Source organism: Mesorhizobium sp. M00.F.Ca.ET.216.01.1.1, from assembly GCF_004010325.2.
GTDB lineage: Bacteria > Pseudomonadota > Alphaproteobacteria > Rhizobiales > Rhizobiaceae > Mesorhizobium.
In genome coordinates, this window is the sequence record NZ_SADR02000016.1 from 58,380 (window position 1) to 116,050 (window position 57,671).

General features: G+C 59.2%; 43 protein-coding genes and 19 pseudogenes. 24 read left to right on the forward strand and 38 right to left on the reverse strand.

What is annotated here, in order from left to right; genetic code table 11:
• The first annotated feature begins 208 nt into the window (after positions 1–208).
• Both EN859_RS20635 and EN859_RS20640 read left to right on the forward strand, forming a co-directional pair.
• Complete coding sequence (locus EN859_RS20635; RefSeq protein ID WP_189350289.1) at positions 209–1,339, forward strand: ImmA/IrrE family metallo-endopeptidase; 1,131 nt, start codon at positions 209–211, stop codon at positions 1,337–1,339.
• A 4-nt stretch (positions 1,340–1,343) separates the two neighbouring features.
• A complete protein-coding gene (locus EN859_RS20640; protein WP_126038466.1) occupies positions 1,344–1,787 on the forward strand; it encodes a hypothetical protein in 444 nt (147 codons plus the stop codon).
• 319 nt (positions 1,788–2,106) lie between these two features.
• On the opposite strand, the gene EN859_RS39390 is transcribed toward EN859_RS20640, so the two are convergent.
• Positions 2,107–2,310: a hypothetical protein gene (locus EN859_RS39390; protein ID WP_245455144.1), complete on the reverse strand. Its 204-nt coding sequence runs from the start codon at positions 2,308–2,310 to the stop codon at positions 2,107–2,109.
• Between the two features lie 413 nt (positions 2,311–2,723).
• Positions 2,724–3,647: a DMT family transporter gene (locus EN859_RS20650; protein WP_126038463.1), complete on the reverse strand. Its 924-nt coding sequence runs from the start codon at positions 3,645–3,647 to the stop codon at positions 2,724–2,726.
• On the opposite strand from EN859_RS20650, the gene EN859_RS39395 reads away from it, so the two are divergent.
• Positions 3,626–3,943, forward strand: coding sequence for a hypothetical protein (locus EN859_RS39395; RefSeq protein ID WP_245455143.1), 318 nt, complete (start codon positions 3,626–3,628; stop codon positions 3,941–3,943). The genes EN859_RS20650 and EN859_RS39395 overlap by 22 nt on opposite strands.
• Positions 3,944–4,424: 481 nt before the next feature.
• Here EN859_RS39395 and EN859_RS20670 read toward each other — a convergent pair whose 3' ends face one another.
• The 4 genes from EN859_RS20670 to EN859_RS40295 all read right to left on the reverse strand — a co-directional run bounded on the left by EN859_RS20670 (position 4,425) and on the right by EN859_RS40295 (position 6,879).
• Positions 4,425–5,378, reverse strand: coding sequence for a PLP-dependent transferase (locus tag EN859_RS20670; RefSeq protein ID WP_348629319.1), 954 nt, complete (start codon positions 5,376–5,378; stop codon positions 4,425–4,427).
• A complete protein-coding gene (locus EN859_RS40515; RefSeq protein ID WP_348629318.1) occupies positions 5,344–5,697 on the reverse strand; it encodes a PLP-dependent transferase in 354 nt (117 codons plus the stop codon). Before EN859_RS40515 ends, EN859_RS20670 begins: the two co-directional genes overlap by 35 nt.
• Before the next feature lie 67 nt (positions 5,698–5,764).
• Positions 5,765–6,214 carry a fatty acid desaturase gene (locus EN859_RS40290; protein ID WP_189350294.1) on the reverse strand — a complete coding sequence of 150 codons (450 nt, stop codon included), beginning with the start codon at positions 6,212–6,214 and terminating at the stop codon, positions 5,765–5,767.
• A complete protein-coding gene (locus EN859_RS40295) occupies positions 6,202–6,879 on the reverse strand; it encodes a fatty acid desaturase (RefSeq protein ID WP_126038453.1) in 678 nt (225 codons plus the stop codon). Before EN859_RS40295 ends, EN859_RS40290 begins: the two co-directional genes overlap by 13 nt.
• Positions 6,880–6,954: 75 nt before the next feature.
• On the opposite strand from EN859_RS40295, the gene EN859_RS20685 reads away from it, so the two are divergent.
• A complete protein-coding gene (locus EN859_RS20685) occupies positions 6,955–7,257 on the forward strand; it encodes a hypothetical protein (protein WP_126038450.1) in 303 nt (100 codons plus the stop codon).
• A gap of 25 nt (positions 7,258–7,282) precedes the next feature.
• Here EN859_RS20685 and EN859_RS20690 read toward each other — a convergent pair whose 3' ends face one another.
• On the reverse strand, positions 7,283–8,434 hold the full coding sequence (locus EN859_RS20690) for a DUF418 domain-containing protein (RefSeq protein WP_126043860.1): 1,152 nt from the start codon (positions 8,432–8,434) through the stop codon (positions 7,283–7,285).
• Positions 8,435–9,636: 1,202 nt separating this feature from the next.
• Here EN859_RS20690 and EN859_RS39410 point away from each other — a divergent pair.
• Together EN859_RS39410 and EN859_RS40300 are read left to right on the forward strand one after the other, a co-directional pair.
• Positions 9,637–9,797: pseudogene (locus EN859_RS39410) on the forward strand (ISNCY family transposase); the annotation flags it as partial.
• A gap of 332 nt (positions 9,798–10,129) precedes the next feature.
• The gene (locus EN859_RS40300; protein WP_281015622.1) at positions 10,130–10,330 is read left to right on the forward strand and encodes an ATP-binding protein; all 201 of its coding nucleotides are present in this window, start codon (positions 10,130–10,132) and stop codon (positions 10,328–10,330) included.
• A gap of 286 nt (positions 10,331–10,616) precedes the next feature.
• Here EN859_RS40300 and EN859_RS39415 read toward each other — a convergent pair.
• The 4 genes and pseudogenes from EN859_RS39415 to EN859_RS20735 all read right to left on the reverse strand — a co-directional run.
• Positions 10,617–11,113: pseudogene (locus EN859_RS39415) on the reverse strand (IS110 family transposase); the annotation flags it as partial.
• A gap of 140 nt (positions 11,114–11,253) precedes the next feature.
• Positions 11,254–11,427, reverse strand: a pseudogene (locus EN859_RS39420) (IS110 family transposase); the annotation flags it as partial.
• Between the two features lie 542 nt (positions 11,428–11,969).
• Positions 11,970–13,250 carry a plasmid partitioning protein RepA gene (repA, locus tag EN859_RS20730; RefSeq protein WP_126043858.1) on the reverse strand — a complete coding sequence of 427 codons (1,281 nt, stop codon included), beginning with the start codon at positions 13,248–13,250 and terminating at the stop codon, positions 11,970–11,972.
• 245 nt (positions 13,251–13,495) lie between these two features.
• Positions 13,496–14,026: a DUF1612 domain-containing protein gene (locus EN859_RS20735; RefSeq protein WP_126038438.1), complete on the reverse strand. Its 531-nt coding sequence runs from the start codon at positions 14,024–14,026 to the stop codon at positions 13,496–13,498.
• Here EN859_RS20735 and EN859_RS38210 point away from each other — a divergent pair.
• Positions 14,025–14,495, forward strand: a complete 471-nt coding sequence (locus EN859_RS38210; protein ID WP_189350296.1) for a hypothetical protein — start codon at positions 14,025–14,027, stop codon at positions 14,493–14,495. The genes EN859_RS20735 and EN859_RS38210 overlap by 2 nt on opposite strands.
• A gap of 301 nt (positions 14,496–14,796) precedes the next feature.
• A pseudogene (locus EN859_RS39425) lies at positions 14,797–15,609 on the forward strand (transposase family protein); the annotation flags it as partial.
• Here the strand turns inward: EN859_RS39425 and EN859_RS20750 are convergent.
• Together EN859_RS20750 and pmtA are read right to left on the reverse strand one after the other, a co-directional pair.
• Positions 15,581–16,674, reverse strand: a pseudogene (locus EN859_RS20750) (HPP family protein). The pseudogenes EN859_RS39425 and EN859_RS20750 sit on opposite strands and share 29 nt — an antisense overlap.
• Positions 16,675–18,310: 1,636 nt before the next feature.
• A pseudogene (pmtA, locus tag EN859_RS20765) lies at positions 18,311–18,905 on the reverse strand (phospholipid N-methyltransferase PmtA).
• Between the two features lie 532 nt (positions 18,906–19,437).
• On the opposite strand from pmtA, the pseudogene EN859_RS20770 reads away from it, so the two are divergent.
• Positions 19,438–20,070: pseudogene (locus EN859_RS20770) on the forward strand (TCP-1/cpn60 chaperonin family protein); the annotation flags it as partial.
• Between the two features lie 74 nt (positions 20,071–20,144).
• Here EN859_RS20770 and EN859_RS20775 read toward each other — a convergent pair.
• From EN859_RS20775 to EN859_RS20795, 5 genes and pseudogenes are all read right to left on the reverse strand, one after another.
• Positions 20,145–20,558, reverse strand: coding sequence for a CDP-alcohol phosphatidyltransferase family protein (locus EN859_RS20775; RefSeq protein WP_126038430.1), 414 nt, complete (start codon positions 20,556–20,558; stop codon positions 20,145–20,147).
• Positions 20,559–20,583: 25 nt separating this feature from the next.
• A pseudogene (locus EN859_RS40305) lies at positions 20,584–21,309 on the reverse strand (phosphocholine cytidylyltransferase family protein).
• Between the two features lie 14 nt (positions 21,310–21,323).
• Positions 21,324–21,824, reverse strand: coding sequence for a ProQ/FinO family protein (locus tag EN859_RS20785; protein ID WP_245464783.1), 501 nt, complete (start codon positions 21,822–21,824; stop codon positions 21,324–21,326).
• Between the two features lie 680 nt (positions 21,825–22,504).
• Complete coding sequence (locus tag EN859_RS20790) at positions 22,505–22,696, reverse strand: hypothetical protein (RefSeq protein ID WP_126038427.1); 192 nt, start codon at positions 22,694–22,696, stop codon at positions 22,505–22,507.
• Between the two features lie 1,773 nt (positions 22,697–24,469).
• A pseudogene (locus EN859_RS20795) lies at positions 24,470–24,640 on the reverse strand (Tn3 family transposase); the annotation flags it as partial.
• Positions 24,641–24,774: 134 nt separating this feature from the next.
• On the opposite strand from EN859_RS20795, the pseudogene EN859_RS40520 reads away from it, so the two are divergent.
• The 7 genes and pseudogenes from EN859_RS40520 to EN859_RS20825 all read left to right on the forward strand — a co-directional run.
• Positions 24,775–24,910 (forward strand): annotated as a pseudogene (locus EN859_RS40520) (LLM class flavin-dependent oxidoreductase); the annotation flags it as partial.
• A 224-nt stretch (positions 24,911–25,134) separates the two neighbouring features.
• Entirely contained in the window at positions 25,135–26,559 is a 1,425-nt protein-coding gene (locus tag EN859_RS20800) for a trehalose-6-phosphate synthase (protein WP_245455141.1), read from the forward strand.
• 486 nt (positions 26,560–27,045) lie between these two features.
• The gene (locus tag EN859_RS20805; protein WP_245455203.1) at positions 27,046–27,999 is read left to right on the forward strand and encodes a LysR family transcriptional regulator; all 954 of its coding nucleotides are present in this window, start codon (positions 27,046–27,048) and stop codon (positions 27,997–27,999) included.
• 246 nt (positions 28,000–28,245) lie between these two features.
• Positions 28,246–28,980, forward strand: a complete 735-nt coding sequence (locus tag EN859_RS20810) for an AraC family transcriptional regulator (protein ID WP_126038421.1) — start codon at positions 28,246–28,248, stop codon at positions 28,978–28,980.
• 7 nt (positions 28,981–28,987) lie between these two features.
• On the forward strand, positions 28,988–29,230 hold the full coding sequence (locus EN859_RS20815) for a hypothetical protein (protein WP_126038418.1): 243 nt from the start codon (positions 28,988–28,990) through the stop codon (positions 29,228–29,230).
• A 137-nt stretch (positions 29,231–29,367) separates the two neighbouring features.
• On the forward strand, positions 29,368–29,940 hold the full coding sequence (locus EN859_RS20820) for a glutamate acetyltransferase (RefSeq protein ID WP_126038415.1): 573 nt from the start codon (positions 29,368–29,370) through the stop codon (positions 29,938–29,940).
• A 111-nt stretch (positions 29,941–30,051) separates the two neighbouring features.
• Positions 30,052–30,750 carry a glycoside hydrolase domain-containing protein gene (locus EN859_RS20825; protein ID WP_126038412.1) on the forward strand — a complete coding sequence of 233 codons (699 nt, stop codon included), beginning with the start codon at positions 30,052–30,054 and terminating at the stop codon, positions 30,748–30,750.
• A 274-nt stretch (positions 30,751–31,024) separates the two neighbouring features.
• On the opposite strand, the gene EN859_RS20830 is transcribed toward EN859_RS20825, so the two are convergent.
• Both EN859_RS20830 and EN859_RS38215 read right to left on the reverse strand, forming a co-directional pair.
• Entirely contained in the window at positions 31,025–32,419 is a 1,395-nt protein-coding gene (locus tag EN859_RS20830) for an aminotransferase class III-fold pyridoxal phosphate-dependent enzyme (RefSeq protein ID WP_126038409.1), read from the reverse strand.
• Between the two features lie 423 nt (positions 32,420–32,842).
• A complete protein-coding gene (locus tag EN859_RS38215) occupies positions 32,843–33,115 on the reverse strand; it encodes a hypothetical protein (RefSeq protein ID WP_189350299.1) in 273 nt (90 codons plus the stop codon).
• 643 nt (positions 33,116–33,758) lie between these two features.
• Here EN859_RS38215 and EN859_RS38695 point away from each other — a divergent pair.
• Positions 33,759–34,496: pseudogene (locus tag EN859_RS38695) on the forward strand (zinc-binding dehydrogenase); the annotation flags it as partial.
• 53 nt (positions 34,497–34,549) lie between these two features.
• On the opposite strand, the pseudogene EN859_RS20850 reads toward EN859_RS38695, so the two are convergent.
• The 10 genes and pseudogenes from EN859_RS20850 to EN859_RS20885 form a co-directional block, all read right to left on the reverse strand.
• Positions 34,550–35,058: pseudogene (locus EN859_RS20850) on the reverse strand (methionine ABC transporter permease); the annotation flags it as partial.
• Between the two features lie 371 nt (positions 35,059–35,429).
• Positions 35,430–36,784 (reverse strand): annotated as a pseudogene (locus tag EN859_RS20855) (Glu/Leu/Phe/Val dehydrogenase).
• A gap of 75 nt (positions 36,785–36,859) precedes the next feature.
• On the reverse strand, positions 36,860–37,744 hold the full coding sequence (purU, locus tag EN859_RS20860) for a formyltetrahydrofolate deformylase (RefSeq protein ID WP_126038403.1): 885 nt from the start codon (positions 37,742–37,744) through the stop codon (positions 36,860–36,862).
• Positions 37,745–37,815: 71 nt separating this feature from the next.
• On the reverse strand, positions 37,816–38,019 hold the full coding sequence (locus tag EN859_RS40525) for a hypothetical protein (RefSeq protein ID WP_348632936.1): 204 nt from the start codon (positions 38,017–38,019) through the stop codon (positions 37,816–37,818).
• A 70-nt stretch (positions 38,020–38,089) separates the two neighbouring features.
• A pseudogene (locus EN859_RS40530) lies at positions 38,090–38,290 on the reverse strand (bifunctional methylenetetrahydrofolate dehydrogenase/methenyltetrahydrofolate cyclohydrolase); the annotation flags it as partial.
• Between the two features lie 95 nt (positions 38,291–38,385).
• A pseudogene (locus tag EN859_RS40535) lies at positions 38,386–38,673 on the reverse strand (tetrahydrofolate dehydrogenase/cyclohydrolase catalytic domain-containing protein).
• The gene (locus EN859_RS20870; protein WP_126038400.1) at positions 38,670–39,233 is read right to left on the reverse strand and encodes a sarcosine oxidase subunit gamma; all 564 of its coding nucleotides are present in this window, start codon (positions 39,231–39,233) and stop codon (positions 38,670–38,672) included. The pseudogene EN859_RS40535 and the gene EN859_RS20870 overlap by 4 nt, the downstream one beginning before the upstream one ends.
• Positions 39,226–42,159 (reverse strand): sarcosine oxidase subunit alpha family protein, encoded by a 2,934-nt coding sequence (locus tag EN859_RS20875; RefSeq protein WP_126038397.1) that lies wholly within the window; start codon positions 42,157–42,159, stop codon positions 39,226–39,228. Before EN859_RS20875 ends, EN859_RS20870 begins: the two co-directional genes overlap by 8 nt.
• Positions 42,156–42,446, reverse strand: a complete 291-nt coding sequence (locus EN859_RS20880; protein ID WP_126038394.1) for a sarcosine oxidase subunit delta — start codon at positions 42,444–42,446, stop codon at positions 42,156–42,158. The genes EN859_RS20875 and EN859_RS20880 overlap by 4 nt, the downstream gene beginning before the upstream one ends.
• Positions 42,447–42,455: 9 nt before the next feature.
• Positions 42,456–43,706, reverse strand: coding sequence for a sarcosine oxidase subunit beta family protein (locus tag EN859_RS20885; RefSeq protein ID WP_126038391.1), 1,251 nt, complete (start codon positions 43,704–43,706; stop codon positions 42,456–42,458).
• Positions 43,707–43,832: 126 nt separating this feature from the next.
• Here EN859_RS20885 and EN859_RS20890 point away from each other — a divergent pair, with 126 nt between their 5' ends.
• Positions 43,833–44,834 carry a GlxA family transcriptional regulator gene (locus EN859_RS20890; RefSeq protein WP_126038388.1) on the forward strand — a complete coding sequence of 334 codons (1,002 nt, stop codon included), beginning with the start codon at positions 43,833–43,835 and terminating at the stop codon, positions 44,832–44,834.
• Between the two features lie 45 nt (positions 44,835–44,879).
• Here the strand turns inward: EN859_RS20890 and EN859_RS20895 are convergent, their stop codons facing one another.
• On the reverse strand, positions 44,880–45,293 hold the full coding sequence (locus tag EN859_RS20895; RefSeq protein WP_126038385.1) for a hypothetical protein: 414 nt from the start codon (positions 45,291–45,293) through the stop codon (positions 44,880–44,882).
• Positions 45,294–45,306: 13 nt separating this feature from the next.
• Positions 45,307–45,570 (reverse strand): annotated as a pseudogene (locus EN859_RS20900) (nitrilase-related carbon-nitrogen hydrolase); the annotation flags it as partial.
• Positions 45,571–45,712: 142 nt separating this feature from the next.
• On the opposite strand from EN859_RS20900, the pseudogene EN859_RS20905 reads away from it, so the two are divergent.
• Together EN859_RS20905 and EN859_RS20915 are read left to right on the forward strand one after the other, a co-directional pair.
• Positions 45,713–45,986: pseudogene (locus EN859_RS20905) on the forward strand (site-specific integrase); the annotation flags it as partial.
• A 543-nt stretch (positions 45,987–46,529) separates the two neighbouring features.
• Complete coding sequence (locus tag EN859_RS20915; protein ID WP_126038379.1) at positions 46,530–48,164, forward strand: HAMP domain-containing sensor histidine kinase; 1,635 nt, start codon at positions 46,530–46,532, stop codon at positions 48,162–48,164.
• A 22-nt stretch (positions 48,165–48,186) separates the two neighbouring features.
• On the opposite strand, the gene EN859_RS38700 is transcribed toward EN859_RS20915, so the two are convergent.
• Positions 48,187–48,594: a hypothetical protein gene (locus EN859_RS38700; protein WP_210237707.1), complete on the reverse strand. Its 408-nt coding sequence runs from the start codon at positions 48,592–48,594 to the stop codon at positions 48,187–48,189.
• Positions 48,595–49,070: 476 nt separating this feature from the next.
• Here EN859_RS38700 and EN859_RS20925 point away from each other — a divergent pair, with 476 nt between their 5' ends.
• Positions 49,071–49,433: a hypothetical protein gene (locus tag EN859_RS20925; protein ID WP_127855962.1), complete on the forward strand. Its 363-nt coding sequence runs from the start codon at positions 49,071–49,073 to the stop codon at positions 49,431–49,433.
• Between the two features lie 124 nt (positions 49,434–49,557).
• Here EN859_RS20925 and EN859_RS39440 read toward each other — a convergent pair whose 3' ends face one another.
• The 3 genes and pseudogenes from EN859_RS39440 to EN859_RS20940 all read right to left on the reverse strand — a co-directional run.
• On the reverse strand, positions 49,558–49,722 hold the full coding sequence (locus tag EN859_RS39440; RefSeq protein ID WP_245455140.1) for a hypothetical protein: 165 nt from the start codon (positions 49,720–49,722) through the stop codon (positions 49,558–49,560).
• A gap of 63 nt (positions 49,723–49,785) precedes the next feature.
• Positions 49,786–49,995 (reverse strand): hypothetical protein, encoded by a 210-nt coding sequence (locus EN859_RS20935; RefSeq protein WP_245455139.1) that lies wholly within the window; start codon positions 49,993–49,995, stop codon positions 49,786–49,788.
• Positions 49,968–50,204, reverse strand: a pseudogene (locus tag EN859_RS20940) (transposase domain-containing protein); the annotation flags it as partial. The gene EN859_RS20935 and the pseudogene EN859_RS20940, both read right to left, overlap by 28 nt.
• A 433-nt stretch (positions 50,205–50,637) precedes the next feature.
• Between EN859_RS20940 and EN859_RS20945 the strand changes: the two are divergent.
• The 3 genes from EN859_RS20945 (at position 50,638) to EN859_RS20955 (ending at position 55,013) form a co-directional block, all read left to right on the forward strand.
• Positions 50,638–51,666: an L-histidine N(alpha)-methyltransferase gene (locus EN859_RS20945; protein WP_126038370.1), complete on the forward strand. Its 1,029-nt coding sequence runs from the start codon at positions 50,638–50,640 to the stop codon at positions 51,664–51,666.
• Positions 51,667–51,686: 20 nt separating this feature from the next.
• On the forward strand, positions 51,687–53,054 hold the full coding sequence (ectB, locus tag EN859_RS20950) for a diaminobutyrate--2-oxoglutarate transaminase (protein WP_126038367.1): 1,368 nt from the start codon (positions 51,687–51,689) through the stop codon (positions 53,052–53,054).
• A gap of 600 nt (positions 53,055–53,654) precedes the next feature.
• The gene (locus EN859_RS20955) at positions 53,655–55,013 is read left to right on the forward strand and encodes an MmgE/PrpD family protein (protein WP_126038364.1); all 1,359 of its coding nucleotides are present in this window, start codon (positions 53,655–53,657) and stop codon (positions 55,011–55,013) included.
• Positions 55,014–55,383: 370 nt separating this feature from the next.
• On the opposite strand, the pseudogene EN859_RS20960 reads toward EN859_RS20955, so the two are convergent.
• Positions 55,384–55,769, reverse strand: a pseudogene (locus tag EN859_RS20960) (IS21 family transposase); the annotation flags it as partial.
• Positions 55,770–56,300: 531 nt separating this feature from the next.
• A complete protein-coding gene (locus EN859_RS20965) occupies positions 56,301–57,518 on the reverse strand; it encodes an acetyl-CoA carboxylase biotin carboxylase subunit family protein (RefSeq protein WP_126038361.1) in 1,218 nt (405 codons plus the stop codon).
• Positions 57,519–57,671: the final 153 nt, after the last annotated feature.

Genomic DNA, 57,671 nt, shown 5'->3' on the forward strand with positions numbered 1-57,671 from the left:
CGGCTATCTCGCCGATGTCCTCACCAGGATCGTCAACGGCCACCCCAACAGCCAGATCGACGATCTCCTGCCTTGGGTCTACATCAACAAGCTCCAGCTCAAGGCTGTGGCCTAAGAACACCGCTTACATTCAATCCGAACGCTAGTTGAAGCAGTCCGGAAAACTCATTCAGACGAAAACACTCTGTTGCGAGCGACTGAGATGCCATTGAAACTTACCCCCCGACCTTCGGCAGTGGAAAGCATCCGCCGCGCGCGACGATTGTCAATTGAAGCGGTCGCGATTGAGGCGAATATCCGACCAGATTTCTTGACTGAAATGGAAACAACCCCAACCGACGTCAGCAAGCGAGTGGCGTTTTCACTTGCCTCCGCTCTGGCTGTACCGGTCCAGTTCCTGTTCGCCAAAGACGTAGAAATCGACGCCAATATGCCTGATTTTCGCGCCGCCAATAATAGGCCAGCGGTTCTTACATCGGCAGGACTAACGCGAATCGCGCGTGCTCGTTCTATCGCCGCCTACTTGGCGGACCGAGCGTTCGAAGACTGCACCAGGTTCGCCAATACAAATAGCGTGACCATCCATCAGCAGTCGACCGCGCGAAAGCTATTGAAATCGCTCTATGTCCGCGTCCAGCGCGTCGATGGATCGGTGGATCCTACCCTAACGTTCAGGGAGACGCGTGTATCGCTAGAGCGGAAAGGCATCATCGTGCTCTGCGATAGGGTAGCGGACCCGTTCCGTGGGTTTTGTTACTCTCCTACCGGTGACTTTCCCATCATCTTCGTGAATACAACCGGGCAGCGGCCCGCTACCAAGCTGTTCACACTGATGCATGAAGTGGTGCATGTGCTCCTTGGCAAAACGGGAGTTTCAGACCCCGCCATTCTCAACAACCAGGTTGAAAGATTCTGCAACTCGGTGACTGCCTCGGTCATGATGCCTGCGGAGGAATTTTCCCAAGCCTATAAAAGCGTCGCGGGAAGGGGTGCCAGGGCCGTCGTTGATCTCCTTTCCAGACGATTTGGCGCCAGTAAGCAGGCGAGCGCCTTACGCGTCTCTGATTTGGGCTTGAGCAAAGGCTTTTACGCTGCGTGGTCTGCGACCCTGCCGTCTGAAGTCCCCATGATCGAAGAAGAAGACGAAGGTGAGGAAAACAGCGGGGGCGGTGGAATTAGCTCGCAGATTGCCAGGTTCGGATATCTTCTGCCTAACATGCTCACCGCCGCCGTCGACAGGAAGGCAATCTCTCAGTTCGATGCGTACCGGCTCACCAATCTGAAGCCAAGTACGATAAAGCAGATCGCCGCCATCGGTGTTAACCGGCTGGGGCCATAACAGCATGGCCTATAGCGGCATCAACTTTGTGCTTGATCTAGAGGCATGCCTCTATTTTAGCGAAGCTGGCGGAAACCTGAAAGCCGCTCTGTTCCAACGCGCGAAAGTCGAACGCATTGCGGTACCCAAAGAGGTTTTCGACCAGGTTCGTATCTTCGACAAGAGCTTGGCCGATGAGATATCGGAGTCGGACATCGAAATTGTCGAACTCGATTCCGATGTATACGTGGCCGCTTGCGCACTCAACGAAATCTTTATGACCTCAGGGCATCGGTTAAACGCGGCCGCAAACGAAAAGGTCCCCGTCATAGCGCTCGTCCATTGTGCGCAAAATGGCGCTAAGCCGCCATGCCATTTGGTATCCGGCGACAACGGACTCCACTCCTCGTCGATGAGAAGCCTCTGTGCCGCCCTGAAAGTCCCTTTCATGGAAGTCACCAGCTTCTAGCAGCATTTTGGCGCTGTGCGGGAACTTGGTGTGGGACCAAGTGGCAGCTTTGCTCGAAAACCCATCTAAGCGACTGTGCCCTTCCCGAGAGATGGGTGCACTTCACCATGTCTCCGGTATAAACCGTAACCTATGTCTCCAGAATGGACCCCTGATTTCTTTGGCGCACCCGACAGGGTTCGAACCTGTGACCTCTGCCTTCGGAGTTTTTTAGACTGCCCATCTGAAAAACGCGATAGGGGCATGCTATGATACTCTATCTCTTAAAGCGTGTCGCGATTTAAGGGATTCAGGATTCCCTTTGATTTGAGTTCGTGATTCATTGCGGTTGAAAGGAGACCGCGATGGGCAAGCCACTACCGTCTGCGAGGCTCTCGCCGATATCTGCCATCTGTTCGAGCCAACCGAATGCAGAAACTTCTTCAAAGCGGCCGGATATGAGGCCGATTAATCGCGACACGCTTTTAGTCCCGGCCTCGGGTGGGATCAGCGCACAGACCTTACGCTCGAGTTGGCGGACCATACCTGCCTCAGCTTCATTCCAGCGGTATCGAGTTCGTTGATCGCCGTAGTTAGCGCAGCGAGCTCCTCCGCCGAAGGGGTCAGCAGCGGCACGATTGCACGTCATAGTAAGATGGCAGGAGGTCCGAGTGGCCCAAGCAGAAGGCAATGCATCCCCTGCCTTCCTTCCGCACTCCAGCGATCCCAAGCTGCTTCTAAAAACTGGATGAAACCTGGATCGTGAACTGTCTGCAGGGCGCTGGACGTAATCGGCTTCGGCGCTAGAATCCGTTCGAACCCCACATTGCGAAGGCCAGCGATTATTCGTTTCGGCCGTTCTGGTGTGTCGAAGCAGGGCACCATCTGTCCGCGCCATAGCCCGCCCGCGCTTTCATGAGCATATAAGTCCTCGGAAAAGACAATAAGCACGTTGCCCTAATCCTGTTCGCCAATTGGGCGTACTTGCATAGAGACGGCACGGCGCTCTGGCATGGATGTAATCAGCGCACCGACGATAATGGCTAATGCTGCAAACATTCCTGGACCTGTCAGCCATTCGCCGAAGAGCGCGGCTGCTAAGAGCGCAGAAAAGAACGGCTCGCTCGATTCGATGACCTGCGTCTTGTATGCCTCGATATGTTGAAGAGCGAGAATTGTGCAGTAGAACCCAAAGAACGAGGGGATAACCCCCAGTGATAGCAAGCTTGGCAGCGCATTCACTGACGGGATTGGTGCTCCGCTCCAAGCATAGGGAACAGCGAGCATAACGAGGCCATAAGCCAGGCACCACCAGAAGGTTTCTAGGGATGAGCGCAGCTTAAAGAACTTCCAGGCGAAGATAAAGCTGGCGTAGCCTAGACCCGCGATAAGGGCGAGGCTGACACCGATAATGCTTCCGGTCATCAGGCCGTCCCCAGCAATCACGACGTAGCCTCCAAGAAAGACCATCGTCATGGCGAACGCCTTTCGCGTAGTTACCGTTTCCTTCAAGATGAGGATGTCGAGCGCGATTGCACCAAGGCCGCCAGCGAAAACAAGGATCGCGACAAGCGGGATCGGTGCATACGTGAAAGCTTGGGTTTCGAAATGGTAAAGTGTGAAGATGCCAAGCGCGGAGCAGACGGCGATCTTCCACGATCCCGTGAACACTGAGACTAGTCGGGCTAAACCTCCAGACCTTAAAAGGATGATGATCGAGAGCAGCGAAAACGCAATGGCGCAACGCCAAAATGCAACTGCAGTGTGATCGAGGCCTTCCTTGAAAGCGGACCGCGAAAGCACGCCGACGGTTCCATTGGACAGAGCTGCAAGGAGAGCGAAACCGGCCCCAAGGATTGATGAAAAATAAGCATTTCTCATGGCGGTCACTTTGTTTCTATCATATGCGAGCGGCAGGCCTCGCCGAATGCACGAAAGATTTCGACGCTGAGCAGATCCTCAACGTGAAACCATTCAGGATGCCATTGTACGGCGGCAGCAAAAGTTGCCGTGTCCTTTACCGATATAGCTTCAATAACGCCGTCCACGCATCGCGCATCAACCGCAAGGCCATCCGCCAAACGCGCGATCCCCTGCCGATGCAGGGTATTAACCAAGACTGGATTTTTTTGCGAGCGGCGGATGCATTGGGCAATGTGGCCGTGGCCTTCGGCTAGAATTGCATGAAAGGGGTGTATTGAAGGTCGCGTGGGAGAGAGAGGTCTTCCACATGAGTGATCCGACCTTCACCTTCCGAGATGTTGCTTGAGAGGCTGGCACCAAGTGCGACATTGAGTTCTTGCAGCCCACGGCAGATTCCGAACAGGGGAATGCCCGATGATAATGCAATCTTGATCGCAGCAAAGCTTGTCCTGTCCCGGTCAAGATCAAGCGTCTTTGGAAAGCCTCTGGGCCCCGTAAAATGAGGGCGAGACGTTCGACTCCGCCCCGGTCAGCAGTACGCCATTGAGGACTGACAAACAGACTCGCAAATCCCCTTCCACCAGTCCGCACGGGATCACTAGCGGTAAGACACCTGCGGTCGTACGCAGGGCTTCAAGATAACGAACGCGTACGGTCTCATAACCGACGCCGTCCTCTGTCCGCCGGTCGGAAATGACACCAACGCGGGGCCGCTGTTTATCAGCGAGGCCACAATCAGGTGCCCTCAAGAGCTTGCCCAATATCGGCGATGATATCCTCAATGTGCTCAAGTCCTACAGAAATCCGGATTGTTCCATCGCAAACTCCGGCAGCAAGGCGCGCCTCGCGCGGTACCGAAGCATGTGTCGTCGAGGCTGGATGCGTGGCGAGTGTTCTCGCGTCGCCAATATTTGAGACGTGATAGGCGAGTCGCAACCGCTCGATAAAACGGCGCCCAGCCTCAATGCCGCCAGCGATCTCGAACACAAGCATCGGGCCACCATGATCACCCATGTTCTGCTCGGCGCGATGCCGTTCAACAATCCCGCCAAAAGTCGGATATGTTACGTCGAGAACGCCAGGATGCGCCATGAGAAACTCGGCTAGCGGGCGGGCATTGGAGCAATGTCGAGGCATTCGCAAAGGTAACGTTTCCAGACCTTGGATACAGAGAAAAGATGCGAATGACGACGGGCAGGGACCGAAATCGCGCATGAGCGTATTGCGCATCTTGAGCAGAAACGGGCTGGCTCCGTAGGGGCCGGGCAGATTGCGCGCGGCATCGAGCCAAAGAATGTTACCGTGCGAGATGTCAGGACGTGACATCAACGAAAAGCGTTCGGAATAGGCAGCCCAGTCGAAGGTGCCCCCATCCACAGTAATGCCGCCAATCGTCGTGCCGTGGCCGCTGATATATTTGGAAGTGGAGCGCACGGTAATGTGCGCGCCAAGCTCGAGAGGGCGGGAGATAAGAGGGGTCAGCGTGTTGTCGATGATCAGCGGAATTCCGAGTTCCTGCGCGATCGCCCCGACCTCGACGATCGGGAAAGGGCTGAGCTTGGGGTTGGGAAGCGCTTCGCCGAACCAACAGCGCGTTCGGCGATCTGAGGCTTCGCGGAAACGTTCGGGATCGCTTGGATCGACGAAGCGGGTTTCAATCCCGAGCCGTTGAAACGTACTGGCCAGCAAATTGATTGTGCCACCATACAGGTGCGTGGAGCTTACGATATTGTTCCCGGCTACGGTGAATGTTTAGGATTGAAAGCATAATTGCGGCTTGCCCCGACGAGGTTGCCAAGGCGGCGACGCCACCATCCAGAGCCGCAACGCGTTGCTCGAAAATATCCGTTGTCGGGTTCATCAGCCGCGAATAGGTGCGCCCCTCGCATCGGAGATCGAAGACGTCCGATGCGTGATCAATTGATTCGAATGCAAAAGCATTCGAGAGATCGATCGGTACAGTTGTAGCAAGGGTCGCCGGATCATAGCGATAGCCGCCATGCAACACTGCCGTTTCCGGATGCAGGTGTGGCGTTGGCGCCATCGTGCTGAAGGGTCATTTTTCTCTGGTTTGGTCAACATTGGATCTCTCCGGGAGTTGCATACTTCTCGGCGCGGCATTCAGACTGGGCGAAACGCTTCCGGTTCTGGTCGCGGATCAGTTTCAGGATCGAAGGCTCACCATTTGGGCCAGGCTGGAATATCCCACCCGTTTCGGAGCAGTGCGCCGCATAGACGGTGTCCCCCATGCGGATGGCATGTGCTTCGGGTAAGCGCCAGAACGGGGTTGTCGGGTCGAGATGATGATCGAGATGGTAGTTGTCGTTATTAATCGCGGTCAGCCACTTCTCGATATTACAGCTGCGGCGGTTCCTAGCCATGTGCAGGTTCACGGTCTGATTTTCGATGGAGCTGCAATGCTCAGACATCTCGATAAACCAGCCGATAATGTGGAATGAGGTGAGGTAGGGAACGACCCAGAGAAGGACGACTTCCGAGAAGTAGCCATAGATCAAAGCGTACACGACGATACAAGCCCAGAACGCGTAGAACCCCCAGCGATCGAACTCGTAACGCCACTTTTCTCCCGCATCACCCCTACTGAACTCTCCTTACCGGAGAGGGAATTGAGGATCATTTGATATCTGTTGCGGGCCAGATACTTCAGATAGGCGTAGGTTTTCGATCCAAGCAGGGGCAGGATGATGAGCTTCCAGACGAAGGAACGATCCGCTCGGGGTGTGAAGACACCTTCCGCGATGAAGAACTCCAGGTCAGGATCGGCGTCGGCTCTTCCCAGAAAGGGATGATGGCTGTGGACGTGTGATTCCTTGTAGGCAAAGTGGCGCTGAAAGATGGGCCAAGCCGTTGGCAATGTGCCGAGCAGGAAGTTCAGCAGACGGTTCTTTGTCAGCACACCGTGCGCAGAATCGTGCAGAATGGTGGAGATTCCTCGCTGATGGGCTCCGATCATTATCACCGCGAGAGGATAGAACCACCAGCTGACCCCAATGACCAGCCACGCGAAGGCAGCGATCACCGCATAATCCTTCACGATATAAGGCGGGCCATGCCAATTGTCAGTTGTAAGAGCTTTGATGTCACTAGTGATGCATCGATCAAAACGATGGTGAACGTAGCGGCCGGGCGCTTCGATGCCGCTGTAGAGCGGCCGCGCGTGAGCGTTCATGAAGACACCTTTTGCCGAGAATTGCAGCGCCACTCTGCGGTATAGGCACCGACGAAGCGGTCAATGAGATCAGCTTTGACGTTTGGCATAACGATCGCGTGGGCGGAGTTGTCATGGCATGCGAGTTGGTATTCGCTGACGAGCCTCTCGGATGGCTTCGGAAATACAACCGTCAAGGACCATGGATTGAGCAACACCGGGATGCCCGCTGAACGAAAATGCTGCTGCGAGGCCTTCCGCATTGCCGATGCCAACTCTAAGCGCCTGCGCGACCGTTTTCGCGTCGATCTCACAAGGCGGCAGGGTGGGGAGGAAGTCCCCTCCCCTGCCGCGAACAAGCTTTGGATAAAACCCCAGCTTTTTCTGTCCCCAATGTGATCTGGAGGCCGGGGCGCTGCGGTGCTCAGCGGATGTGACGCGCGAGATCTGCGATCCTACCCATCAGCACTTCCATCGGTCCTCGCTGGAAGACGCGCAGCCAAAGCACCGCGAAAGTGCTGATAACCACGACGAAGCCAAAGAGCATGGACAGGCTCCCGTCTTCGAGAACCAGATCTATCCCCATAGCATGGTTAAGATAGGCTATTCCCACAATGTGCAGCACATAGGCCGTCAAAGGCATCGAGCCGACCGCGATTATTGGCCAGACCAGCTTTCGCAGATGCGGGAGCGCATTCATAGCGAGCCAGCAAGCCGCAATGACAATCAGTGCGCAACCGGTGTTGCCCAGGATCGAGAACGTCTTCTCGCTATGAGGTGCGGCAACCAATAACACCCAGGGGTCGCTAGTGGCCTCCCTCCACCAATCGGGGTCGGCGGGTACACCATGTAGCAAGCGCAGCGCGAGCCAGGATCCTCCATAGCCCAACACGGCCAGCGCGCCCCCCGCTAGGCCAAGGCGCCAATGCATTGCTTGCGTATTAAGGCTAAGGCGCGCGATGGCCATGCCTGCGATCACGAAAGAAACCCAGGTCATCGCGGGATAGGTGCCGCGGACCATGAAATCAAACACCGGGTCCAAATACTCCACGGGGCCAAACAACTGAAGGAGGAAGCACACTTGCGGGAGAACTAATGCGGTCCCAGCAGCGAGCAAGCCGAGCTGCTGTGCGCTGAGCCGATAGAGCGGCAGGACCAACAAGAAGCAGATTCCGTAGGGTTCCAGGATGACTGCGACGTTCGTACCGAGGCAGGTCAGGATTGAGCCAATCGCGAGCAAAACAAGGGCACGAATTGCGACTCTGGCAACGGCCTGTCCACCTGCTTCCCCCGACTTCGGCGTCTCGCGGCCGGTAATCAGGATGATCGAAAAACCGGCCAATACGGCAAACAGGGCGGACGACCGCCCATAGGCTAGCTCCATCAGATCCCGGACCAGTGCTACGTCGGGAAAGTTACCCCCGACATGGACGACACACATGCCTAAAACAGCCAGGCCGCGAGCAAGGTCGATGTCGACCAGCCGATCTACGGCCGCCCCATCCCTCACGTCCGCAATCGCCGACGTTGCCTCCTTTTCATACGGAGGATTCTCAGTTTGTGGTGTATATGGCATCACGACGGGTTTTCTCCTTCATATCGAGTTTGTCCCGTCACGGATTAAACTCACTTCAATCAACGGTCAACAATCACTTTGCTGCCGACTCCCTCGGAGCAGGCCCTCGTCAGCCTCATTGAATTCTCCCCTCAGTAGGGGCGGCAGTGACATATCCTCGGCGATCCGCTCCGGGCTCGGCGTGGCACGAACGATGCCATGCCGGCGGGGCCCTCGCACAGGAAGCGCGTGCCACGACCTTCGCCGTTACGCCTGTCTTCCCCGTCAGTCTGAAGCCAGAGGAGACCGGTGGAATCGGAAATCATGCCGTCCGGCGAGTTGAACCTCAAGATCAAAGCAGGGTCAGAGCCGTTCGGTATATCGCAAGCTCAGAACTTCCGGGCTGGCATCGAGGCCGGCATCTCTTGCCTCAAACGCGCTTATGGCTTGGGGCGCGGCACCTGGCGCGGCTCGACTCGGCGAGCGTCGGCCAATGCCCCATGATCCCATCGCAGCCAGATCGCTCTTCTCGCCATGACCTGCACGGCATTTTGCCATCAGGCGTTCCAAGAAACACGCGTTAGCCGGCGTAAGCCCCTTGATCTATGTTCCCCTGGCGGTGCGCGGGAGCTACGCCCTCACCACATGGCCGTGGCCGAAAATGGCCTCCCGCTGCGCGTCAGGGATGTCGGATCGAAGGACGCATCGGAGCGAATCTCGAGAACCGCCGACATGATGGAACTATGGCATCTCCTGGATCGTAAGCCCCGGCAGCTGTCCGGCGGGCAGAGGCAACGAGTCGCCATGGGGCGGGCGGCAATTCGAGAGCCCAAGCTTTTCGTGCCGATGACCGCTCTACAACCTAGACACGAAGCTCAGGGGAAACATTGGCGCAGATTCGCCAGCTGCACAGGGAACTCGGGGCGACGTCGATATATGTCACGCACGGACCAGGTCGAGGCGATGACGCTGGCGGACCGCACGGTCTGCTCAAAGACGGCGTTTGCCAGCAGGTCGGCACACCCCTCGGACCTCTATTCGAAGCCCGCGAACACTTCACGGCAGGTTTTGGGAGGGTCCAATGTTCGACGGCCTCGGGTTCACCGAACAAATTCCACCATCGCTACATGACAAGTATGCATCGGATCGGCCATCACCTTGGGAATTCGGTCCGAGCATCTGGAAGTCCAGGACACAGAGGTGGCTCGGTTTGTCGCCGACCGCCGAAGGTGAAGGCCAACAGCAAGAGGATCGGTTTCAAACCGAGTGGCCGCAAGCCGGGGCGTCGGACTGATTTCACGAACGATCCAGGGTCATTGCCCGACGTAGCAGGCGCTTTCCCGCCTTGATGCGGCGGAATAATCAGCTGCATTCATGGTTTTAAAGTTAACGCCAAGGGGTGTCCCTCACCCGCCCCGATCTGCCCTTACAACCCGGACCAGCCGGTTAGATCGGGGCTGATCCTCCTGCGCACAAGTGACATTTTAACTTTGCCCCACGGCGGACATTTCAATCTCGCCGCCACATCAAACGGTGTAGCCAAAGCGAACCGCTTTACAAAAGCCGACTTCAGCGAGCTTCGCCAGGCCATCGGCATCGTTCGTGTTTTGTTGAGTCCCGCTTAGGCGCACGAGAACTTGTCACCGGCCAGACCGGCACCGAAAGTCATGGCTGGCCTGTGCCTTCGGCCGTCAGGCAGCACGGCTCGATCATTCCGTGCTCTACCTGCGCGTTCCACGGCTCTTCGAGGACCTGGCGCTCGCCCGCCTTGATGGCCGCTACCCCCGCCTCATCGACAAGCTCACGCGCGTGCAGCTCCTCATCCTCGACGACTTCGGAACCCACTCCCTCACTGACCAGCAGCGCTTCCATCTGTTCGAAATCGTTGAGGAACGCTATCGGCGCAAACCACCCTGATCACCGCCCAGGTCCCGGTGGCCAGATGGCATGACCTGATCGCCGAACCAAACATCAGAGGCCGCCGCCATTCTCGACAGGATCGTTCACAACGCCCACCGCAGTGCTCCAGGGCGACAGCATGCGAAAGCAAAAAGCCGCGCCCCTCTTGACCGGCACTCAAAACGGCGAAATCAATCATATATGAACCAGACAAGGCACCCAAGGACTGACACCGCCAAACTGTCCCGGCATTGGTGAAACTGCTATATAACGGAACTCTTGTCCGGCTTTTGCGAAATCCGCACAGAACCTTCCGCTCCCGGCAGACGCGACAGCGATCCTCCTCCTCGGGGCTCGGTGCATTGACCATAGCGCATACGCGCGGCTCTCCACGCTTGAGGGCCAATAGCGCGCGAACCAACGCTTCACCATCCAGCCTGTCCGTCTTCGCGCGCCGCCGTCTGCGCGATGTTGCTATCGAAGCCGGATCAACGACATAGCTTTCAAAGCCGTTCGCCTTGAGAACACGATCGATCCAGAAGCCGTCAAGTCCGGCTTCCCGGATGGTCACAAAACTGATCGCCCGTACGCAATCGCGCCTTCTCTTAAAGTTGAGAAAACTATCCAGCAATGCGGCCACATCACCGCCGCTCACCGCGTGTTTCGACATCTTCTCACCGTTTCGCGGCGACAACGAAGTGATCAACCAGGTGGAACGGCTCAGTTCCAACGAAACGAAAATTGCACAAGATCAGTGCGGATAGCGGTTGGTATATGCGCTTGGGAAGTTACAGCTTCCATGACGGCGTCTCCTATGAGTGAGTGCGTTATCGCAGCCTCACTTTGCAGAGCGCCGGCCGCTATTCACTTCCCATGGGATCTTAGTGAAACAAGTGTCCGCCGACTTAGCGGAATCCCTGTCCGGCTTATGCGAAATGCGAGGCATCATTGGAGTCGGTCTTGTTGAGTGTCTCGTTCAAATACCTTTTGCGCGTGCCGGGCTTCAATGCAGATCGCCGGAGCCCCTTCGGCCGTTAGCGCATGATAGAACCACGTCGACAGCGGCCCGCTTTGAAGACGACGCGCTTGGCGTGCGGCGCGTGTTTGCGGACAATGTCAGCGCTGCCCAGGAAGTGCCTTGGCTATCGGACGCCAGCCGAGGTGTTCATGGGGCATGCGCGATTGCGGGTAATCCTCTACCCTCCACTCGTCATTGTTGCACTTGGATTAGATTCTCCACAATGGAAGGGCGGAAGGTGACGGGCAGGCACTGCAGGCAGCGAATGACGTCAGAAGGCATGTAGACGACCTCCTCCGCGGCGATGGACAGTGCCAGATCCTCAGACGCAGCGCAGTTCCAGGCGCGCCGGCGCAGCGTCCAGGCAGAAATGCGGCCCCTGAGGGCATCTTGCCCTCTCTGACGGATGGGTTTGTGGTCAACTTGCGTTCAGCGGATGTCAGGCGACTTTTTCTGGACATCACCGGCCCCAAGCTCTGTGCATCAAACATACGATGGAGGCACTCCATCGCGAGGTTATTTGTAGCTCCCGCAAATCGCGAGAGTGCGATCTCATAAAAGCGTCCGCCATGGCGTTGGCCTCCTTCAAGAGCTCAGCTGGTTCGTACAACATCGAGCGCATGCGCTGCGTGCGTGGGCTCATTTGCTAAGCCTCCTTGATGGGGGTTTCGCCTTACCTGCAGTCGTCGAGCGCGAAGCCTGCGACACATAAATCGGGGGACGGCCCCAAACCTCGGATATGATGTCCATTACCTCCGCATTGGTGGAATTCAGCGATTCTATCGCTTGCTCGTATGCCGATCGGCCTACCGCTCCCGCTGACAGCTCATACAACGATCGGTTTTTGAGCCGCGCTTCCCGGATCGCGTTCGATTCCCAGACGGTCGCAGTCAAGAGATCATCCCCCAGGGAGTCCCGCAGTAGTGCGACCGTCTCCTGCTCTGAGACGTCGCGCGGGTCGTGTCTTGTTACCAAGAATTTGATAAAATCATAATTTACGGACCTCCCAGCTTTTTCGATCAAGGAGACGGAATGCGAGAAAACGTTGAGGAACATGGCCATTGACGCAATATCAGCCAATTGCGGGCGGACCATCACCAGCACGCCGGTCGCTGCTTCAAACGCACCCACGGTCAAGAAGCTGTATTCAGGTGCACAGTGGATCACGACGACGTCGTAATCCGCCTCGACGTCCTTGATCGCAGACACCATTCTGACGCTAGCATCTGGGAGCCTCAAGCCCTCGCTTCTGTAGCGCCGCGAACTTTCCTGCTCGAACTCGCCGAGCTCGAAAGAGCCCGGCACGAGATCAAGACCATCAAAATGGGTCGATCGGATTGCAGTACGTATACTGGCCCGGTAGTCATCATAGCGCACCGCGGCATACATGCTCGCATTGTGGACGGGAATGATACTCGAGAAGTAACCGAACATTTCCGACAATGAGCCCTTCGGATCGAGATCTACAGCGAGAACGCGGAATCCTTGAAGTGCAAGGCCCTGAACCAGATAGAACGCTGTAGTGGTTCTTGCGGGGCCGGCGGCTACTGAGATGATCTGTAGTTTCTCACCCTCGCGCCTCCGCGGGCAAAATTTCAAAGCCTCTTTCGGACGGGCCGAAGCGAGATAAGCACGAAGGTCGTTGATCTGTCGAAGCGTATAGGAGCGTCGCCCTGCGGTCCCTAGCTCCGGTGTTGGCCCCAGACCATCAATTGACAACTGGCGCAGATAACTGTCCGACACACTGAGAATCTCGGCGACCTCTCCCAACGAGAAAGAGCGCAAGGTCATGTGGTCTGGAAATGGATAATTGATAGCGGCGCCGCGCGCGCGTACGCGATCCCAGAGTTCTCCGCCCTGACGCTGAATGCGCTCCGACGTTGTCTCCTTTTCATACGGAGAACTTACAGGTTGTGGCATAATGGGCATCACAACGGTTTTTTTCTTGCATGTCGATTTGTTCCGTCACGGCTTAAACTCACTTCAGTCAACGGTCAACCAGCTTGCCGCCGGCGCCATCGGAGCAGGCCTTTCGTCAGCATCATTGAATTCTTGTGATTGTTTCCTCTTAGTGGGGGCGCAGTGACATTTCCTGGCGATCCGCTCCGGGGTCCGGCGTGGGCTCGTCTTCGGCCGGGACGAACGATGCCATGCCGGCGGGGCATTCACACAGAAGCACGCGCCACGGCCCTCGCCGTTACCCCGTTATGTCCCCCGCAACATTTGGAACAACGGCCCTCAATGACGTCGCGAGCCATCTCCTCTCGACGCCGGCCGTCAAACGCGCATTCCTGTGGATGTTCATTCGGTCCTCCGAGAATCACAGAAGCTTCGACAACCTCAGCTTTCCCGGTCGGGACCGAATAAACATGTGTGGAGTTCTTGCGCCGGTTCCTCAGCCGGCGTTCCATCTGTACTTTGGCCAGCGCCAGACGGTCGAGCTCCTTGAGCCCAGCCGCGGCCTCTGCAAACGCATCGAGCACTGCCAGCAGCCGGATGGTCTTTTCCCGCGCGCGCCGCCGATCCCGCGGCACGATGCGCAGTCCGGCATTGAGGCAAAACAGATGCGAACCGACCTTGCCGCGCTGCCTGAGCAGCGCTGCAACCAGCAGCGGCCCGAGCCAATGCTGGTGCTGCAGCGGCTCTATGTGCTGCCACGCGTCCCAGGCGATCGCCGCGGCCAGGATGGCCGGCATGTTTTTTCACCTGGTCGACGACGGCGAGCCAGTCGGCAAGCCGCCGGTCCTCGTCGAGTCGAGATCGCGGATCAGCGGCCCGAAGCTGTCCGGCAAGGCCTCGCGCGCGTTTGCCCCCCTGCCCTGCCGTGTCGACAGCCAGGCCGTCCGCACTCCGCGGCACCAAATCTTCGCCCGCCAGCAGCCGGCTGGAGCGGGCCAGCACGGCATCGATCTCCGCCAGCTCTTCGCTCAGCGCATCCATTTGTTCGGTTTCATCGGCCAGCACGCTGTCGCCGGCGTCGTCGTCCAGCCCGGCGGCGGCTGCCGCGGCACCGGTGGCAGTCCGCCCCGCGTCCGCCCCATTGCGGCCGTCGCCCTGCCCTTCGCGGCCGCGCAGCGCCAAAAGGCCGGGTCGCGACAGCGCCCAGGCGGGGTTTGTGCGCAAGAATCCGGCGCCGGACGCGCGGCACGGCATGCGCGCGGGTGAGTTCGTGGGTCGGGTGCGGATGTCTATGTGGGCATCGTGCAGCACGAGATCTTCGACATGAACGACTCCCCGTCCAGCCACAGCACAGCAGCGGCGTCGGCAAAGTTCTGGGGCTCGATCCAGCCGCCACGAACCGGCGATCGGGCCACGCGCTCGTCGAGGCGGGCGAGACGGTCTTCGGCTGTCGCTTTTACTTCCCGATTTCAAACAGGGAAAAGTCAGGTGTTGGTTAGGTTTAGGCGCTACGACAGCCCCGATTTTTCGCTAACGATTTCACTGACTGCTCGATTTGCCGCACCGATTGCACAACCGGAAAGCCGCACCCGGCACGTCGCATTCCGACGAAGCATGGTCGGCGCACGTCGTCTCGCTCGCGAGCTCGACAGGATTCTCGACGGTTCGGGCCAAGACGCGCGGCAATCAACCGGGCCGCGGCCGAGCTGCGCCTCTCGACCCGCCAAGTCTACAATCTGCTGGCGCGCTACCGCAACGATCGGACCGTGACGTCGCTGCTGCCCCAGTCGGATGGCAGCCACAAGAAGCGCCTTGATCAAGGCATCGAGGCGATCATTGCGACGACGTTGCGAGAGCGGTGGCTCGTGCTGGAGGCTCCGCCGCTCGCTCCCGTCGTGGCCGAGATCCGCGCTCGCTGCGAAGAGGCCGGCTTGGCCGCTCCGTCCTATCTCACGGTCGCCGGCCGGATACCGGGCTGTTCAGCCCCGAGGAGATCGCGAGGAAACGGTCCGCCAATCCGAAGCATCTCCAGCGGCTCAAACCGCGGCCGGGATACATCCATGCGGCGCCTCCGCTCGATGTCTGCCAGATCGATCACACGCCCTACCGACATCAACTTCGTGGAGGTCGTCGACGGCGGCGGAACGTTCATCGGTCGGGCATATCTCACGATCGTCACCGACGTGGCCACCCGCTGCATTCTTGGCTTCTGCCTCACCCTCGAGAAGCCGTCGGCGCTGTCGGTCGCGCTCTGCCTGGCGCACGCCATGTGTCCAAGGAGGCATGGTTGGCCGCGCGCGGCATCGTGTTCGGTCGACCACGGTCGCTCGTCACCGACTCAGCCAAGCAGTTCAAAGGACATGCCTTCCAGCGCGGGTGCGGCGGGCTTTGAGCGGCGACTTGTCTGCCACCTGCACGCGCGCCGCCGCTGCCAGCAGGTCGGTCTGGATGCGCCGCTCGGCATCGACGATGACTACGGCATGGCTGCGGCCGTCGGTGAGCACGGGAAGCAGGCTCATCGCCGGCGTCTCGGGCGAGCCGGTGCCCGCCTTCGAGATCACGTCCTTCACCGTTTCGGTCGTCTGCGTCAGCTCGCGCAACCCCAGGGCACCGGCCAGTTGGCCGTTCGAATCGACCACTGGCAAGGTGCGGATGTTGTGGTCGAGAAGCTGCTTTTGGGCCTCGTCGGCGGTGGCATTTTCCGGCACCGAAATCACGTCACGGGACATGATGTCCCGGCAAAGCAGCGTTTGGTGCGAGCGCACCATGGCCTGCAGCTCGACCTGGCGCAGCAGCCTTTCGAGGTCGTCGCGGCCGATGTCGAATGTTTCGTCCAAACGGCGAGTGCCGTATCGACATCCTCGGGACGGAAGCCGACGCGCTTCGTGGCCGGTGGATCGGCGGTGCCGTGGGTGCTGGCCGCGGGTACATGGACATGCGGATAGTTGCGCCGCGACAGCCGGTGGAAGAGCAAGCCGAGCGCCACCAAAATTGTCGAGTTCAGCGCCACCGGCACCAACGGGAACAGGAAGCCGAAGCTGAGCACGGCCGGTCCGCCGAGCACGGCCGTCAGCGCCGCGGCACCGCCTGGCGGATGCAGGCTACGCGTGAATGACATGGCGGCGATCGCCAGCGCCACAGCGACGCCCGACGCGATTACCGGGTCGTGCACGAAAAGCGCCACGGTCACGCCGACCAGTGCCGAGATCGAATTGCCGCCGACGATCGGCCAGGGCTGCGCGAGCGGGCTCGACGGCACAGCAAAGAGCAGCACGGCGGATGCGCCGAAAGGGGCCACCAGCAGCGCCACATGTGGCCCGCCGCCTATGGCAAGCCCGCTGATCACACTGGTCAGCGCAATGCTGATCGTGGCGCCGATGCAGGCGAACAACCGCTCGCGCAAGGTCGCGCCGGCGAGGATTGGGACGAAGAGGCGAAACGCCATGCTAAGCCTTGGAACGAGAGGAACTCTGCGCTGTTCGCAATGCCGCCGAAGCCACGGATTTGAAAGTCAAACCAATTCGAATATCTGCGGCCGGGGAGAATATTATTGCGGCACCGGTTTGTGCGTTCGCCGCCAGCGTCTGGTGCTTTTCAAATCGCGTCAGAGCCTGGGCGCGGAGTTATTGAAGCTATCGCTGAAGCGCCGATTTTTCCTTGTGAAGATATCCGTTCTGAGCCCATGGCCGCCATTGGTGAAGCAGTACCCGATGACAAGGACATGGTCATGCCCGACGTATCGGTAGATGCGCCGATTCCGGAGGATCGAACGCACCGGCTGAAGGCAGACGGACTCGCAAGAAGAAGCGCTGGCAGAAAGACGTTTCTCTGCGGCCAGATGAACGATGGAGCGGCGCCTGCCATGGGTGCTCCGCCATAACCGAGCTGCGCGGTAGGTCAACTGCGCCAGGATTGAAGCTGCCCTGTCGAACTGTCCATGACAGGCCGGCAGCATCTTTGATCAGCCGCTCTCCCGTTTGGACGGCCACGAAGCCGGGTCTTACCGGGGAGAGGCTGCCGCTGGCGAGCAGGCCATCTGCTTAAAACGTTGTCGTAGCCGGTGAATGTTGACGTAGCCGGTGAATTGAGTAGTTGCACGCCAAGCACACTTGCAGCCGAACATCATCTCTCCGCTGCTTTGGCCCGCAAGCAGGCGGCGCTCAGCGGGCTAGAAACAGGGCCTGCTGTTTTCTCCGCGGCGTCAGCCACACGATCACAGAACCGTCGATGCAGGCCCTCGCCTTTGCCGAGTGACTGCTCAAACAACCCCAATTCGACGTGCTGCGGCAGCATGGCTGCGAAAGTGCGCGCCACTGAGCCAATCAGCGCGATAGGCTAGGGTTGACTACCCACACACCAACCGCCTCCCAATGCCTCGATCGCAACTTCGCTCTTGGCCGGCGTCTCGCTTGTCCGCGGCATGCCCAAACCGTTGCAGATTCAGCGCTCCTCAAACAGATAAACAGGTTGCGCATGACATCAGAGCCGAAGATGGCCGATAGGACGGACGCCTTCTATCGCTTCATTCGTCCTTCCAAGCGCCGCCTTTTTTCCAATGAGCCCTCTTTGTCTTCGCTAAAATAGCCGAAGTTAAATTTCGAGCGTTTCGGCTTGCCGGAAATTAGGGTCTCGGTGGATAAACCCATGGCTTTTGGGGTGCTGGCAGGAAGACCGATGCGCGGGCGTGGATGGATCAAGGCGTTGCGTCAAGACGAGGCTCGGCAGGTGCTTGCGCGCATTGCGGAACTGGGCGCGACCTCATAGCGCCCACACCTCAAGGACGCCATCGACGTTTCGAAGCCGGACATGAACTTCGCAATGCGAAGTTTCGCCTGGCGCGTCTCAAGGAATGCATCTCCGAAATACCGGAGAAACACAGGCGTTAGCGGAAGCTTCGTCGCTCTCAATGCTTGTAGCCGAACATCATCTCTCCGCGGCGATCAAATCGAGCCTCAGAAAATGCGGAATGGAAGGCGGTCCCGCCAAAGCGCGAATGGCTGGCCCCATCACCAAGTTCAGCCGGCTTTGCAGTCCTGTACAAGGATTCCGAAAGCCACCTGTCGCTCGCGTCCACTGGGGTTTCACACTGCTCGTCGATAGGTCCAGAGTTGTGCGGGGGGAACATTGCGAATGACGAAATCATAGTGAGAAACGATGTAACGGTCGGGCATTTTGAGCACCGGTGACAGAAGACCGTAGGTGATTTGGATCACAGGTCGCCCGGCGGGGATTCGTGCAAGCAAATCCTCCAGCAGTGTGAGGCGCTGTTGCATCGGAAAGCTCAACATCGGCACTGCGCTTATGACACAATCGAACTTTTCCCGGCGCTCCCCCAGGGTTTCTTCCAGGGCAAACGCATTGCCCAAGCGGAAATCCACTCCCGGAAAGCCTCGCACCAGGCCGTCATAGAAATCCTTGGAATATTCGACCGAAGTCAACCGATGCGGTTTGATGCCTCTTTCCAGGATGGCCCTGGTGATGACACCAGTCCCGGCACCAAGCTCCAAAAACCGGCAATCCAGAATGAGGGTTGACCACACTAGCCATGCGGCGCGCCGCATGGATCGACGTGGGCATGAGTGCGCCCACACCTTTCTTATCCTTCTGCCAACATTTGAAGAATTGCACTTCTTCCTCAAGTTTCTTGCCAAGTCGCTCTTTCAATCGAAAGACCATATCCGCTCCCTTCTCCCGATCCGAGTCGGAGCGCCTTTTTGTCGAAGTTTCGCTATAGAAACAAGCCTGACTCACAGGGATGAATGCCGCGCCGGAGGCGCGAAACGCCCGCGCCGGCTGGCAAGCCCTTGTCCACCAGTCCACCAGGATGACGTTTTTCTCGCTCAGATGCGCGCCAGTTCTTCCTGTATGGAAATCTTGGTCATGGCCTCGAGAGGCCCTCACGGCTCGTCGAGCAGCCGTGTCTCCGGCTGCACCATCAGCGCCAGCGCGACGCACGCAGGGTTTCTCATCTGCTGCGGGGTTCGCCAGGTGCACAGCAGACAGCGAGGCTGCTACGGCCGCAAAAAACCCGCGGCGGCGGCTCGATTCCGGGACCGATCCGCCATTTTTGGCAGGTGATCCGTGCAAGTGCGTGGCGTGGATCACCCCAGCTATCTCGTGGCCGCCCCATTGCCAACGTCCTCTTTTCAACCGGGGCGCGCGGCCATTGGGTCCAGGCCGGGACGCCTGAACAGATCGCCGACAAGACCGCGTCGCCCAGATCAAGCAGCAGATCGAGGAGACCACCTCGGACTACGACAAGGAGAAGCTGCAGGAACGTCTCGCCAAGCTGGCGGGCGGCGTTGCCGTCATCCGCGTCGGCGGTGCGACCGAAGTGGAAGTCAAGGAAAAGAAGGACCGCGTCGATGACGCCCTCAACGCGACCCGTGCGGCCGTCGAAGAAGGCATCGTTCCCGGCGGCGGCGTCGCACTGCTGCGCGCTTCGCTGAGCATCAAGGCTGTCGGCGCCAACTCCGACCAGACCGCTGGCATCGCCATCGTGCGTCGCGCGCTGCAGGCTCCGGCCCGTCAGATCGCGGCCAACGCCGGTGCGGAAGCATCGATCGTTGCCGGCAAGATCCTCGAGAACAAGGGTCCGACCTTCGGCTTCAATGCCCAGACCGGCGAATATGGCGACATGATCGCCATGGGTATCGTCGATCCGGTCAAGGTCGTGCGCACAGCTCTCCCGGACGCGGCCTCGGTCGCCGGCCTGCTGGTCACCACCGAAGCCATGATCGCGGAGGCTCCGAAGAAGGAGTCGGCTGGCGGCGGCATGCCTGCCGGCATGCCCGGCGGCGGCATGGGTGGCATGGGCGGTATGGGCGGTATGGATTTCTAAGGTCCGCGCATTTCGACAATTTGGAAAGGGCGGCAAGCAATGCCGCCCCTTCTTCGTGCCCATTCCGCCAGTTGTCAGTGACTCGCAAGCCGGGGTATATGCCCGCCAAGGTTGGTGCTTATGCTCAAGACGACGCGGACATAAGGGGCTGGACGAGAACCAGGGCGGCCATCAATGGAATGTCGTAGGACAGCGGCACGCACGAGAGATGCGCTATTCAGCTGCACGAGGATGATCGCGGAAAGGATGGCTCCGTAGATGGTGTAGCCGAACCCGTCGAGGCTCTTGCCCATTTTCGCCATGTCCGGCGAGCGGTTTCGGGTTCTCCTAGCGACTACCCCGTCCAGGTGATCCGCGAGGACGGCCCACAAAGCAGCGCCGACCGCCAGCTCGATCTGCCCCGCCAACGCAAAATAGGGAGCAATCGAGGAGCACAATAGCCCGACCGTGGTGATGGCATTGGCGGGATCAACGAGGTAGCGAAGCATTCTTTCACTCTCCCAAGCTTGGTCGTCAGCATGCGATTTCCCGTGCCGTCATGAACATTGCCTCGGCGAAACGAAGGTCCGCCTCGTTGTCAATCTCGTACCCTTTGAGCCCGTCGCACCGGGCGGCGGCGATCTGCAGCCCTTTCTGCCGTACGAGGTTCGACAGAAGCTCTTCGGGGAGGATTTGACGGCCCCGGCGTTGATGGTGTCATTGAGATGCGGAACGATCGTCCGGCGCAGACCTCCGGAAAAGCGGATCAGGTTCATCGTTTTGAAGAGAGGCGGCGAACCATCATTGAGGTTCGCTGCCGTCTGCTTCATCCTTACATCGGCGATGTAGCCGTTGTTCGTCAGGACGACGGCGGAACCTTCCATCGCCGGGCTGAACGGCGCGACGGCCGCGACATTGTCCGCGTCGCCCAGCGTCAGGCAGCGAAGCGCATCCGGCTCGAAAAACACGTCGCCTTCGAGCAGATAGATGTCCCCGGTCAAAAGCGCGTCGCGCGCTAGCCACAGCGATTATGCGCTACCCGTCCGGTCGAAGACGTCGGAATCGACATAGTCGATGCCGAGATCACCGAAGCGTCGGCCGCAGGAATATTGGATCCTCGAGGTTCTGCAAGGCGTTGTGAAGGATCGGCGTGCCGTTGACTTCGACCAGCGGCTTCGGCCGCACATCCGTGAGTGGACGCAGGCGCGAGCCAAACCCGGCGGCAAGGATCACCGCCTCTCTCGGAGCAATTGCAGTGATGGGTCTAAGCGCCTCTATTTTGGTTGTTGCGACGATGCCATCGGCTTTCGGAAGGACCGGCGACGTTTCGTCTCAATGACTATTCCGGTCCGGCTGTCGGCGGTATTCTTCGCCTTGTACACGGCGGTTCGCTTCGGTTTTGGTTTGGGTGGCGCTTGAGGCTCTGCCCTTGGCTCCGGCGTTTGCTTGGTCTCTTGCTTGTCCTTGCGGGTGCAAAGCAAAGCCCTGGCGGTCGCCGCGTCCGCATCCGAGACCACGCCGGCCGGCTTGCCATCGAGATCGACCCGTGCGGCGGCGGCATCCAGTCTCGCCAAGTATTTGGCCATCCTGGTATAGGCCAGCAGGGCTCTCCTCAATTCATCATCAGACAGTTCGCCGTCAAGCACCCGAATGTCATGATGGATGCCGATCTTGAGCGGCCTGGGCGCTTTTGGATTGAACGCCGCAGGCCACTTGGCCGATAGATAGCGGAAAAGCTGTGCCGGCGATTTGCCTCGGCTAGCGCTCAACATCATAAGCCTCGCCCGATTGTTTTCGTTTTCGAATCGGACCTTCCTAGCACTGAATATACGCAATGATTATGGAAAAATGGGCATTCGTCCCGCAGGGCAAAGCAGCAGGGCCTCCTCATTCGGGCAGACGAAGTGCCTTGTGGACCGAGCAGGATCGGCACCAATCACGCCGAGCCGTCCCCGATCGAGTTCATAGCAGTAGGGTCAGCGGTCTCTTGCCCCATATCTCCGCCAGCCCATTAGCCCTCGGCAGCGTATCTGAAACGCCGGTAGCGAAAAAGACTCGATGGCCCACCGCCAAGCGCCCCTTGACGAGTAGGACGCCGAAAGCGTCGCGGCACCCCTCACCCGTTCGGCCGTTCCGTCGTACCAGGTGAGCTTCTCGTAGCGCGAAAGCCGCTCACGCGACCGTTTCGCGATCTCGGCCGGATCGACGCCGTCCTGGGACAGGAAAGCAGGCGAATGGCTGGCTAAACGGTTCGCCGCAGCCCTGCGTCGGGCGCGGAGCAACTCCAGGCGGTGGCCATTCCGGAATAGCCTTCAGCCAAGGCAGCTCAATTCGAATGGTTGTGAGCGACGCGCTTCGGACCCCATTCGATTGCCCGACCCGGCTCATGCCTGGACGGGCAGTATTCTGAGGGTGTTTGCACACCGTGTTCATGGTTGCCACTATGGAGATCGCCTCAGAAGCGGCGCTTAATCGGAAATGCTAGCACCTCCGCGTTTTGGCGCGGCTGCTTGAACTCCTCGACGGCAACCGCCTCGATCAGCAAATCCAAGGCTTCGCGCCCCCTCCGGCTCATCGGGTCATCGCCTCGCAGGTAATGATACGCTCGATCTAAATGCACTCGCGCGGCGGAAAAATCGCTAGTCATATGACCCTCTTAGTTACCGCCCGCATTAGCCGTCTACGAGGTGAGGGTCGCGCAATCGTCAATATTCACAGGCGGATTTGATTTAAATCGCGGATGATCCGGGAAAAACCAAAACGCCGGCTCTTGTCGCCGAATAGAAGCTGAGGAATATCCCCGCAGTTAACGGCTCGTTAATCATGCGGGGCGTAGCCAAGAAAAGCATCACAGCACCTGCCCAATCACATGTGACCTTAAGACCCGGCACCCAGATTGTGCCGAGTCTTTTTGTGTCGTTAGGGTAGCCTGATCCATTGAGCGGGTCAGGAATAATGTCCCAGTACGGCGATCAGGAACCTTCTTAAGCCGGTCGCCGACTTCATAAAGGCGACGGGAGCTGCAACGACTTGACTAGGAATGCCCTCCGAGCTTGACGGTGTCGGCCCCGAACGCGCCTTGTTGGCCGTGTGCCAGTCCCTGACCGACAGCGGATTGCGACATGACAGCTTCTCCACAATCGGAGGTAACCGTGGCGAAGTGCCTGCGCGCTAAGCGCCAGGGAAGGCCGGTTAAAGAGCCGGCCCGCTTGCAGGAATCGAACTCATGGATGACTGAGGCCTCGGCATCCTCGATGCCCATTGCTTGGCAGGACGCCATTATGGCGTTTCTGCGTTCTGTCTTATCGCTGTGACATTTGCCGCACAGGATGACTTTAACGACACTCTTTCCCGCGTGAGGTGAGGCGATGCGAGCAGGGTAGAGTGACGCGCGGCAGGGAGGGCAGGAGGCGATGGCAAAGGCTGAACCTCGGTAAGACGGCGCAGACCGTCACGCTCTCTAAAAGAGACTGTTCTTCAAGAGAGTATCGTCATAATCGATTCGGCGTCGGAAGGCTCGGCCGCCTGAAGGAGGACGATGGCAATGATGCGGTCACGGGATGGATTGCATGATCCACCGGCACCTGCACGGATCACCTCGCAAAAGTGGCGGGCGGGACCTGGAATCGAGCCGACATTGCGAGATTTTCGCGGCCATGGCGGCTTCGCTGTCTGCTGTCCGCAGGGCGAAGCGCGCATCAGATGGGTCAGCGGCGGATGCACGCGAACCGCGGGGATGACGAACACGACCTTCGCTGGCTAGGACAGCGGCACCGCGAATCCGATGTTGGAGGCTCTACGCCGCTCGATCTGGCGGAGGCGGCGGTCGATGCGGCCGGCAGAACCCGCGCTACCGTGAGGCGCTGCCATCTCGATATAGGAGCTGTTGACTTGCAGAACACTGCACTATCTGCGAACGCATCGCGAGGTGCCCGACCCTGTGACCCGCTTCCGCGCGAGGCCGCGCTGGTCTTGACCAGGCGCAGTTCGACGCAGGGCGGCTAGCGCCGGCCGATGTCCTAATGTCGGGGCGCCAGCAAAGAAATGTCGCATAGCGGTGGGGACGGCTACAACGAGAGCGCCCGATCGGGCGTCAGCTGGTCGGGATTGCCAGCCCGATCGGGTGCCGTTCAGTCAGGCATCCCTCGGCTTAGACTAGAGAGCCGCCGCTCAGAACTAGATCGTTGGCCGGCGTCGGCCGCAGCGGGATCACGATACTCGCTCAGCATCGTGACGACATCAGCGCTACGATTCTTGTCACTCTCCGTCAGCCGCAGATCGACCTCGACGAATGCCCGCCCGACCTCCGGTCCGGGCGCCTCAGTGGGCGCTTGCTCAAGCCGGGTGGAACCAGGCGGCCTGCCGTGTTTGCGACCGCGTTTCACATAATCGTTGCTCTCAGCGCCATCAGGGACGACCGGGCCTGACATCGCCGGCGCAATGCCGGACTCGAATACCATTCGATCATGGAGAGCGACCGCTCGATGCGGCCGAGTTCCCGAAGAGCTTTGGCCAGTTGGCTTTCCTTCGGTGATGCCGAGAGCTTCTCCACGGTCGTCGAGGGCACAACCGCACCGGTGTTGATCGATGCCGCCCAGATGAAGGTCGATTTCCAGCTTGCGCAGGAAGGCAATCCGTTCGGTCAGCCCGACCAGGTTTGACGTACCAGGCGCATCCGGCGCCGATCGCAGCCAATGAAAGCGTGTCTGGCCAATGGTCGGGGTCGCGGCGTTGAATTTCGGCTTTGACCGATATCCAACCCACGCCGACCGTTTACAAGAGCTCGGGCGAATTCGTAGACGTGGTGACAAAGCTCTGGGACAGTTGGGAGGATGATGCGCTCATCGCGAACCCGGAGGCGCCGGTCTGCCAGACTATTGGTCGTAGGGAACCGGCCCACGCTCTCAGTTAAATCAGGAGAAACATGATCCAAAAACCGAAGCTTCGGGAGCTCAGTTCCTGCCCCGCTTAGTGCCTATTTGTGTGCGCTATTCTGCCATACGCCTAATGAGATTGTCCCTCCTGATGACCGTCCCTAACTTGGCTGTGATCCAAGCCAAAAGCTAGCAGGCAACGGGAGTGACCATGAAGAACATTATGAGTGTCGGTGGGGACGGTGGCGATGGTAGACTGGTCATCGTGTCAAACAGGGTTGCGCTGCCCGACGAGCACGGGTCACTGCCCCCGGGCGGAATGGCCATTGCGCTGAACGCAGCGCTCCAGCAACGGGGCGGCCTTTGGATGGGCTGGTCGGGGAAGGTGAAAACCGAGAAGAACCAGGTGTCACCGACGATGCAGGAGGCCAACGGCATCACCTATGCCCTTGCCGATCTCTCGCAGAAGGATCTGGACGAATATTACTACGGCTTCGCCAATAGGGTTCTTTGGCCGGTCTTCCACTGCCGTGTCGACCTCGCCGAATACAACGACGCGAGAAAGTCAGGATACTACCGCGTCAACCGACTCTTCGCAGAGTCTTTGATGCCGCTCCACCGCGAGGACGACGTCATATGGGTGCAGGATTATCACCTGATCCCTCTAGGGAAAGAACTACGCGAGCGCGGCTGCCGCAACCGGATCGGCTTTTTCCTGCACATACCCTGGCCGCCGGCGGACATCCTCGCCACCGTGCCGCTCTGCGAACAATTACTGGAAGCGCTTTCGTTCTATGACCTTGTCGGCTTTCAAACCGACGACGATCTTGACAACTTCGCCGAATGTCTACGCCGCCGAAACTTAGGGCGTCTTATGAAAGACCGTAGCTGCCTAGTCAAAGGGCGGGAGTTTCGCTGCGGGGTTTTTCCAATCGGTATCGACACGGCCAAGTTCGAGAGCCTCGCAGATCTAGCGACGCGCGACGGGGATCTGCAGGAAGTTTACAAGAGGACTGCTGGCTGTGACGTCGCCATTGGTGTCGACCGATTGGATTATTCCAAGGGCATCGATCAGCGCATCGTGGCGTTTCGGCATTTCCTTGATCGTAACAGCCATCGCGTCCGCAAGACGCTACTGCTGCAGATTACCCCGAAATCCCGCGGGGAAATACCGGCCTATCTGGCGCTGCAAAAGCACATTGCCGAACTGGTGGGAAGTGTAAATGGGGAACTCGGAACCATCGATTGGGTACCAGTACACTACACCAATCGTTCCCATGGCCCGCTGCAATTGGCCGGCCTCTACCGACTGGCACGCGTTGGTCTAGTGACGCCGCTCCGCGACGGCATGAATCTGGTGGCGAAGGAATACGTGGCTGCGCAAGACCCAAGCAATCCGGGCGTCCTCGTGCTCTCGCAATTTGCCGGCACCGCTGGCAAGTTGGAGGGAGCGGTGCTTGTCAATCCCTATGACCCAGAGGCTGTGGCGGCCTCCACGGAAAAGGCATTTCGCATGTCGCCAGAGGAACGGAAAGACCGTTGGAGCGCAATGAAGAACAGTCTCAACGGCCACGATGTCTATCGATGGTGCCACGGCTTTCTCGCCAAGCTCGAGGCGGCGGACTTGCCAGTATGAGGCTGATCGCGACCAAGTGAATCAGGGCAGCATTCCGGCCTCGCCGAGGCGTGGTTAATGTGCTGTGGTAACCCCGATGGCGATGACCGCAGGCCAACTACCCAGTTGGGTTGTAGCCGATTGTGCTGGCATGGGAGCGAAGAACTCGCTGCTGCGGCCACTCATCAAACTAGTTGAGCCGATCCGCAATAAGGGCTCTCGTCGCCGGATCCGTCGGTGTCGAGCATTCGACTGTCATCGCTTCGCTGATCGAGACCCCGTGTATTGAATATGTCGACCAACCCGGTTGGCGACATTGCTGATGTGCTAAGCAGCATCGACCTACACCGCACGCCAGATCTCAAGACGTTAGCTTGAGCACATTCCATATTAAAACAAGAGGAAAAAGACATGGGTGAGCTCTCTTGCAGTCGGCAGATTTCTTCAAACACGCGTGAGCGGCCACGACTGATTGTCGAGGGCGCTCGCGCCCCACGGCAACAGCAAATGCTGGCATCCATTGACCTGAATTTACTGTTGTCTCTTGAGGCGCTGCTGGAGCACCGCAACGTCACGCATGCGGCTCGGCACGTGCGCTTGAGCCAACCGTCGATGAGCCGAGCGTTGACAAGGCTGCGTGGCATTTTCAATGACGATCTTTTGGTTTGCGGCTCGAGCGGCTTGGTCCCGACGCCGCAGGCCGAACGGTTGGCCCGAATGCTGCCGCCGGTATTGGATGCGCTCTGCGGGATGGTGAACCGCCAGGGGGAATGGCGATCAAAGACGATAATGGCGATACCCGACCATCAAGCCCTGATCTTGCTGCCGCCTCTCCTACCCCTGCTGCGCGAGCACGCGCCCAATCTCGACATCGTCACCGGCTCGTTTCTAACCGGCGCGCTCCGGCGGCTTGAGCAAGGCGAGATCGATCTGGCCGTTGGGCAGACCGGTGGCACTCCACCGGGCTTCTTTCGGCGCAGGCTCTATACTGACCGCTTCGCCTGCCTGCTACGTTGCGACCACCCAGCCCTGGCGCAGGAATGGACGATCGAGGCCTTCGCTGCCCTGCGCCACGCTGCCATTGGCTCGGATTCTAAGGGCGGCTTCGGACGGGTGCATGACGATCTGGCAAATTTACACCTCCAAGATCGCGATCCGGTGCTGGTTTCCAACCTCCTGACGGCCGCTGTAGCCATCGCGGCGACCGATCTGGTGCTGATTGTACCACACCGCGTGGCGACACGGATCGCCGCCCTGCTCCCCCTAGCGATTGTCGATCCGCCGGTGGAACTGTCGCCTTACGAGGTTGGGCTGATTTGGCACGAGCGTTGCCATCGCGACCCAGAGCATCACTGGCTGCGCCACAAGATTGCCGCCGCAGCGGCGGCGGGAACAGAGCTGGCGCATCCATCGAAAATGAGAGGGCAAACGGCTGATGCTTCGCCAAGGGAAGAAGCGTGATGCGATCGAAGTCTGGCACTATCTTCAGGACCGAGCCAGTTCATTACCCCCTAGTCCATCGGGACGCGATGCTGGTTCCGCTGTCCCAACTCAGTGAAACCGACGCGCGCTGACTTCGAGCGAGCATCTGCTGTGAAGAAGGCATTCACACTTACAGCCAACTACACAAACCAAGACCCACCTTCTTCGACCGCCGTTCGGCCGCGTCAAGGCTTTCGCAGGCCATGTTCTCAGGGTGTTACCGAGGTGCATGCATCGATTCTGGCCGCGTATCTTGGCCCGGACCCTTTGGCAGGTAAGTGTTTGGCACAAATTGCGAGTTCTCGGATCTTCGGCAATCTGCCCAACGAAGTGCGGCAGATCGATATCCTTGAGCACCGTTTGTTGCGGCCGGGGCGCTGCGCGCAAATCGTCATCATCCATTCCCGCGAATGGGAGCAACATGGGTACGGTCATGCGAAGCTCTCTTCCGGACTGGTGCAACTAGCCCTGGTTTCCGAAGACAGGCTGGACCGAGAGGCGGTTTTCTCCGACGGGTATTCCGATTACCTGTTGTGGCCACTGATCGAGCAGGAAGTTGTGAGCAGACTAACCGCCTGCGTCGCTCAGATCGCGCGGCGTTCTGCACCGCTATTCTTCTCAGCCGACCCCTTCGTTCAGAAGGCGTGCGATCTGCTGGCACAGCGAGTCGATCAGCAGATCGCCCTCAGCGAACTGGCGCGCATAGCCGGGACCAACAAGACAACGCTCGTCAACCGCTTCGAGGCTGCCTTTGGCTGCGGGCCTATGACCTGGTTACGGCACTACCGGATGATGGAGGCTGCCGCCCGCTTGCGAAGCGGGCATGAAAGCGTGGCCGAGGTCGCTGAATCCTTAGGCTACGAAAACAGCAACAATTTCTCCACGGCGTTCAAGGCGATCCATGGGCTCTCGCCGCTGCGCTATCGCAAAATGGCGGCGCGCAGAGAAAGGTCTGCCTGACGCAAAGGTGGGGATCGGAAGAAACTGGTATACAGCCAGTGAAGACACGCAAAGATCACCTGATACTCAAGCGTTTACGCACTCCAGGCACTTTGCGGCTTTTACAGCAACGCTCAGAAAAGGCGGCGGCCCCGATTACAAAAACTTCCAGGAGATCGTGGATAAGAACGCCACCGAGCAGTTTATGAATGCCAAGAACTTCTTTAACGGCGGCTCGACCCCGCAACAAGACATCACGCCCCAGGTCTGATCCTAATGATTGGTCTCGAAAGCAGCAGCGCACCAACCGACGGTGTCAATTCGAAGAAACCTCGCCAGCGTCATAGATCAGGTCCGGCTGACAGCGGTGCCGACGAACTCCGGCCCCGCTTCTATAAGAAAGCAACTATGAACCCCATCGCAGAAACAACTGCGGGCCTCTTCCTGGTAATCGGCGCCCAGAGCAGCGGCCCCCTCGAAGCGGAGAGGATTTGCTCAGGCTTGATCCAGAAACTGTCCGAAGGCTCAATTCTGAACTTGGATCCTAGTATGTGGCAGAATGCCATGCAAATGGTGCCGAACCAGGTGGACGCCGCCACGGCTTCGAAGACCCTGAACCGCACGATGGCCGTTGCGGATTTGCCAAGTACCCTTGCGTCAATTTGCGCCGATGCTGCCGACGGCGACAAAGCAGGCGTCGATCTGGCGAAGCCCATCAGTGTCTATCTGAGCAGATACGGCGAACCGACTGCATTCAATTGCTTCATCCTGGATCAATCCGACTCCGCGAAAATCTATTTGTCTTTAACCTGCCTTGCCGTTTTCGATGGCGGGAGCCCTGGCATTTTCGCCGTCACCTCAACATTGCTGAAAGCGAGCCTGAATCTGTCAAGCAAGGATACGCAGTCCACTATCGCGCAGGTTTTCGGCCGCTTCGGCCCGCCGAGCGACTCACCTTATTACCTGCGCGTCTTGCCCTGATCCGTATGCCTGACTTTACGTTCAGCCAGAAGGAGCAGCACGCTCGTTGAGTATGTGAATACCGCACATTGTGGAGCGAAGTCGGTGGTGCGCTTTGTAGCGGGAAAGCCCATGCCCTATCATGAAGACTTCGCGAAGGCGGACGGATGGTCCGCAGCGGATGTCAGCGTCCGTCTCAACAATGCGGCAGCCCGGAAATTTCTCACTTTCTTGCGAAGATCGGGGGTGACCACGGTCATTAGGTATTACGCGAGTTCCGCGAGGCCAAAAACCATCACACCAGTGGAGGCCAAACTACTATTTGGGCACGGTTTCGGAATTCTACCGATTTTCCAGGACAGCAGCCGCCATATTTCCAATTTCTCGAGCTCGATCGGTACTGCAAATGCAAAGAGTGCTATGGGGTTCGCAAAGCGCGTCGGCCAGCCGAAAGATAGAGGCAGTACGATTTTTTTCGCCGTCGATTTGGACTATCCGGCTACGCAGATCGACGGCCCCATCCTCGCCTACTTCCACGCGATTAAACAGGAGATCAACGGCACTTTCGTAATCGGCGCGTATGGTAGCGGTGCCGTGCTCTCAAAATTATTGGCGGAGGGACTGATCACGGTTCCATGGATATCTATGTCGCCACTGTTTCTTGGAACCGAGCAGTTCTTTTATTCCAACCGATGGTCGATGCGGCAGGTACCCCCAGAGGTTGCCCATGGCTCCTCTGGGGTGGGCTATGATCGCAATATCGTTCGGGTTCCTCGGAGGGAGATCGGGGCCTTCCAAGTTGATGAGTCGGGCGAAGGCTCGCGGGCCTAGATGGCGAGGGACGCCGGCTCGTAGACGCGGCAAGCTGAAAAAGTTGTCGAATTTTATGTTCGTAGAGGTCTCCGAAGTCAACTGCCGGACCGGTGTCGTGTCTTTTCCTCGAACCGGCGAGCGTAAAGCAGATGGTCCGCGAAGTTGCTTCGGGACCAACGACATCGCCGGCTATTTGCTTGGGTGTTCATTCATTTCCCCTCGGACCTCGTCCCATGTCGGCGAGGATGCCGAGCGAGCGCTGCGGCGACTGCGTTTTCCACCGCTTGTTCCATTAGTCCCACGGAGATTGCTTCCAAACTTCATGGACGGCATCCACGAGCGCTGCGGCTAAATCTTGGATATCGGTCTCGCTCATCGGGGTCGACAGCGCGCCAGAGCAATTCGGCGTCATCAGAAAACCCCGTTCCAGCATTGCACGGTGCACCTTTGCCAGCGCAGCCTTCTGCAAGACGCTTGGGAACGAGGTCCGGTAGTTTCGGACAACTTCAGCCTTCAGGTGGAGCCGAAAGAGGGAGCTCATGCCGGTAACTTGCGCGGGGAGTTCGCGCCTTCTGAGTTGCTCGGTGTCTTCACTGCGAAGCGTGTCGCCCATCTGGTTAAGGCGGGCCACGGCATCCTTCGTGTATGATTGCAGTGCCGCCAGCCCAGCTGTCATGCTGAGCGGGTTGGCGCTGAACGTGCCGCCGTGGGAGACGGCTGGTTTACCCTTGGTGTGATCGAAGACCGCCATGTGCGACGCAGGCCCCGCTACGGCCGCAACGGGCAAACCTCCGCCGATGATCTTGCCCAAAGCGACCAGATCAGGCTCAAAGCCGAAGACGTCATGGGCTCCGCGGAAACCGACGCGGTATGAAACGACCTCGTCAACCACAAGCAGGATACCGTAGCGGTTACAGCAATCCTGGATCACATCCCGCAAATCCACCTCTATCGGAACCATGCCCACGCGGGAAGCAACTGGATCGAGAAGAATCGCGGCGAGACGCTCATGGTGTTTACGGATGAGCTCTCTGCACGACTTGGGCTCGTTGTAAGGAAGGACAAGGACATCCGCGGCGGTGGAGGCGGAAGTTCCACTGGCATAGAGCACACTGCTAGGCGACGAATCGCCCCAGTTATTTGGTGCAGAATCAAGGCTCACTTCCACATAATCATAGGCGCCGTGATATGCGCCCTCGAACTTGGCATTCATCGGGCGCCCTGCAATAGCGCGAGCGGCCTTGACAGCGAACATAACAGCCTCGGTGCCGGAGCTCGTAAAGCGGACTTGCTGAAGCTTCGGCGAATGCGTCGTGATTGCTTCCGCAAGCCTGGTCTCGCTGGTGGTCAGAAGCCCGAATGCGGTGCCGTCGTCCAGGACCTTGTGCAGCGCCTCGATCACCGGCGGAATGGCATGGCCGTGAACGAGCGAGAAGAAATTGTTTTCGCAGTCGAAGACCTTCCTGCCGTCCGCGTCGGTGATCCAGCAACCCGCACTGACACAGCATAGGGCGGGTGTGGAGCGAAGAAAGGCGCAGCACGCATGCTTCCGCCTGGCGTGATCTTTAGCGACCGTTGAAACTCGTCGCGAGATCTCGGTCCAACGACCTCTCCCCGGTTGTGGCCTAGTCTTGAAATGCGCTGCATGTCCGAATTCCTTGACTTTGTGGAGATGGCGAGGCGCTATGAAGCCGCAATTCCGTTGTTGGCGTCGGCTCTTATAATTTGAGGAAGCGTGAGATGCTCAATGGATTAACTAAGCCTTTGTCATGGCGGCTTGCCCGATCGTTGTGATTGCGTGGTGGGGGTGGACGGCGCGCTTCATATGGATGGCTATACCATCAACACGGATCGGGATGCTTCCCAAGTCAGCTCCTGCAACAAAGAAGGCCAACGAGACGGCGTTTAATGAGTCTATGTTGTTAGCATTGGCACCGGTTTGGAGTTGCTAAGAGTCTATGAATTTCTTTGAAGGATCTATTACACCGCCTGCCGCCGACGGCTCGACCGCGAACTCTTCGCAGACCAGCTGCCCTGTTGCGCCGCTTTCGGTCGCGTGGCTCAGGGGCTTCGCCGCCCCGCCGGGAATGTCATCAGCCGCTTCACGCCTTCATCCGCGAGCCGAGCGGGCAACAACGCGTTCGATGACCTGGAGGTGGGACAAGATGATCCGTGAGGGGAACACCACGCCGGCCTGGCTGGCCAATGACTTCAATGCCAACCGTCGGCATAGAGGGTCCGGTAAGCTTGGCGCCATTGTCAGCGGCGAAGCCTCGGCGAGCACCTCGATTTCGTCGAGGAAGGCCGCGATAGCCCGCTTCACCCGAGTGGGACGCAGGGCAGTGGCGTTGCGGACAAAAAAGCCCGCGGCCGCGCCCGTCATCCCGTTCTGCCAAGCGAAATGTCGTCGAGGTCCTCTTCGATAACCCCAGCCGCGTATAGCTGATCGAGCAGGTCGGCGACGGCAACGACGCTCGCTCCATCCGTGACCCCCATAATCAGCTCCGAGGCTGTAGTTCCCGCTCGCGATTAGATCGGAACCACCCCGTCGAGCACTCGATGCTCAATGTTGCGTGAGTGGAGATGGAAGTGTCGCTTTGCAGTTAATTATGAGAATCGCTTGTCAATGATTTCAGTTGTTTAGCTGTGCACTTAATTTGAGAACGTGCACCTAATTTGATAATCATACCCGGCCATTGGCATTTAATGTGAGAAGCAGCGTCGGCAACGCAACGGGATCGAATTTCCCGAAGACGGTATATAAAATTCAAAGAATTCATGACCTTCACGCTGATGCGATTGCAGTTAAATTAAGAACCGAGCTACCCCATTCTCGCAATTAACTGCCAAACCCAACCGAAACGACCGCATTCTCACCATTAACTGCCAAGCGACAATCCTCTTGTCGGCCATCTACTCCTCCCAGATTGGATGCCGGCGCTGAATGGCGGTGCACCTCCTCCCGCGCTGCTTTTTCTTTGTATGAGCGGCAATTTGGCCCTTGGCCGACGTATTGGCTTCCTAGTCTAGTGCTGTCACATTGGGGCTGGCAGAGCCATGCGCTTTCGGATGCGCAGGTCTTCGCAAGCTCAACCCCGGCGCCGCGCCCCTCACAACAGCTTGGCGTGCTCGGCATGCCGGGTTTCACCGCCTATGCGGGGCTGCTCACTATTGGCAAGCCGAGGGCGGGCGAAACCGTCGTCGTGGCGGCCGCTTCAGGCCCGGTAGCTCAGCCGTCGGCCAGATAGCCAGGATAAAGGGGCGCGTGCGGTCGGCATCGCCGGCGGGCCTGCAAAATGCGCCTTCGTGCGCGAGGATCTCGGCTTCGACGTCGCTATCGACCATCACGCAACGGGTTTCGCGCAGCAGCTGGCGGAACGCGTGCCCAGACGGGATCGACGTTTATTTCGAGAATGTCGGTGGGCACGTTTGGGATGCGGTCTTTCCGCTGCTGAACGAGTTCGCGCGCGTTCCCGTGTGCGGCCTGATCTCGCAATACAACGCCGTGGAGCATCCTGGTCCCAACCAGCTTCCGGTGATCATGCGGGCCGTCCTGTCGCGCAGCCTCACCAGCCGCGGCTTCATCCAGCGTGAGTTTGCCGATCAGCGGTCGACCTACTATCACGAGATGGCGGAATTGATAGCCACCGGCGAGGTCCGCTACCGCGAGGATATCATCGTGGGGCTCGAGAATGCGCCGAAGGCGTTCATGGGCCTCCTGGAAGGACGCAAATTTCGGCAAACTCATCGTGCGGCTCGAGTGAGCGGCAGCGGGGCGCCGGGCCAGCCGTCAGCCCGAGGCGCGATCTCAGCTGGATCATACCCGGTGGTCGAGCCGAGCGACGAGCCTGTCGCCTATCCACTGGATGCCGCAGACGAGGATGATCAGCACGATCACCACCGCGACCATAACGGCGGTCTCGAAGCGCTGGTACCCGTAGCGGATGGCGAGATCGCCCAGCCCGCCGGCGCCGATCGCGCCCGCCATGGCCGAAGCCCCACAAGCGTCACCAGCGTCACGGTGAAGCCCGCCAAGATGCCAGGTAGCGCTTCAGGCACCAACACCTCGCGCACGATCGTCCATCGGTTGCCGCCCATGGCGCGGGCCGCCTCGATCAGCCCGCGATCCACTTCGCGCAGTGAGACCTCCGCGATGCGCGCGTAGTAGGGGGTCGCCGCGATCGATAGTGGGACGATCGCCGCCCAGGTGCCAATCGAAGTGCCAACAACCAGGCGCGTCACCGGGATGAGTGCGACGAGCAGGATAATAAAGGGAACCGACCGGAAGCCGTTGATCACGGCGCCGACGACGCGATTCACCCAAAGTCAAACCCCTCAATCCCCAACCCGCTGCAAATGCCCCCATCCAGCGCTTGGAAATGGCGCCCTGCCCGGTAGGGAGGACACCGGCAGGGCGAGCCGCGCACAGGTCTCGGTCTCGTGACGACGGGACAGCGGCGGCAGTCTATCGCTTCGGCAGGGCCGATTTCGGCAACTCGCGCCCAATAGGGGGGCCAGCCGGGTGTTACAGAGTAGACGCCGATAGCCGGTTGCCGCCGCCGCGGACGCTTCGGGCTGCGCCAGCCGATACGGAAAGCATAGGCGGTCGCCTGTTGGAACTGAGTAAATGCTTCTCAATGGATGGCCAACTTCCGTCATCGCTCCCTACGCCTTCCTGCTGTTCTCAAACTGGGAACTCAAATGCCAATGGCCTCATATGCGTCAGCAACCTTCCGGATGGATGCGACATATGCCGCCGTCCTGTAGTCACACAGTTCCGGATGTTCCTCCAGGAGGCTGGCGATACGTGTCCAAGTGCTGCGCATCACATCCTCGAGGCCGGAGCGAACCAGATCAATCTCGGCTCCCCCTTCAAGAAATTCATCGCGCATGTCGTCGGGGAACGGCTTGCCCGTCATCCGCTCGAGCGCCCTGGCGATTGTCTGGTTGCGCCGCTCCCGCCGCCGTCTTTCCATCAAGCCGAACGGGATGTGGGTCAGGTTCTTCACCCATTCGAAATGGCTGACCACTACGCCTCCTGCGTTGACATAGAGGTCCGGGAGGATCGTCACACCTCGGGAGCGCAGCATCTGGTCGGCCTCGAAGGTGACCGGGCCATTGGCGGCCTCTACAAGGAGATAGGCTTTGATGCGCTCGGCATTGTCGATGTGGATCGAGTTTTCCATCGCCGCCGGGATCAGAATGTCGCAAGGCTGTTCCGGACCTGTCGTGTCGCCGGCGAACGACTTGGCCCCGGCAAAGCTGATAATGCTGCCGGTACGCAACTGATGCTGCTTCAGCGCCTCTATCGCGAGGCCTTCGGGATTGGCGACATATCCGTCGCGTTCGGTAACGACCGGATCCGCGCGCCATCCTCCTGGGAGAGAAACTTTGCGGCGTGGTAACCCACATTGCCGAACCCCTGCGCGATCACAGACGTTCCCTTGAGGTCGCGCCGTCCCGCAATTCCCGGCGTGCGGGGATCACGCAGATAGCTCTGGATGGCGAACTGCACGCCTCGGCCTGTCGCCTCCGTTCGTCCTGCGATGCCGCCTTTTGAGAGCGGCTTTCCCGTCACGCACGCGCGTGCGTTGATCACATCGGTAGGATTGGCACGACGGAACTCATCTACCATCCAGGCCATCTCCCGCTCACTCGTGCCCACGTCCGGAGCCGGCACGTTTAGCCCTGGGGCCGATCAGGCCGCGCTTGGTGAGTTCCTGGGGAAGCGCCGGGTAATGCGCTCGAGCTCCTGCGGTGTCCATTCACGCGGGTCGATCCTGAGCGCGCCTTTCGAACCTCCAAAGGGGACATCGACCAGCGCGCATTTAAGCGTCATCAGTGCCGCCAGCGCCTCCACCTCTTCGGCAGCAGCGTCAGGTGCAAAGCGGATGCCGCCTTTTACCGGCTCGCAATGCTCGCTGTGCACCGATCGCTAGCCGGCGAAGCTATACATGCGTCCTCGCAGCCTTACCCCAAAGCGCACCGTATATGTCTAATTGCACTGGATGATCCGCTCGGCCAATCCCTCGGGTAGATCGAGAAACGACATAGCGTGTCTGAAGTTGAGATCGACGTTTTGGAGAAAGCTCAAAGCTGTGTTCGGGACTGAGGTGCACATGGCTCATCAACCCATCCGTTCCGAAGCGAGCGAGCCTGGCGAAGCGGGGAAGACCACCGTCTTGTTTCCATTGAGGAAGACACGCCGGTGGATATGGGCGTGGATGGCGCGTGCGAGGACCTGGCTTTCGACGTCGCGCCCGAGCGAGACGTAGTCTGACGGGCTCTGGGCGTGCGTGACGCGCACGATGTCCTGCTCAATGATCGGCCCCTCGTCGAGATCGGCGGTGACATAGTGCGAGGTCGCGCCGATGAGTTTCACGCCGCGCTCGAAAGCCTGCTTATAGGGGTTCGCCCCCTTGAAGGAGGGCAGGAAAGAGTGGTGGATGTTGATGATGCGGCCGGACATCTTTTCGCACATCTCATCCGAGAGCACCTGCATGTAGCGGGCAAGCGCGATCAGCTCCGCGCCGGTCTCCTCGACAATTCGCATCTGCTGCGCTTCGGCTTCGCGCCTGTTCTCCTTCGTCACTTTGACGTAGTGGAACGGGATGTCGTGGTTCACGACGAGCTTCTGACAGTCCAGATGGTTCGAGATCACCGCAACGATGTCGAAGGGTAGCGCCCCGATGCGCCAGCGATATAGGATGTCGTTGAGACAATGGCCGAAGCGCGAAACCATGATGATCACCTTCATCCTGTGGCTCTCGTCGTGGAAGGCAAAATCCATTCCGAACGCTTGGGCGGTGTCGGCAAAACCGCTGCGCAGCGCATCAAGGCCAACGCCATCTTCCGAGACGAAGCTCACGCGCATGAAGAAATTGCCGGTCTGCGCATCGTCGAATTGCGAACTGTCGGTGATGTTGCAGCCGTTCTCGGCGAGGTAACCTGCGATGGCGGCCACGATCCCGCGTTTCGACTTGCAGGTGACGGTCAGGCAGTATTTTTCCATATCGATTTTCTCGGGGTGTGCAGAACAGATTCGTTCGGCGTTTCAGGTAGGCTGCCGGACATGAACAAGGCTCATACGGCCAGCCCCTCGGGCGCTTGTAGCCCGTGGGCACGGCAGCAGGCAGTGACCGTGTTAGCGAGCAGACTGGCGATGGTCATGGGACCGACACCTCCCGGCACTGGCGTTATGGTGCCCGCAATCTCGGCCGCGCTGCTGAAATCCACGTCGCCTACCAAGTGTTGCTTGCCGTCCTGTGCGATCCGATTGATGCCCACATCGATTACCGTCGCGCCTGACCCAGTCGCCGGGGATCATCTCGGGGCGGCCGACGGCAGCGACAAGGATGTCGGCGCGGCGGCAGATTGAGGCCAGATCGCGTGTACGCGAATGAGCGATGGTTACAGTGCAGTTGTCGCCGAGCAGAAGTTGCGCCATCGGTTTTCCGACGATGTTCGAGCGCCCCACGACCACCGCTTCGAGCCCGGACAGATCGCCTAGATGGCCGCGCAGCATCATCAGACATCCCAACGGGGTACACGGGACCATCGCGTTTTGTCCCGTGCCCAGAAGCCCGACATTCGTGACGTGAAACCCATCGACATCCTTTGCCGGATCGATCGCATTGATCACCAGATCCGCGTTCAGATGTTTGGGTAGAGGCAGTTGGACGAGAATACCGTGAATCTCAGGATCGGCATTCAGCCGCTCGTTTCAGTGGGCAGCTTGTACTCGAGGCTCCTCATGCCAGCTTCGATGGTCTGCCGTCCTTTGTTACGCACATAGACTTCCGACGCCGGATCAGCGCCTACCAGAACGACAGCCAGGCCCGGCGTGATGCCGTGGTCCTTCTTGAGCCACGCTACATGCCCAGCCACTCTCGAACGCAGCTGCGCCGCGGACACCTTTCCGTCGATGATCTGGGCAGTCACGCCACCTTCTCCTCGAGCCGCTTTGCAGCCGTTTCCAGCGCATGCCAGAGCGATCCGGCGGACGAGCGCGCGCCCAGCACGGCGGCATGGACGTCGCCACGGCGGATGACGAAACAGCTCATATGCTCAAGGCCGGTCCGTGTCGCACCGCCCGGACCAAAATTCGCGAGATCGATATTGACGAGCTTCGACAGCAACGCCTCGAGCCCTGTGCCTGCCCGCGAGACAATCTCGATCGCCACCCAGCCATCGGTCTGCTCGGTCACCGAGCAGCCGGGGGCGACCTGCTTGAGCTCGGCGGAAAAATCCAGCTCGGCGCGGCCTTCGGCCTCGATCATCCACTGATCCGGTCCGGTACACAGCGCGGCAACCCCCTGCCATGCAACCCAGCGGCCTGGTTCGGGAAGAGTGAGCCCAAAGGGTGTCGGCTCAAGAGTTCCCCGGCGCAGCGCCAGAGAGGCAAGCGCGAGACCGGCATTCTCCCGCAGGTCGAGCGCTCCGAAGGATGCGTATCCGGGTGTCACGGTGCCGAGCGCGGTGATAGGTCTCAGGTCAGTCACGCAGACGTTCTCCCTCGGGGTCGACGAAACAGGCAGGGACGACGCGCAGGCGCGCGCTTTCGCCTTCGAGCGGGTTCGCGGCCACGATCACCTCGCCCAGCCGTTCATCGCCGTTCTCGAGGAAACCGAGCCCTATCATCGAGCCGACATGCGGACTGTAGCAGGCCGACGTGACCCAGCCCTGATCAGTGTCAAAACTCTGCGGCGCGTCCTCGGCAAAAAGATGCGAGCCGCTGACCACCTTCCCGGCCGGATCTACGGGCCGCAGCCCCACCAGGCGTCGCCTGTCGCCCGCAAGGCCCTCGCGCCGCGACATCACGGCGCCGACGGAATCCTTCTTCTGCGACACCATACTGCCGAGTCCGACCATGGCGGCCGTCGTCTGTCCATTCAACTCGGGGCCGGCGGCGTGTCCCTTGTCGATCCGCAGCACGGACAGCGCTTCCACCCCGTAAGGCGTCACTCCGAGATCGGCACCCACCTCCACGAGCCGCTCCATCAATGCGTGGCCGTATCGTGCGGGAACCGCAACTTCATAGGCAAGCTCGCCCGAAAACGAGATGCGGAAGAGCCGCGCGCGCAGCCCGCCGCACACGGTGAGCTCCGCGCAGGCCATGAAGGGGAAGGCCTCGTTCGACAGATCGAAGCCGCCCACGATGCGGGCGAGCAGGGCGCGCGATTTCGGCCCGGCGACGGCGATCTGCGCCCAGGCCTCGGTCGTGGAAAAGATCTGCACATCGAGATCCGGCCAGAGGCATTGCCGCGCAAACTCCATGTTGCGGTAGACCAGCCCCGCATTGGCCGTCGTCGTGGTGACCACATAGTGATCCTTGGCCAGCCGGGCGCAGGTGCCGTCGTCATAGGCGAAGCCGTCTTCGCGCAGCATCAGCCCGTAGCGGACACGGCCGACCTTCAGCGTGGCCATCACGTTGCTGTATAGCCGGTTGAGGAACTCGCCGGCGTCGGCGCCTTGCACATCGACCTTGCCGAGCGTGGTCACGTCACACAGGCCCACCGCGCTGCGCACGGCCCTGGCCTCACGGTCCACGCTCTGGCGCCAATGCGTTTCGCCCGGACGCGGATAGTATTGCGCACGCATCCACTGGCCGGCCTCGACGAACACCGCGCCTTGCGCTTTGGCCCAATGATGGGTCGGCGTCAGGCGGCGCGGTCGGAAATGCGGCCCTGCATCGCCGCCCCCCAGCACCGAAAGTGCTACGGGCGTGTAGGGCGGGCGGAAGATCGTCGTGCCGGTTTCCGGGATTGTTTTCCCAGTGAGTTCCGCCATCACGGCGAGCCCGGTTACATTGGCTGTCTTGCCTTGATCCGTCGCCATGCCCAGCGTCGTATAGCGTTTCAGATGCTCGACGGCCCGCATGTTCTCGGCGTGAGCGAGCTTGATGTCCTTCATCGTCACATCGTTCTGGAAATCGACCCAGGCACGTTTCCTGCCCGGCACGTGGAAGATGGGCGCGACTCCGTAGCGCGACTCCTCCGAGCGCGGCAGACTGGGCAGTGCTGCCGCAATTCCGAGTACGTTCAGCGCGCGCAGTGCTGCCGCCGCGCCCGAGCGAAGTGTCTTGGCTGTCGAAAAATGCCCCGCCGCCGCGCCCGCCGGAAGCACTCCCGAGGGACCATCCTCTCCCGGCAGGAACGCCTGCAATACATCATTCCAAATCGGCCGGCCACAATTGTGCGAGGCCAGATGCACATTCGGGTTCCAGCCGCCCGAGACTCCCAGCGCGCCGCACTCGATCCATTCGGACCTGCCGTTTGCGTGAACCTCGATCGATTTCAGGCCAAGCCGGCCGCGTGAGGCGGTGACCATGCCACCGGTAATAACGCGGTAGTCGGCCAAGGCTGTTGCCTTGGGGCGCGCGTCGATAACGGCAGCAATATGGACGCCCTTGGAGGCAAGATCGCGCGCGGTGCGATGACCGTCGTCATTATTTGTGAAGACAGCGACCGTCTCGGACGGACACGCCGCCCAGCGATTAGCGTAAGCCCGCATTGCGCCCGCCAACATGATTCCCGGACGGTCATTGTCGGCAAAGGCGATGGGGCGCTCTGTCGCGCCGGCAGCGAGGACCGCGCGCTTCGCCGTGATGCGCCAGAGTGTCTGGCGGACGCGGGCACCCGGCTGCGCCAAGTGATCCGAAACCCGCTCCACCGCGCCATAGATGCCGTGATCATAGATCCCGAACACCGTGGTGCGGCGCATCACGCGCAGATTCGGCAGGCTGTCGAACTCAGTTTCCAGCGCGGCGATCCAGTCGGTGGCCGGCGCTCCGTCCAGCGTTTCCAGCTCGCACAGAAGCCGCCCGCCCAAACGGAAATCCTCGTCGGCGAGGATCGCACGCGCGCCTGAGCGCGCCGCCGTAAGCGCCGCCGCAAGCCCGGCCGCCCCCCCGCCGATAACCAGCAGGTCGCAATGGAGGAACCCCTTGTCATAGGTATCCGGGTCGGCCTCCATCGAGAGGCGCCCGAGGCCCGCCGCCTTGCGGATCGCCGGCTCGTAGAGCTTTTCCCACAAGCCTTTCGGCCACATGAACGTCTTGTAGTAGAAGCCGGCGGTGAAGAAGGGCGACAGCAGATCATTGATAGCCAACGCGTCGAAGCCGAGCGAGGGCCAGCGGTTCTGGCTTCGTGCCTCCAGGCCCTCGAACAACTCCACCACCGTGGCACGCGTGTTTGGCTCCTGCCGTGCCCCCGTTCGCAGTTCGACGAGAGCGTTCGGTTCCTCCGAACCGGCCGAGAGCACCCCGCGGGGACGGTGATACTTGAAGCTGCGGCCCACAAGACGCACGCCATTGGCCAGGAGCGCCGAGGCGAGCGTGTCGCCGGGATGGCCCTGATACCGCCTGCCGTCGAAAGTGAAGTTCAAGCTCTGCGAGCGGTTGATTAGCCCTCCGGCAAGCCGTGTCATTTGCTGCACCTCGCCCGCGAAAGGGCGACATCGCGAGCCAGTTCCGCACAGAGGACTTCATGGGTGACCGTGTCGCGCGTCACCACCAGCCATGACCGATCACCCTGCTCGTGGAACCACAACTCGCGGTGCGCGCCCGCCTGGTTGTCGCGCAGGAAGACGTAATCGCAAAAGGCGGCCTCGGCATCGGGCGCAGTTGGGTCTGGACGGTCGATGAGCCGCGCGTCGCCCAGATAGGTGAATTCCTGAGCATCGCGCAGGCCCAGAAGTGGATGGGGGATTAGCATTGGACCGCCTCAGTGGAGATTGGGCTGGGCACCGGCACCGCGTTCGTCGATCACATAGCCCCGAGCGAACCGGTCGAACCGGTAGGCGCGCGCGGTCTCGTGAGGTGAGCCGGTGGCAAGAAGATGGGCAAAGGCATAGCCGCTGGCTGGCGTCGCCTTGAAGCCGCCATAGCACCAGCCGCCGTTGAAATAGAGGCCATCAATATGCGTGCGGTCAATGATCGGCGAACCGTCCATCGACATGTCCACAAGGCCGCCCCACATGCGCAGGAGCCGCGCCCGCCCTATCATGGGCATCATTGCTATGCCGTTTTCGGCGACGCCCTCGACTACCGGCAAATTGCCGCGTTGGGCATAGGAATTGTAGCCGTCGATATCGCCGCCGAAGACAAGCCCGCCCTTATCGGACTGGCTGATGTAGAAATGGCCTGCCCCGAAGGTGATAACGCCCGGAATGGTGGGCTTGAGCCCCTCCGTGACGAAGGCCTGCAGGACATGGGTTTCGATCGGAAGCCGCATTCCGGCCATCGCCATGACCCGGCCCGAAGAGCCCGCCACCGCCACGCCGACCTTCTCAGCGGCAATGTAGCCGCGCGAGGTCTCCACGCCACGCACCTTCTCGCGATCGACCCGGAAGCCCTTCACCTCGCAATTCTGGATCAGGTCTACGCCGTGGCTGTCGGCGCCGCGGGCATAGCCCCAGGCCACGCCATCGTGCCGCGCAGTGCCGGCACGCGGCTGCATCAGGCCGCCTTTGACCGGGAAGCGCGCGTTGTTGTAGTTCAGGAACGGCACCATGGCGCGCAGTTCCTCACGGCTCAACAGGCGGCCGTCCGCACCCGCCAGCATCATTGCGTTGCCGCGGCGCCGAAAGGCATCTCGCTGTGCATCCGTATGAAACAGGTTAATGATGCCGCGCTGCGAGACCATTGCATTGAAGTTGAGTTCCTGCTCCAGTCCTTCCCAGAGCTTCATCGAGAACTCATAAAACGGCTCGTTGCCGGCAAGCAGGTAGTTCGACCGGATAATCGTCGTGTTTCGCCCGACATTTCCGGACCCGAGCCAACCCTTCTCCAATACGGCGATACGAGATTGCCTGAATGTCCTGGCCAGGTAATACGCCGTCGACAGACCGTGACCGCCCCCGCCGACGATCACGTAATCGTAGGCGGGCTTTGGGTCGGGATTGCGCCACAGCGACCGCCAACCTGTATGCCCCTTGATTGCTTCGGCAAAGACGCGGAAGCCCGAAAACCTCATAGCGAGAACTCCTTGGACTGCCGAGACTATGTCACGGCAAGGGCGAAGAGTTGTTTCTGAAATTGACATCCGCGTGCGCCTGTCGGACATACAACAGGATGAATGGGACGGAAGGATTCCCATGGGATGATTGACGGGTATCGTCACGGCAGACCGCAGCGATACGGTTTCCTGCTGATCGAAGGCTATGGCCTGATGTCCGCGGCCTCGGCGGTGGAACCGCTGCGCGCCGCCAATCTGCTCAGCGAGCGGCGGCTCTACGATCTCAGCTTCGTCTCGGACCAGGGCGGCTGGATGCGCAGTTCCGTCTCGGGCGCGTTCGAAACAGTGCCTGTTTCAGAGGCAGGCACTGATCTCGACATTCTCTTTGTCGTGGCTGGCGGCAATCCGCTGACCTATCGGGACGACAGGATTCTGGGCTGGCTGCGCCGTCTTGCCCGTTCGGGGGTGCCACTGGGCGGGATCTCAGGCGGGGCGGCAATCCTGGCCGCGGCGGGTGTGATGTCGTCACGCCGGTTTACAATTCACTGGCAGCACATTGATGCGATGCGGGAGATGTATCCCGACGCGCTCATCGAACGGCGCCTGTTCGTCATTGATCGTGACCGCTTCACCTGCGCGGGCGGCATGGCTCCGCTGGACATGGCCCACGCCCTGATCGCTTCAGATCACGGTGTGGAATTAGCCCGCGCGGTAAGCGATTGGTTCATCCATACCGGCATCCGGCAGGCCGAGGCCCCGCAGCAACTGGACCCGGTGCGCAGGTATGATCTGCATCATCCCGCGCTAGTCGCCATGGTGGAACTGATGACGAGCCATATCGCGGACCCGCTGAACCTGAATGACCTGGCCCATCTGAGCGGTATAGGGGAGCGGCAATTGGAGCGGCTGACAAAGGAACAACTGGGACAGAGCGTAATGCAGTTCTATCGGTCTTTGCGGTTGGAGAAAGCCGACGAGATCCTGCAGCAGTCGAACCTTCCGCTCGTCGAGGTGGCGCTTGCCACGGGGTTTTCCAACCGCAGCCATTTCTCACGCGCGTTTCAGGCGCATTTCGGCATGGGTCCCGGCACCCGACGCAAACAGCGCCGCAACGGCGAAAATCTTCGAGGCAGTGCCGCTTCGTGAGATAAGAGTGTTGCCCTTGCTTAATTTCCTATATCAATAGAAGAGCTACTCACTCTTAACCGCAACGGGGCTGCCGGAGATCTTCGTCTTGTTGAAGTTGAGGCGCTCGAGATCGTTGAATCGCCTCGCTGTCGCCCAGTAGGCGTCCGTTTCGATGCCACTGCGCTGTGTCGCCTCCCGGATGACTTGGAGCAGCGAGCGATCCGACGAAGCTCTGAGCACAACGTTGGATGATCCTTTAGTGACGCCGACGCGCACCACGGCCTTGCCGATATGCTTCCGGCCAAAGGCCATGGCTTCGTCCGGCGTGCTCGGTTGGGGAACCAGCAGGAGCCGGTCGCCAGATTGTACCGTGATGGCCAACGGTTCGGGTGAGCCGCCCTCGGCGATAAATCTATCGACGATCGCCGGCTGCAGACCGGGATCGGCGCATTGCTGGATGAGGGCGGCGTCGATCATGGCAGCTCCCTGTTCATCTGTTGAAGGCAGTGACGAGCGGCAGCCGGAAGAGCCGCGCCCAGGCAATCGTGCTCGCGTTCTGGATGGCGGCGATAGAGGTGCCGGTGGCCCACCAGCCATTGCCGACGGCGACGATGGCGTCGGGCGCGTGCAGCACCGACTGCAGGACAGGCCAGACGAGGAGTTGCTCGTAGCAGATGAGCGGCGCAATCCGCCGCCCGGCGAGCTCGACCACGGAATTGGCGAAGAGATGCGCCCGCGCGCCGCCGCCGCTCCCCACTAGAGCGTCGGACCCTCAGGTTGAATCGAGAGGGGTTTGAACGAAGCCGCTGACGCGGCATTTGGTGCACCGGTTTGCGAATGACGCTTCTGTTTTGAAGGATTGCTGCTGTTGAAGCACAACCTTGAGAACAGGAGCAATGAGATGGGCCGAGTTGAGCCCGCTTCGCCGACGCATGATTCGAGGACATGACGATCCGCAATCTGTCGCCGGCCACGCAACGATCCTACGTGCACGCGGTAGCGAAGTTCTCTCGCTACTGTGGCCGATCTCCGGACCGGCTTGACCTGGAGGACGTTCGCGCCTTCCAGGTGCATCTGGTCTCGACTGGAATCTCGTGGCCGGCGCTGAACCAGACGGTGTGCGCACTGCGGTTCTTTTTCGGCGTGACGTTGGGTCACGCCGAGATCCCTGCCGACGACATCCTTTCCTTGTGCGCTCCCGAAGCCAACAAGGCAGAGGTCACCGCTGCCATCGATGAATTGGTCAACCGGGCGATCCTTATCCGGCAGTCCAGGCTCGGTGGCTACGCTCTGTTCGCCGGCAGCGATTTCGACCTCGACGAGGCCATATCCAAGGTCGCGTTTAAGCTCGATGCGGATGTGCTCGCGGATCTACCGTCACGATTGGGTGTGGGACCGATCGCTGCCAAGAGCCATTACTTTTCGACCGGGGCGCTGCGCACATTCGATGTCATCGTCCAGTTCGCGGATGAGAGTCCTCAAAGTCCTGCAGCTTGGGCAAAGAAAACCGCCGCTTCGTTGGCCAAGGCTGATGCGCGAGCACCCCGAAGCATTCCACGAAGCTAAGGGGTACGAGAAGACGGCGCGTGCCCATGGCTCACCGTTCACCTGGAGTCTGGGCGAAGGGCTCAACGAACTCAGCGCGCCCGCGCGGGTTGAGGAGATCGAGCGTGAGTTCGAGCAGCGTCGCGCCCGCCTATCCCAATCGACTTCATGGACAAGACACTTCTGGAAGCCGCTCACGCCTCATTCAGGGGTCAGTATGAGATCAAGGACGGGAAGCCCGAGCTGTTCGTACGACTGGATGCCGTCAACCTCGGCTACACCCATCCGAGAGAGGCGGACGTCATTACACTCACTGAGCCAGACCTCGAGGGCCTCCTCACTGGAACCTCGGACGAGATTCCGTCGAGCGCACTCGTCTCGATTGGACCGTTCAACTTTGAAGGCTACTGGTACAATCGGCGGCACTTTACAGCCATAGACGGCATCGGTAATCGCAACGAGGTCCGCGACCTGCAGAAGATTTGGAGCGGGATTCTGCTCTTTCGCGATGGCTTCCGCGTTTTTCCCTATGGCGACGAGGAGGATGACTGGCTCGGCTTGGATCGCCGCGCGCTCGGCCGCACCGGCTATGTTCTGAACAAGAACCAGTTTGTCGGCCACGTTCAGATTACGCGTATGGGCAACCCACATCTGCTCGATCAAACCAATCGCGAGGGACTCCGCGTCAACCCGGAACAAACGGCGTTCGTTCAGATTCTTGGGCATGTCGTCAAAGACCTACTCTGGGACTTCTTTAAGGACGTGGATCGGCGCCACAAGCTGACCCCAATTGAACTCGGCGACGTGAAATCGCAAATCGACCAGCTAAAATCGCGCGCGTCCGGCGCGATTGCCCGAGTCCGAAGGCTCGTACCCAAGGAAGAGCAAGAGGTCGTCGACGATCTCCAGCACGCGCTCGTCGAGTTCCAAGACCTCACGGCGCGCGCCCAGAAACGCATCGAAGAAGTCGAAGCCGACGGCAAGCAAATGATTCAGATGGCTGGCGTCGGGCTGATGGTCGAGGTCGTGGCACACGAACTTGCCCGTGCGACCGAGGGCGCATTGCAAGCTTTGGAAGCACTAAAGGGCAGAGACCTGCCATCGGAGATCAAGGCACGCCTCGAGACTTTGCGCTCCGAAATGAAGAGCGTGTCGAAGCGGCTGCGCGTGCTTGATCAGCTCAGCGTTTCCGGCCGCCAGCGGTCCGAAGTCTTCGATCTTGCAGAACTCTTCGACGACATCCAGGAGGGCCATGCCGCACAGTTTGAGCGCCACGGAGTGGTGCTCAGGATCACTAAGCCCAAAAGCCCCGTGCGGGTGCGCCTTGTCAAAGGCATGCTGATTCAGATCATTGAGAACATGCTTTCCAACTCACTCTATTGGACTCAGGTGCGAAAAAACCGCGAGCCGCGGCTCGTTCCCACCATAACCGTCACCATCGAGAGCGACCCGCCCACCATCACGTTCGAGGACAATGGCAGCGGAATTGCGCACGATCACATCGAAAAAGTCTTCCGACCTTTTTGGTCGCTCAAGGAGAAGTCGAAGCGGCGCGGCCTCGGACTCTACATTGCGAAAGAGAATGCCGAGCACCTGGGCGGCACCCTGAACGCCAAGCGTCACCGCCACCCGTTGCCCTTATGTCACGCAGCAACCTACTCAATGACAAGCGGGCCCATTTCCGCGACCAGGCGAAGCTGCTTGGCGCCCTGTTTAGGTTCTACCGCAAGGACGACTTGCTTAAGGCAGATAATCTTCCACGCACGCTCGAACGCTTGGCCACGCACCTCGCTGACGCGTTAAAGATCGCAACCTTCCTCTCCAACTACGAAGCGAGCCTCGAGGGGCGACGGCGCGCTTCTTTAAGAGTGTGAGAAGGCTCGATCTCTCGGACTATGGTGAGATCAGCCAGCTGCTTCTGAACTTCGAAGGGCAGCCGCTTGGCAGCTACCTCGTCGACGTCTTCGACAGCGCCCTGCAGTTTGAGATCGAGGCCGATGGCCCCACCATTGAGGCAGCCCGTGCACTCAAGGATGTCGACCTCAGCCTCTATCCCGCACCACATATTGCCGGAACGAGCGACCTCCAGCATCTCGTTCATCAGACAGTGTGGCAGCATCGAGCGCGCCTCGGCGTAGTGACCAACAAGCTCGAGCCCTCGATTGCCTTCGCGATGTTTTCCTGCGCCGCGACTATCCCGCACCCAATCAGGACAAAGACGTTCGCGACGCATTCATCGTCATGACGCCCGCCTGCGATCTTGTGCGCGAAGAGGGCACGAAACGAATTCTTCTGCTGGCTGGCGATGTCAGCCCGTTGACACACACGTCGTGGGACTATGGCAATACCCTCACCACGCCTCTCGGCCGCTTAGAGGATGCAGCGCCATTCGGCTACAATGGGACGCCAAAGACTTGCGATCCGAGAGCCGCGCCACCATCAGAACGATGCTAGCCGCGGACGTCGCCTATTTCCTCTTTCAGCGAATGCGGGAGAACTACGCTCTCGATCTGCAACAATCGCTGCTTACGCGCCTTGGCCGAGTCGGTTTGCCAGCCAAAATGCCGGCGACGTTTCCTGTGACGGTCACCATCGTATTTCGACGACACGAAGACGGTGCAGACGCTCAACCTGCCGACGCTCGCTCAGGATGGAGCCGTCTGTTACCTCGGACGAGACGAGGACAATGCCGAGAATGCCCGCCTCGTCATGACGGAGGCTGCCATCGATGAGCTGATGGCTGCGATCGCCGCAATTCCCGAAGTCAAGGTCATGCCGAAAGGCAAGGATCCGCTCAAAGCTCTCAAATCAACTGACACCTTAGCGCGGCTTCTGCAAAGGGGCCTGCCGCTAGGCAAGCTCACCGGTGGATACAGCGAGATCCGCTCGCCCGACAAGTCTGCGGACGGCGCAAAACCACCTCTGCTGGGTTTCATCACGCGAAACCCAGAGGCAAAGCACAACAACCAGAATGGCGGAATCCTCATCAAGGTCGAGCACGATTCCGTATTCGTCGCCGCCAACGCCCCCCGCCAATCGCGGACTCTGGCGTTGTTGAAAAGGCCGTTGTGACACCCCCCAGTACTACGGCGGCGGACTAGCGATACGTGTCTGCGGAACTCATTGCTGACATCTATGCGGAGACCCTTCTGGGTTCGACCGCGGGAACCCGCCCGCATCGGGGCTGGCCGCGATTTCATGAGGTGACACCCTCGTCATCATGGTTGCCGAAATCGTCTTCAGCCATCGCGCCGATTGGCATCGTCGTGGCCGCACCGCTGTTCCCGTTCAGCAAGCCCGCGTCCTCAAGCGCCTCCAGATCAGGCAGGTCGCGGAGTGTATCGAGCCCGAAGTGCTTCAAAAAGTAAGCACCCGGTAGTGACCGCGGCGTGCCGGATTTGAAGGGACAACTAGCTGTCGCCTGTTAGCCAGTTGGATCGAGCTGGGTCTCGAATGATTTTGCGAAGGGCCTCGATGCCGAAGTCGCTAAAGGCAGGGGTTGCGATTCCATCGAGACCCACAGCTTACCATCCTCAGGCTCGAGTTGGTCCGACAGGTCCCACAGCAGGTCTTCATCCTGGCCCAGAATTTGAGCGACGCGCCGGATCATGAAGACGTGGGCGATCGCTGCCATGGTTCAGGCGGCTGCCGCTTGTGATCGGGCTTTCTCCATTCCCACGGTAGCAATTCAGGAAGCCGTCTATGTGGGATGCCGGCGATGCGCGCGAGCACGTCGGCCAGCCAGGCCAACGGATCGACATCGTTGAGCTTTGCCGTCGTAATGAGCGTGGACATGGCGGCTGCCCGGGCAGCGCCGCGCTCGGAACCGGCGAAGAGCCACGACCCGTCTTGAGCTCCCGGCTCCCCGACAACGGGCTAGGCGGTCGTCACGATAGCGCGACCAACCCCCAACCAGCCCTCGAACTGATACAGCGCAATGGCGAGGCTTCCTGATCAGCAGCTTAATGAGCCGCCCATTCTTCCAACACTTGATTCACGCAACCAACACCGACAACCGACACCTGCTGTCGGGTCTGTCGGCTCCTCGACACAATGTTAACGGCTTGGCTCCCACTGCACCCCATTTAAGTCATTGAACAACACTCAGAAATAGACATTCCAACGCTCTATCGGCGAAATTGGCACGACTTTTGAAGCTACCTTTTTATGAAGCGGCGGGAGCTGCCGACGATATTCATGCCCTTGGTGACAACGTCAATACGCATGCCGTTCCGTACGCATCCCCAGTACACCGTTATTGAATGGAGTTATCTCTATGGCTCGACATCGTCCCGGGACAACCGCAGTGGTTACACGCAATAAATATGAGATCCTCGGCGCGGATGTACCCGAAGAAACGTTATTCAAGGGCGACCTATTGGTGGCGTCCTTATCGGAATCACCGCGCAGCGTGAACTCCATTTATTACTACGATGATGCAGGTTCTCGCCTATTTGAACGTCTCTGTCACGAGGAAACATATTACCTGTTCAGAACAGAAAAGGACATACTATCCCAACATGCATCGTCCATAGCCGACATCACAGGTCCTATCTTCATCGTTGAGCTGGGATCTGGAAACGCGGAGAAAACGACTCTTTTATTTGACGCATACTTGAAGGAACACGGCCGCACTTCTTACGCTGCCATCGACATCAATCGTTCGATCTTGGAGAGGGCGGCTGAGAACATTCTCTCCGTGACAACCGATTTGGACTTCTTAGGAATTGTCGGGACCTACCAAACCGGACTCGCGCAAGTCGCCAATCTAATTGGACCAAAGCTTTTAGTTTGCCTCGGCAGCACTATGGGGAACATGCACGATGACGAATTGCATGATCTCCTCCTATCGGCGCGATCGGCTTTGTCTTCTGGCGACTATCTTTTGGTCGGGATGGATTTGGACAAAGAAACGAAAATCCTAGAGGCGGCCTACAATAATCAAACGGCTATTCTGACCAACTTATGTGTCCTACAACATTTGAACTGGCGTTTCGGTGGAGATTTTGATCTATTCCAGTTTCGACACGTGGCATTCCATAATAAATCGCTTTATCGAATGGAGAGCCATCTGGAAGCAACGCAGGAACAAATGATCAATCTAAAAAATCTGAATTTCTCCTTGCATCTCGAGAAGGGAGAGATGATTAGGACGGAGATCATGCGGAAGGTTGAATTGTATGTGTTCCACAAGCTGCTCGGCCTGTATAATTTCCGGCCGGTTCAGCATTGGACGGACTCGTGCCAGCAATATGCGGTTTCTCTGTTTCAACTCGGTGCAGAGCCGACAGAACTCGAATCATGACGTCCCCTGGAGAAAATGCGATGAAAGAGGACATTGAATCGGAAGCGCGGAGCTATTGTCGCTTCTACCCTGCAATATTCGTCGGAGCGAAGGGGAGTTATCTGATCGCCGAGACCGGTGACAAATACCTCGACTTTTTAGCCGGGTGTGGGTCATTAAACTATGGACACAACGACCAAGTGATGCAGTCTGCCCTTCAAGACTATATCTCAAACGATGGCATTGCTCTTGGGCTCGACCTCCGCACACGCGCCAAGCAGGAGTTTATCGACACATTCGAACAGTTGATCTTGCGTCCAAGATCGCTTGAATATCGAATTCAATTCACCGGCCCCACCGGCGCCAATGCCGTTGAGGCTGCCATCAAGCTCGCACGCAAGGTGACCGGTCGCAGCAACATCATCGCGTTTACCAACGCTTTTCATGGCTGTTCGCTCGGTGCGTTAGCCCTTACGGCGAATTCTTACCACCGGGGAGCATCCGCTTCCATGCTCCACGGCGTTCATCGCGCGATGTACGATGGCTATCTCGGGCTCAACTGCGATACGGCTGAATTGCTGCGAAAACAGTTGAGTGACCCGTCCGGCGGGATAGACCGACCAGCCGCAGTCATTCTCGAGATTGTGCAAGCCGAAGGCGGGATAAATGTGCCAACGCTTCACTGGGTCAAAGAAATAGAACAGATTGCCCGGCGCCATGGCGCGCTCCTAATAGTCGACGAGATTCAAACCGGTTGTGGCCGCACAGGCCCATTCTTTGCCTTCGAGGTCTTCGACATTCGTCCGGATATTGTCTTAATGGCGAAATCGATTTCGGGATTCGGTCTTCCGATGTCTCTAGTCTTGATTGCCCCAAACATCGACATTTGGGGTCCCGGTGAACACAATGGTACATTCCGTGGTAATAATCATGCTTTCGTCACGGCCACTGCTGCCCTACAAAAGTATTGGTCTGACAAACGCTTTGAAAGCGAGATCCGTCGCAAGGGCAGGATTGCCAGAGCAATGTTGTCGGAATTCGGTGCTCCTCTCGGCTACCTTGTTAAGGGATGCGGTTTGATGCTTGGGCTTGACATCGTTGATAAGAAGCTGGCTGCTCAGGTAAAAGCCGAAGCATACAAGCGGAAACTCATCGTTGAATTGTGCGGGCCATCCGACGAGATCATCAAGCTAATGCCCCCGCTGACGATCTTGGATGAAGAATTGGTCTCCGGAATTAATGTGCTTCTTTCGACCATCAGCACTACTTTCTGCCCCGAACGAGCGAATAGGGCTGTAGGCCGCAGCGGGAGCGGGGACTGTCAGTTCCCAATTGGAGGATATCGCCCAGTTCCGCGACAGAGTGGAAATGTCTACCCCAGTCGAAGTATTAAACCCGATCTGTACTAATCATGGGCAATGATTCGTTTCGATGGAGTTGAGCCAATCGACCTTACTGATCACGTTGCTGTCACCGGGCAACCGACAGCGATGTCTAAGCGCATGGTCCGTGGCGGCGATGCCGCTGGGCTGCCGACGCGGTTTTCGCAGTCAGGAATAAAGCGCGGTCGCGAATTAGACGATGCTTTCCTATCATCGTCATCCGTAAGGCCGGTTTCGACGGGTTCTGGATCCACATGATTCAGAAGGAAAATGTCGAATGGCACGTGGCGACTCTGCTTTGATCGCAACCTCGCGTCGGCGCCGGACGAAGAGGGGTCGAAATCAGGGCCGTGACCTTAATCCGCGCGTTGTTCGTACATCTGCGCCGAGGGGTAGCCGCAGGGACAGCCCCAATCGAAGATCGCCGCCGCATCGTAGGCCAGCGCAGGGCTCATCGACAAGCGGATCCGGCACGTCGACCGATGGTGAAGCCGCCTTCTAACGGCATCGCAATTTGCCAAGTTATGCGGTGTCGAAACTATCTAGGATGGGGGCGTCCCTAGAAAATACTGTCATCATAGGAATTGGCCCGTTGAAGGCCGCATCAGAGATTGTGCGAGGTTTAACATGATCACCTTTTCCGAATTTGCCGGTAGCCTGACCTACGATGCCATTCCCGAGGAGGTCCGTGCCATTCTCAGGCGTAGTTTTGCAGACACGCTCGGCGTCGCGGTGGTGGGCGCAACCACGCAGATCTCGTCGATCACTAGGGAGATTGCCGATCGCCTATGGCGCTCGTCGCCTGAAATCGGCGCGGCCAGGATGATTTTCGACGGGCGCCCCGTCAGCCCGGCGGGAGCGGCATTCGCCGGCGCTTTTACCATTGATTCGATCGATGGCCACGACAACAACAGCCCCTGCAAGGGTCACGCCGGTTCGGCGGTGTTTCCTGCGCTGCTTGCTGTAGCGGATTCGCTTAGGCCTTCGGGCGCCGCAATTTCTGGAAGGGAATTCATGGTTGCGCTGGCCGTTGCTTATGAGGTTGCCTACCGCGCGGGTCTGACGCTTCACGGCACCGTCTCCGACTACCACACTTCAGGAGCGTGGACAGCGGTCGGCGTGGCGGCGGGAGTCTCCCGACTGCTGGGGCTCAGCCAGGAGCAGACGCGCCATGCAGCGGGCATTGCAGAATATCACGGTCCTCGCAGCCAAATGATGCGTTGCATCGATTTTCCAACCATGCTGCGCGACGGCGTCGGCTGGGGTGCGCCATCGGGCGTCATGGCAGCCTATTTGGCTGACCTCGGCTTCACTGGCGCGCCGGCGATCACGGCCGAGGGGGCCAGCGCCGAGCCGTGGTGGTATGATCTCGGAGAGGCTTGGCGTGTCGCTGAAGATACCTCATACAAACCCTATCCGGTCTGTCGCTGGGCGCATCCATCGATCGATGCCGCGCGCGAGTTGATGCATGACAACTACCTTTCCAGCAAGGATATCACGCGCGTCCGGATTCAGACGTTTCACTATGCCGTTCGGCTTGCTGGTCACAACCCGAAGACGCTGGACGAAATGAGCTATTCGATCGCGTTCCCGGTTGCGACGATGATCGTGCGTGGCAAAATAGGGCCGCAGGAGCTTTTGCCGGAGGTTCTGCAAGATGAAGAAATCCGACGCATTTCCAATGCCACCGAGCTTGTTGAAACCGAGCACTACACCCGCATCAGCGTGGGCAAGCGCTGGGCCGACGTCACGCTTTACCTAAAGGACGGCCGCCAAATCATGTCGGAGCCGCGCACGCCGAAAGGCGATCGCGACAATCCTATGAGCGCGGAAGAGTTCCACAGCAAATACGTCAATTTCACGAACGGTTTGATCAGCGAGGGCAGGGCCGAGGAGATGGAAGCGATGGCGCTGTCATTCGATCGATTGGACAGTAAAGGGCTTAGCCGTCTGATCGGCTTGACCGTTGCGCCACTTGATCACTGATCTTCGCCGCGGCCAGATTTACGGGGTTGGCCGGAATTATTTTCCGCCGGCTGTTCTTTTCGATCCATACCGCGAATCTCTATGAATGGTCAGGAGAACCGCTGAGCAACGGCGCAAGAGACGGAGACCAAAGAGAGCGCCGGTCCCAAGAAAATGCGCGCCGATCTTCTTACGCGATCCCAGACCGACGGAACGCCGCCCGGCGTCCGCCGGCCCACCCGCACGAATGATGCCACTGATCACTTGGCGATCATCGAGCGCGCAATGCTTTCGGGTGTGGGTCGGCGGATGCGGTTCAAGCAGCCCAACGTAAACTGCCCATCGCTGAGTCAGAAGCCCAATATCTCTCTGCAGTGTAGGGACGGATAGTCCCAAACTGATCGACCAAGTCCCGGTAAATCGCCTGGGCATTTCGCTTCAGGCGGACCTGTTCTTTTATCCACGCCCGATCCGGTTCACAGGCCGAGCGGGCCAGGCTGCTGGTGACCATCCCTCCCGACCCCAAAAGCCGATGGTCGGGGTGGAGGAATTCGGTCCTCCGAGGTTGCCGAGCCGGTGGTTACTTCCCGGGGGAATTTGCCTCCGCACCAGCCCGCTGCGCTCGGTAACGCCGAATCGTCTTGCGATCGACACCCGTCAGCCTTTGAATCTCGCGCTGGCTGGTGTTGCGATCAAGTGATGATAGTACGGTGCTTGCAGATGTGCCTTCAAGACGTTCAACTCCTGGCCCCCCGCTGTATGAAAGGGGCGAAAAATAAACGTCCTGCCTTAACGGCTAGCGCTCTCTCCAGTAGCCTTCCGGTGATCGTCAGAGGGGAGTTTCAGACCATACCCCGGGGGATTTGACCGACCCACGGGGGTTAGCCGCTGTTATGGAGATAGTAGGACACTCTGTTTGACGGCGACACTCCAGAGAGACATGACGATGGCCCAGGAGAAGACATTTGGGCCGCTGGCTCCGGTCATCTGCTTCGACGATGCGATGAGGTCGTGCACAAGGCCAACGACCCGATCTACGGCCTTGCCGCTACGGGTCCAATCTGAAGCGTGTCTGGCTGATGGCCGAGAAACATGGCATGGTGGAGCATCAACACCGGACGCATGTCTTCGGAAGCGGCGGCGTCAAGCAGTCGATGGAGACAACGTGAAATCGCCATTCGCAGTTCGGCCGCTGATCTGTAGCGTGCCGATCCTCCCATGCGTCCCAATTCAGCTTCTTGCTGCAAAGCTCAGCCCGTTCATGCTTCTAATTTGCAATTGCACCAAGGTCGGGATAGGGCATTGTTCCTAGTCGCCAAGTGACGGATATGGAGTGATCGACCAATCGATTAAGTCGACAGCACGTTGGAGTGTCACCTTGGCCTGAGCAAGGGTGGGCGAAGCGGCGATGATATGTCCAATCTTGTCTCGGTAATCGCCCTTCCTAACGATCCGCGTCTTGGGTTCAACGTAAAACTTGACCTCGGCCACACCCGATAGGTTTGCCGCGCGACGGTCGCCGTCGATCCAATCGAGGATGCCATCGCGATCAGGAACTAGAAACCGCGCGACAGCAGTATTCGAATACCTTCTACGCAAATTCCATTCGTTCCCGATGACAAGCTTGATGTGCTCGGTAACGAGATCAACACCGTAAGCCTGCTGAACCAGTTGGGGTACGGGCGTGCCACCAAGACGCGGATTGACTTCAATGACGACTGGTCCAAACCTCGTCCACCGTAGATCAATGTTCGTTGGTTGCCAGCCAAGGCCGAGAGCTCGCAAACAGCTCAACGAAATACCGACGATACGCTTTTGCTCGTCATCGGTCAGCGGGGCTGGATAGATGTACTCCCGACTGACGAAATGCGGGGGGGGGCCGAAGTCGATGGTCCCAATTCCAACGACCTCATTCCCAATTGTTTCAATGCTATAATGGGGGCCCTGAGCGAATTCCTCGACTAGTATCTTTGGCGAAGACCGCCATATGTGCTCCCCACCCAACAGGTAATCAGTATGTTCAGCAATCTCATCGACGGTGCGGCACAATCGGACGCCGCTGCTACCGATGCCAACGGCTGGCTTAACAATCACCGGCAGACCGATCTTCGCAGCACAGCTTTCTACGTCGTTCGCATTCGCCGCCAAGCGATAGGCAGGTATTGGAACGGCCGCGTCCGCGAGTAGCTGACGTTGAACGAATTTGTCGCAGCACCGTTCAATCGCTGCGGGGTCCGGTCCCGGCAGATCGTAGTATTGGCAGAGCTTGCCAACCGCCGCATTGACCGACTCCTGGGCGCTGGCAATGCCAGCTATGTCATAGGTCGCTCCTAGCAGGGAACATTCGCGGATCAGAGCATCGATGTCGTGTTCGTCGACACGGACCGCCTCAATTCCCGCGAGATATTCGTATACCTCTGGATCGGCTGAGAGGGTAATTGGATGGAGATCGAGACGCTTGGCCGCTTGGACGTATAGCGGACTGTTACTTGCTCCTCCAAGCAGGATTATGGCTCTTACTGCCATTGATATATCTCCGTCCTGTGCAGTGAACATGAAGTAAATTAGGATCCATTTTTCGACATTCGCATCAAATCGGATACCTTAACCGAATTTTCCAGGGGATATACCACTGAAAGCGAAATCCGGCCGCAAAGATTGTTTAACTTTATTCGAAGA

Coding starts and splice junctions, on each gene's coding strand:
- EN859_RS20875 (WP_126038397.1), bottom strand. CDS start 42,159: ATGACACGGCTTGCCGGAGGGCTAATCAACCGCTCGCAGAGCTTGAAC.
- EN859_RS20825 (WP_126038412.1), top strand. CDS start 30,052: ATGCCCTATCATGAAGACTTCGCGAAGGCGGACGGATGGTCCGCAGCG.
- EN859_RS20935 (WP_245455139.1), bottom strand. CDS start 49,995: ATGGCAGCGATCGCCCACGTCTTCATGATCCGGCGCGTCGCTCAAATT.
- EN859_RS20790 (WP_126038427.1), bottom strand. CDS start 22,696: ATGACTAGCGATTTTTCCGCCGCGCGAGTGCATTTAGATCGAGCGTAT.
- EN859_RS20800 (WP_245455141.1), top strand. CDS start 25,135: ATGAAGAACATTATGAGTGTCGGTGGGGACGGTGGCGATGGTAGACTG.
- EN859_RS20820 (WP_126038415.1), top strand. CDS start 29,368: ATGAACCCCATCGCAGAAACAACTGCGGGCCTCTTCCTGGTAATCGGC.
- EN859_RS20735 (WP_126038438.1), bottom strand. CDS start 14,026: ATGCCGGCCATCCTGGCCGCGGCGATCGCCTGGGACGCGTGGCAGCAC.
- EN859_RS20650 (WP_126038463.1), bottom strand. CDS start 3,647: ATGAGAAATGCTTATTTTTCATCAATCCTTGGGGCCGGTTTCGCTCTC.
- EN859_RS20885 (WP_126038391.1), bottom strand. CDS start 43,706: ATGAGGTTTTCGGGCTTCCGCGTCTTTGCCGAAGCAATCAAGGGGCAT.
- EN859_RS39395 (WP_245455143.1), top strand. CDS start 3,626: ATGAAAAATAAGCATTTCTCATGGCGGTCACTTTGTTTCTATCATATG.
- EN859_RS20640 (WP_126038466.1), top strand. CDS start 1,344: ATGGCCTATAGCGGCATCAACTTTGTGCTTGATCTAGAGGCATGCCTC.
- EN859_RS40295 (WP_126038453.1), bottom strand. CDS start 6,879: ATGAACGCTCACGCGCGGCCGCTCTACAGCGGCATCGAAGCGCCCGGC.
- EN859_RS20690 (WP_126043860.1), bottom strand. CDS start 8,434: ATGCCATATACACCACAAACTGAGAATCCTCCGTATGAAAAGGAGGCA.
- EN859_RS20945 (WP_126038370.1), top strand. CDS start 50,638: ATGGCTCGACATCGTCCCGGGACAACCGCAGTGGTTACACGCAATAAA.
- EN859_RS20805 (WP_245455203.1), top strand. CDS start 27,046: ATGCTGGCATCCATTGACCTGAATTTACTGTTGTCTCTTGAGGCGCTG.
- EN859_RS20890 (WP_126038388.1), top strand. CDS start 43,833: ATGATTGACGGGTATCGTCACGGCAGACCGCAGCGATACGGTTTCCTG.
- EN859_RS20925 (WP_127855962.1), top strand. CDS start 49,071: ATGACGGAGGCTGCCATCGATGAGCTGATGGCTGCGATCGCCGCAATT.
- EN859_RS20895 (WP_126038385.1), bottom strand. CDS start 45,293: ATGATCGACGCCGCCCTCATCCAGCAATGCGCCGATCCCGGTCTGCAG.
- EN859_RS20965 (WP_126038361.1), bottom strand. CDS start 57,518: ATGGCAGTAAGAGCCATAATCCTGCTTGGAGGAGCAAGTAACAGTCCG.
- purU (WP_126038403.1), bottom strand. CDS start 37,744: ATGGAAAAATACTGCCTGACCGTCACCTGCAAGTCGAAACGCGGGATC.
- EN859_RS38700 (WP_210237707.1), bottom strand. CDS start 48,594: ATGCGTCGCGAACGTCTTTGTCCTGATTGGGTGCGGGATAGTCGCGGC.
- ectB (WP_126038367.1), top strand. CDS start 51,687: ATGAAAGAGGACATTGAATCGGAAGCGCGGAGCTATTGTCGCTTCTAC.
- EN859_RS20915 (WP_126038379.1), top strand. CDS start 46,530: ATGGACAAGACACTTCTGGAAGCCGCTCACGCCTCATTCAGGGGTCAG.
- EN859_RS39390 (WP_245455144.1), bottom strand. CDS start 2,310: ATGGTCCGCCAACTCGAGCGTAAGGTCTGTGCGCTGATCCCACCCGAG.
- EN859_RS20955 (WP_126038364.1), top strand. CDS start 53,655: ATGATCACCTTTTCCGAATTTGCCGGTAGCCTGACCTACGATGCCATT.
- EN859_RS38210 (WP_189350296.1), top strand. CDS start 14,025: ATGTTTTTTCACCTGGTCGACGACGGCGAGCCAGTCGGCAAGCCGCCG.
- EN859_RS20880 (WP_126038394.1), bottom strand. CDS start 42,446: ATGCTAATCCCCCATCCACTTCTGGGCCTGCGCGATGCTCAGGAATTC.
- EN859_RS38215 (WP_189350299.1), bottom strand. CDS start 33,115: ATGACGGGCGCGGCCGCGGGCTTTTTTGTCCGCAACGCCACTGCCCTG.
- EN859_RS20775 (WP_126038430.1), bottom strand. CDS start 20,558: ATGCTTCGCTACCTCGTTGATCCCGCCAATGCCATCACCACGGTCGGG.
- EN859_RS20785 (WP_245464783.1), bottom strand. CDS start 21,824: ATGATGTTGAGCGCTAGCCGAGGCAAATCGCCGGCACAGCTTTTCCGC.
- repA (WP_126043858.1), bottom strand. CDS start 13,250: ATGCCACAACCTGTAAGTTCTCCGTATGAAAAGGAGACAACGTCGGAG.